59 protein-coding genes (1 of these 59 running past the window's edge) are annotated in these 55,178 nt (G+C 69.9%); 28 read left to right on the forward strand and 31 right to left on the reverse strand.

The features are described 5' to 3' along the window. Together ACFKCF_RS35795 and ACFKCF_RS35800 are read right to left on the reverse strand one after the other, a co-directional pair. A partial coding sequence (locus ACFKCF_RS35795) for a hypothetical protein (protein WP_394499721.1) occupies positions 1 to 4,754 on the reverse strand: 4,754 nt, incomplete at its 3' end. Beyond that, positions 4,751 to 5,425 (reverse strand): hypothetical protein, encoded by a 675-nt coding sequence (locus tag ACFKCF_RS35800; RefSeq protein ID WP_394499722.1) that lies wholly within the window; start codon positions 5,423 to 5,425, stop codon positions 4,751 to 4,753. The genes ACFKCF_RS35795 and ACFKCF_RS35800, both read right to left, overlap by 4 nt. Before the next feature lie 476 nt (positions 5,426 to 5,901). Here ACFKCF_RS35800 and ACFKCF_RS35805 point away from each other — a divergent pair, with 476 nt between their 5' ends. The 5 genes from ACFKCF_RS35805 to ACFKCF_RS35825 all read left to right on the forward strand — a co-directional run bounded on the left by ACFKCF_RS35805 (position 5,902) and on the right by ACFKCF_RS35825 (position 11,354). Next, positions 5,902 to 6,066, forward strand: a complete 165-nt coding sequence (locus tag ACFKCF_RS35805) for a winged helix-turn-helix domain-containing protein (RefSeq protein ID WP_394499889.1) — start codon at positions 5,902 to 5,904, stop codon at positions 6,064 to 6,066. Continuing rightward, entirely contained in the window at positions 5,991 to 6,260 is a 270-nt protein-coding gene (locus ACFKCF_RS35810) for a hypothetical protein (protein ID WP_394499723.1), read from the forward strand. The genes ACFKCF_RS35805 and ACFKCF_RS35810 overlap by 76 nt, the downstream gene beginning before the upstream one ends. 6 nt (positions 6,261 to 6,266) lie before the next feature. Further along, complete coding sequence (locus ACFKCF_RS35815) at positions 6,267 to 6,596, forward strand: transposase (RefSeq protein ID WP_394499890.1); 330 nt, start codon at positions 6,267 to 6,269, stop codon at positions 6,594 to 6,596. A 524-nt stretch (positions 6,597 to 7,120) separates the two neighbouring features. Then, a complete protein-coding gene (locus ACFKCF_RS35820) occupies positions 7,121 to 7,558 on the forward strand; it encodes a hypothetical protein (RefSeq protein ID WP_394499724.1) in 438 nt (145 codons plus the stop codon). Next, positions 7,551 to 11,354: a caspase family protein gene (locus ACFKCF_RS35825; RefSeq protein ID WP_394499725.1), complete on the forward strand. Its 3,804-nt coding sequence runs from the start codon at positions 7,551 to 7,553 to the stop codon at positions 11,352 to 11,354. The genes ACFKCF_RS35820 and ACFKCF_RS35825 overlap by 8 nt, the downstream gene beginning before the upstream one ends. Before the next feature lie 563 nt (positions 11,355 to 11,917). On the opposite strand, the gene ACFKCF_RS35830 is transcribed toward ACFKCF_RS35825, so the two are convergent. The 8 genes from ACFKCF_RS35830 to ACFKCF_RS35865 all read right to left on the reverse strand — a co-directional run bounded on the left by ACFKCF_RS35830 (position 11,918) and on the right by ACFKCF_RS35865 (position 16,041). Next, entirely contained in the window at positions 11,918 to 12,664 is a 747-nt protein-coding gene (locus ACFKCF_RS35830; RefSeq protein WP_394499726.1) for a pentapeptide repeat-containing protein, read from the reverse strand. A gap of 124 nt (positions 12,665 to 12,788) precedes the next feature. Beyond that, complete coding sequence (locus ACFKCF_RS35835) at positions 12,789 to 13,184, reverse strand: hypothetical protein (protein ID WP_394499727.1); 396 nt, start codon at positions 13,182 to 13,184, stop codon at positions 12,789 to 12,791. 127 nt (positions 13,185 to 13,311) lie between these two features. Next, positions 13,312 to 13,860, reverse strand: a complete 549-nt coding sequence (locus ACFKCF_RS35840; protein WP_394499728.1) for a hypothetical protein — start codon at positions 13,858 to 13,860, stop codon at positions 13,312 to 13,314. Positions 13,861 to 13,911: 51 nt separating this feature from the next. Further along, a complete protein-coding gene (locus ACFKCF_RS35845; RefSeq protein ID WP_394499729.1) occupies positions 13,912 to 14,583 on the reverse strand; it encodes a helix-turn-helix domain-containing protein in 672 nt (223 codons plus the stop codon). Positions 14,584 to 14,606: 23 nt separating this feature from the next. Then, the gene (locus ACFKCF_RS35850; RefSeq protein WP_394499730.1) at positions 14,607 to 15,227 is read right to left on the reverse strand and encodes a 6-pyruvoyl trahydropterin synthase family protein; all 621 of its coding nucleotides are present in this window, start codon (positions 15,225 to 15,227) and stop codon (positions 14,607 to 14,609) included. 86 nt (positions 15,228 to 15,313) lie between these two features. Then, entirely contained in the window at positions 15,314 to 15,478 is a 165-nt protein-coding gene (locus ACFKCF_RS35855) for a hypothetical protein (protein WP_394499731.1), read from the reverse strand. Continuing rightward, a complete protein-coding gene (locus tag ACFKCF_RS35860; RefSeq protein ID WP_394499732.1) occupies positions 15,475 to 15,744 on the reverse strand; it encodes a hypothetical protein in 270 nt (89 codons plus the stop codon). The genes ACFKCF_RS35855 and ACFKCF_RS35860 overlap by 4 nt, the downstream gene beginning before the upstream one ends. A gap of 66 nt (positions 15,745 to 15,810) precedes the next feature. Further along, positions 15,811 to 16,041 (reverse strand): hypothetical protein, encoded by a 231-nt coding sequence (locus ACFKCF_RS35865; RefSeq protein WP_394499733.1) that lies wholly within the window; start codon positions 16,039 to 16,041, stop codon positions 15,811 to 15,813. Between the two features lie 830 nt (positions 16,042 to 16,871). Between ACFKCF_RS35865 and ACFKCF_RS35870 the strand changes: the two genes are divergently transcribed. After that, a complete protein-coding gene (locus tag ACFKCF_RS35870; RefSeq protein WP_394499734.1) occupies positions 16,872 to 17,000 on the forward strand; it encodes a hypothetical protein in 129 nt (42 codons plus the stop codon). Between the two features lie 97 nt (positions 17,001 to 17,097). On the opposite strand, the gene ACFKCF_RS35875 is transcribed toward ACFKCF_RS35870, so the two are convergent. The 12 genes from ACFKCF_RS35875 to ACFKCF_RS35930 form a co-directional block, all read right to left on the reverse strand. After that, positions 17,098 to 17,571 (reverse strand): hypothetical protein, encoded by a 474-nt coding sequence (locus ACFKCF_RS35875; protein ID WP_394499735.1) that lies wholly within the window; start codon positions 17,569 to 17,571, stop codon positions 17,098 to 17,100. Next, entirely contained in the window at positions 17,561 to 18,715 is a 1,155-nt protein-coding gene (locus ACFKCF_RS35880) for a hypothetical protein (protein WP_394499736.1), read from the reverse strand. Before ACFKCF_RS35880 ends, ACFKCF_RS35875 begins: the two co-directional genes overlap by 11 nt. Positions 18,716 to 18,776: 61 nt before the next feature. Continuing rightward, entirely contained in the window at positions 18,777 to 19,304 is a 528-nt protein-coding gene (locus tag ACFKCF_RS35885; RefSeq protein WP_394499737.1) for a hypothetical protein, read from the reverse strand. Positions 19,305 to 19,365: 61 nt separating this feature from the next. Continuing rightward, complete coding sequence (locus ACFKCF_RS35890) at positions 19,366 to 19,956, reverse strand: hypothetical protein (protein WP_394499738.1); 591 nt, start codon at positions 19,954 to 19,956, stop codon at positions 19,366 to 19,368. 65 nt (positions 19,957 to 20,021) lie between these two features. Continuing rightward, positions 20,022 to 20,582: a hypothetical protein gene (locus ACFKCF_RS35895; RefSeq protein WP_394499739.1), complete on the reverse strand. Its 561-nt coding sequence runs from the start codon at positions 20,580 to 20,582 to the stop codon at positions 20,022 to 20,024. Positions 20,583 to 20,639: 57 nt separating this feature from the next. After that, entirely contained in the window at positions 20,640 to 21,041 is a 402-nt protein-coding gene (locus ACFKCF_RS35900) for a hypothetical protein (protein WP_394499740.1), read from the reverse strand. A gap of 53 nt (positions 21,042 to 21,094) precedes the next feature. Next, positions 21,095 to 21,397: a hypothetical protein gene (locus ACFKCF_RS35905; protein WP_394499741.1), complete on the reverse strand. Its 303-nt coding sequence runs from the start codon at positions 21,395 to 21,397 to the stop codon at positions 21,095 to 21,097. A 45-nt stretch (positions 21,398 to 21,442) separates the two neighbouring features. Then, the gene (locus ACFKCF_RS35910; RefSeq protein WP_394499742.1) at positions 21,443 to 21,838 is read right to left on the reverse strand and encodes a hypothetical protein; all 396 of its coding nucleotides are present in this window, start codon (positions 21,836 to 21,838) and stop codon (positions 21,443 to 21,445) included. Between the two features lie 17 nt (positions 21,839 to 21,855). Further along, complete coding sequence (locus ACFKCF_RS35915) at positions 21,856 to 22,704, reverse strand: hypothetical protein (protein ID WP_394499743.1); 849 nt, start codon at positions 22,702 to 22,704, stop codon at positions 21,856 to 21,858. A gap of 76 nt (positions 22,705 to 22,780) precedes the next feature. After that, positions 22,781 to 23,134: a hypothetical protein gene (locus ACFKCF_RS35920; RefSeq protein ID WP_394499744.1), complete on the reverse strand. Its 354-nt coding sequence runs from the start codon at positions 23,132 to 23,134 to the stop codon at positions 22,781 to 22,783. 98 nt (positions 23,135 to 23,232) lie between these two features. Continuing rightward, entirely contained in the window at positions 23,233 to 23,550 is a 318-nt protein-coding gene (locus ACFKCF_RS35925) for a hypothetical protein (RefSeq protein WP_394499745.1), read from the reverse strand. Further along, on the reverse strand, positions 23,547 to 23,720 hold the full coding sequence (locus tag ACFKCF_RS35930; protein WP_394499746.1) for a hypothetical protein: 174 nt from the start codon (positions 23,718 to 23,720) through the stop codon (positions 23,547 to 23,549). The genes ACFKCF_RS35925 and ACFKCF_RS35930 overlap by 4 nt, the downstream gene beginning before the upstream one ends. Before the next feature lie 149 nt (positions 23,721 to 23,869). Here ACFKCF_RS35930 and ACFKCF_RS35935 point away from each other — a divergent pair, with 149 nt between their 5' ends. Both ACFKCF_RS35935 and ACFKCF_RS35940 read left to right on the forward strand, forming a co-directional pair. Continuing rightward, on the forward strand, positions 23,870 to 24,454 hold the full coding sequence (locus tag ACFKCF_RS35935; RefSeq protein ID WP_394499747.1) for a hypothetical protein: 585 nt from the start codon (positions 23,870 to 23,872) through the stop codon (positions 24,452 to 24,454). 242 nt (positions 24,455 to 24,696) lie between these two features. Next, the gene (locus tag ACFKCF_RS35940) at positions 24,697 to 24,987 is read left to right on the forward strand and encodes a DUF6504 family protein (RefSeq protein ID WP_394499748.1); all 291 of its coding nucleotides are present in this window, start codon (positions 24,697 to 24,699) and stop codon (positions 24,985 to 24,987) included. Between the two features lie 6 nt (positions 24,988 to 24,993). On the opposite strand, the gene ACFKCF_RS35945 is transcribed toward ACFKCF_RS35940, so the two are convergent. Next, positions 24,994 to 26,208, reverse strand: a complete 1,215-nt coding sequence (locus ACFKCF_RS35945) for a hypothetical protein (protein ID WP_394499749.1) — start codon at positions 26,206 to 26,208, stop codon at positions 24,994 to 24,996. A 159-nt stretch (positions 26,209 to 26,367) separates the two neighbouring features. Here ACFKCF_RS35945 and ACFKCF_RS35950 point away from each other — a divergent pair, with 159 nt between their 5' ends. From ACFKCF_RS35950 to ACFKCF_RS35960, 3 genes are all read left to right on the forward strand, one after another. Next, on the forward strand, positions 26,368 to 26,988 hold the full coding sequence (locus ACFKCF_RS35950) for a hypothetical protein (RefSeq protein ID WP_394499750.1): 621 nt from the start codon (positions 26,368 to 26,370) through the stop codon (positions 26,986 to 26,988). A gap of 44 nt (positions 26,989 to 27,032) precedes the next feature. Continuing rightward, entirely contained in the window at positions 27,033 to 27,191 is a 159-nt protein-coding gene (locus tag ACFKCF_RS35955; RefSeq protein WP_394499751.1) for a hypothetical protein, read from the forward strand. Between the two features lie 138 nt (positions 27,192 to 27,329). Further along, positions 27,330 to 28,598: a DUF6884 domain-containing protein gene (locus ACFKCF_RS35960; protein ID WP_394499752.1), complete on the forward strand. Its 1,269-nt coding sequence runs from the start codon at positions 27,330 to 27,332 to the stop codon at positions 28,596 to 28,598. Positions 28,599 to 28,647: 49 nt separating this feature from the next. On the opposite strand, the gene ACFKCF_RS35965 is transcribed toward ACFKCF_RS35960, so the two are convergent. The 5 genes from ACFKCF_RS35965 to ACFKCF_RS35985 all read right to left on the reverse strand — a co-directional run bounded on the left by ACFKCF_RS35965 (position 28,648) and on the right by ACFKCF_RS35985 (position 31,534). Beyond that, positions 28,648 to 29,661: a hypothetical protein gene (locus tag ACFKCF_RS35965; protein WP_394499753.1), complete on the reverse strand. Its 1,014-nt coding sequence runs from the start codon at positions 29,659 to 29,661 to the stop codon at positions 28,648 to 28,650. Further along, a complete protein-coding gene (locus ACFKCF_RS35970; protein ID WP_394499754.1) occupies positions 29,661 to 30,368 on the reverse strand; it encodes a hypothetical protein in 708 nt (235 codons plus the stop codon). The genes ACFKCF_RS35965 and ACFKCF_RS35970 overlap by 1 nt, the downstream gene beginning before the upstream one ends. Positions 30,369 to 30,379: 11 nt before the next feature. Beyond that, positions 30,380 to 30,727 (reverse strand): hypothetical protein, encoded by a 348-nt coding sequence (locus ACFKCF_RS35975; protein WP_394499755.1) that lies wholly within the window; start codon positions 30,725 to 30,727, stop codon positions 30,380 to 30,382. Continuing rightward, positions 30,727 to 31,077 (reverse strand): hypothetical protein, encoded by a 351-nt coding sequence (locus ACFKCF_RS35980; protein WP_394499756.1) that lies wholly within the window; start codon positions 31,075 to 31,077, stop codon positions 30,727 to 30,729. Before ACFKCF_RS35980 ends, ACFKCF_RS35975 begins: the two co-directional genes overlap by 1 nt. Positions 31,078 to 31,240: 163 nt before the next feature. After that, positions 31,241 to 31,534 (reverse strand): hypothetical protein, encoded by a 294-nt coding sequence (locus tag ACFKCF_RS35985; RefSeq protein ID WP_394499757.1) that lies wholly within the window; start codon positions 31,532 to 31,534, stop codon positions 31,241 to 31,243. 520 nt (positions 31,535 to 32,054) lie between these two features. On the opposite strand from ACFKCF_RS35985, the gene ACFKCF_RS35990 reads away from it, so the two are divergent. Further along, a complete protein-coding gene (locus ACFKCF_RS35990) occupies positions 32,055 to 37,070 on the forward strand; it encodes a hypothetical protein (RefSeq protein ID WP_394499758.1) in 5,016 nt (1,671 codons plus the stop codon). A 19-nt stretch (positions 37,071 to 37,089) separates the two neighbouring features. Then, entirely contained in the window at positions 37,090 to 39,366 is a 2,277-nt protein-coding gene (locus ACFKCF_RS35995) for a fibronectin type III domain-containing protein (RefSeq protein ID WP_394499759.1), read from the forward strand. A gap of 42 nt (positions 39,367 to 39,408) precedes the next feature. On the opposite strand, the gene ACFKCF_RS36000 is transcribed toward ACFKCF_RS35995, so the two are convergent. Then, positions 39,409 to 39,609 carry a hypothetical protein gene (locus ACFKCF_RS36000; RefSeq protein WP_394499760.1) on the reverse strand — a complete coding sequence of 67 codons (201 nt, stop codon included), beginning with the start codon at positions 39,607 to 39,609 and terminating at the stop codon, positions 39,409 to 39,411. 171 nt (positions 39,610 to 39,780) lie between these two features. Here ACFKCF_RS36000 and ACFKCF_RS36005 point away from each other — a divergent pair, with 171 nt between their 5' ends. From ACFKCF_RS36005 to ACFKCF_RS36030, 6 genes are all read left to right on the forward strand, one after another. Further along, complete coding sequence (locus ACFKCF_RS36005) at positions 39,781 to 40,263, forward strand: hypothetical protein (RefSeq protein ID WP_394499761.1); 483 nt, start codon at positions 39,781 to 39,783, stop codon at positions 40,261 to 40,263. Continuing rightward, positions 40,263 to 40,730 (forward strand): hypothetical protein, encoded by a 468-nt coding sequence (locus ACFKCF_RS36010; RefSeq protein WP_394499762.1) that lies wholly within the window; start codon positions 40,263 to 40,265, stop codon positions 40,728 to 40,730. Before ACFKCF_RS36005 ends, ACFKCF_RS36010 begins: the two co-directional genes overlap by 1 nt. 65 nt (positions 40,731 to 40,795) lie before the next feature. Continuing rightward, positions 40,796 to 42,802, forward strand: coding sequence for a fibronectin type III domain-containing protein (locus ACFKCF_RS36015; protein ID WP_394499763.1), 2,007 nt, complete (start codon positions 40,796 to 40,798; stop codon positions 42,800 to 42,802). 164 nt (positions 42,803 to 42,966) lie between these two features. Then, the gene (locus ACFKCF_RS36020; protein WP_394499764.1) at positions 42,967 to 45,426 is read left to right on the forward strand and encodes a fibronectin type III domain-containing protein; all 2,460 of its coding nucleotides are present in this window, start codon (positions 42,967 to 42,969) and stop codon (positions 45,424 to 45,426) included. 14 nt (positions 45,427 to 45,440) lie between these two features. Next, positions 45,441 to 45,866, forward strand: coding sequence for a hypothetical protein (locus ACFKCF_RS36025; RefSeq protein ID WP_394499765.1), 426 nt, complete (start codon positions 45,441 to 45,443; stop codon positions 45,864 to 45,866). A gap of 76 nt (positions 45,867 to 45,942) precedes the next feature. Next, entirely contained in the window at positions 45,943 to 46,593 is a 651-nt protein-coding gene (locus ACFKCF_RS36030; protein WP_394499766.1) for a hypothetical protein, read from the forward strand. Positions 46,594 to 46,699: 106 nt separating this feature from the next. Here the strand turns inward: ACFKCF_RS36030 and ACFKCF_RS36035 are convergent, their stop codons facing one another. Then, the gene (locus ACFKCF_RS36035; RefSeq protein ID WP_394499767.1) at positions 46,700 to 47,521 is read right to left on the reverse strand and encodes a hypothetical protein; all 822 of its coding nucleotides are present in this window, start codon (positions 47,519 to 47,521) and stop codon (positions 46,700 to 46,702) included. A 62-nt stretch (positions 47,522 to 47,583) separates the two neighbouring features. Between ACFKCF_RS36035 and ACFKCF_RS36040 the strand changes: the two genes are divergently transcribed. From ACFKCF_RS36040 to ACFKCF_RS36050, 3 genes are all read left to right on the forward strand, one after another. Further along, entirely contained in the window at positions 47,584 to 48,594 is a 1,011-nt protein-coding gene (locus ACFKCF_RS36040) for a pentapeptide repeat-containing protein (protein ID WP_394499768.1), read from the forward strand. Positions 48,595 to 48,677: 83 nt separating this feature from the next. Next, a complete protein-coding gene (locus tag ACFKCF_RS36045) occupies positions 48,678 to 49,037 on the forward strand; it encodes a hypothetical protein (protein WP_394499769.1) in 360 nt (119 codons plus the stop codon). A gap of 615 nt (positions 49,038 to 49,652) precedes the next feature. Further along, a complete protein-coding gene (locus tag ACFKCF_RS36050; protein WP_394499770.1) occupies positions 49,653 to 50,093 on the forward strand; it encodes a hypothetical protein in 441 nt (146 codons plus the stop codon). A 221-nt stretch (positions 50,094 to 50,314) separates the two neighbouring features. On the opposite strand, the gene ACFKCF_RS36055 is transcribed toward ACFKCF_RS36050, so the two are convergent. Beyond that, on the reverse strand, positions 50,315 to 50,821 hold the full coding sequence (locus ACFKCF_RS36055) for a hypothetical protein (RefSeq protein ID WP_394499771.1): 507 nt from the start codon (positions 50,819 to 50,821) through the stop codon (positions 50,315 to 50,317). Between the two features lie 362 nt (positions 50,822 to 51,183). Here ACFKCF_RS36055 and ACFKCF_RS36060 point away from each other — a divergent pair, with 362 nt between their 5' ends. The 6 genes from ACFKCF_RS36060 to ACFKCF_RS36085 form a co-directional block, all read left to right on the forward strand. Next, the gene (locus ACFKCF_RS36060) at positions 51,184 to 52,077 is read left to right on the forward strand and encodes a Rad52/Rad22 family DNA repair protein (protein ID WP_394499772.1); all 894 of its coding nucleotides are present in this window, start codon (positions 51,184 to 51,186) and stop codon (positions 52,075 to 52,077) included. Continuing rightward, positions 52,074 to 52,745: a hypothetical protein gene (locus ACFKCF_RS36065; RefSeq protein ID WP_394499773.1), complete on the forward strand. Its 672-nt coding sequence runs from the start codon at positions 52,074 to 52,076 to the stop codon at positions 52,743 to 52,745. The genes ACFKCF_RS36060 and ACFKCF_RS36065 overlap by 4 nt, the downstream gene beginning before the upstream one ends. After that, complete coding sequence (locus tag ACFKCF_RS36070; RefSeq protein WP_394499774.1) at positions 52,745 to 53,038, forward strand: WhiB family transcriptional regulator; 294 nt, start codon at positions 52,745 to 52,747, stop codon at positions 53,036 to 53,038. The genes ACFKCF_RS36065 and ACFKCF_RS36070 overlap by 1 nt, the downstream gene beginning before the upstream one ends. A 167-nt stretch (positions 53,039 to 53,205) precedes the next feature. Beyond that, entirely contained in the window at positions 53,206 to 53,418 is a 213-nt protein-coding gene (locus ACFKCF_RS36075) for a hypothetical protein (protein ID WP_394499775.1), read from the forward strand. Beyond that, positions 53,418 to 54,884, forward strand: a complete 1,467-nt coding sequence (locus ACFKCF_RS36080; protein WP_394499776.1) for a hypothetical protein — start codon at positions 53,418 to 53,420, stop codon at positions 54,882 to 54,884. The genes ACFKCF_RS36075 and ACFKCF_RS36080 overlap by 1 nt, the downstream gene beginning before the upstream one ends. Then, positions 54,881 to 55,178, forward strand: the 5' portion of a protein-coding gene (locus tag ACFKCF_RS36085) for a hypothetical protein (protein ID WP_394499777.1). Its footprint extends 167 nt past the window's final position; only the first 298 of its 465 coding nucleotides appear in the window; the start codon lies at positions 54,881 to 54,883; its stop codon lies off the right edge, out of view. The genes ACFKCF_RS36080 and ACFKCF_RS36085 overlap by 4 nt, the downstream gene beginning before the upstream one ends.

Consider the following 55,178-nt stretch of genomic DNA (forward strand, 5'->3'; position numbering starts at 1 on the left):
CCGCCGGGCCCGCCGGGGGCCCCGGCCAGCTGCGCCACCGAGGTGATCAGCGCCAGGAGCTTGCCCGGCGCCAGGCGGAACGGCTCGCCCGGCGCGTCGGCGCCCAACTGGTCGGCCAGCAGCCTGCCGGGGTTGGTGAGCAGCGCGGCCGGATTGCGTACCGAGGAGGGCAGGGCCCGGTTCGGCGACGACCGGGGATGGGCGAGCAGGCCGACCGCGTCGAGCAGCGGATCGACCGTGACGCCCTGATCGCGGAGATGCTGGAGCCCCCACCGGGCGACCTCGCCAGCGGTGACCAGCAAGATGAGGCGGGCGAGAGCGGGCGGGTCGGGTGTGGGCAGCAGCTCCGCCTCGACCCCGCCGCACCGCAGCAGCGCAGCCACCTCAGGCGGGCGCTCACCGGAGACGGTGAGCCGCGCGTGCAGCGTCGCCACATCAGCGATCGGCAACCCGGCCTCGCCGGTGGCCACGGTGAGAGCTGCCGGAGTGTCGGACCGGACCGTGACGCCCGCCGCCGCGAACGAGACCAGCGAGTCAGCCGTCCCCGACAGCCGGAGCAGCCGCCGCAGGGGCTCACGCCCGGCGTCGCCGGTGAGCAGGACGGCGTCCAGGGCGGGACCGGGATCGGTGAGCAGGCGTTCCAGCGGATCTGCGAGGAAGACGACTCCGCCGTCGGAGGCGACCTGGGCCACGCCGAGGGCGACCAGGAGATCGACCAGGTCGCGGGCAGGGCCACCCGGAGGTCGCGGCGAGAGCGCCGTGGCCAGCAGGCCGAGGAAGCTGCGCGAGGCCGCGTCGAGGGCTCCGCCGGAGATCCGCACGCGCCCGCGGGTCACCCCGTCCAACGCCGCGTCATGCAGGACAATCGACACCTCGGCGGCCTCGCCGCCGCTTCCGGCGGTAACGGCGAGGTCCACCCGGCGCAGCCTGGCCGTGCTAGGGGAGCCCGGACCGGGATCGGCCAGCCAGCCGTCCGGGCGCCCGATCGACAGGTGCGTCTGGACTCGGGGGAGGACCGGGCCGAGCGAGGCGGCCCCCGCCACCAGCTCGATCCGGATGAGGTCGAGGCGCGTGGTGCTCCGGCAGGAGATCGCCTCGCCTGCCGTACGGGCCAGGGAGAGCCCGAGGCCCAGGCTGCTGACCGGCTGGCGGGCGGGTGCCGCCGAGCCGCCAGGAAGCCGCCGGCGGATCTGCCCGCACACGGCCGCCACCAGACTTGCCAGTTCCAGGCGCAGCGCGTCAGCGGAGAGGGCGGAGATGACGGTCAGTGGCGGATTCGTCCCCTGGGCGGGCGAGACCGCCGGGGCCGGGGCGAACGCCGCGACGGGGAACGGCCTGGGCCTGCTCCCCGATGTCGCGTCGCCCAGCACGGTCGCCCAGACGGTGCAGAGCTCACGCAGGACCGTGGTCTCCGGCACCCGGGCCACCAGGGCCTGGAGCAGCCGGAAGGCGTCGCGGATCTCGCTTCGTCCCAGCGCCTCCAGCGGACCGGCGGCCGGGGCGGAGGACAGAGGGCCTGCCAGCGTCACGAGCTGGGCCGCGCCGCCCTCGGCCCAGATCCGGGCGGCGGGCCGGACCGCCAGCGAGTGCGCCACCAGGTGGACGGCGCGACCGGTCAGTTGCCGGAGCTCGGCGACGGTTCGCCTGAGCCGTGCCGTCGACTCCTCCGTGGCGGGGAGCAGCACGTACCAGGGCCCGCTGGCAGCCAGGCCGCCGAGATCGAAGGAATCGGCGGCCAGGCCCGGTGTGCGCAGGTCCAGGAGCCGGGCACCGGTCGCGGCGGGCTGCCCGGGCCACGGGCTCACGCCCGGCAGGTCCGCCAGCGCGTAGAGGGTGCGGGAGGGGTCGGCGGCGGGCAGGTGGTCGCTCAGGACGAAGCCGCCGGGGGCCGCCAGATGCGTGCCGGTCAGCTCCACCGGGGCGATCATGGAGCCGGGCATGACCTGCGCGGAGGCCGGGAGGATCCCGTCGCCCCCGCCCGCGCTGTCCAGCAGTTCGCCGAGCGCTGCGGCGAGGCCGTCGCGGCCGTCGAGCAGGTCGCGAAGCTCCACGTCGAAGCGGGCGACGTGGTGCAGGATCTCGATGAGGCGATCCGGGCCGGGCAGCGGAGCCGTACCGGCAACGGCCTCCGCCAGATCGGCCGGGAGGAGCCCGTCGAGCACGCCGGACAGCCCGGCCAGGCTGGGGCCGTCCGGATCCAGCCACAGCAGGGCCGCCGCGCCGGTGTCGCCGATCGGCAACGACCACGGATCGACGTACGTGCCCGCTCCCGCGACCTGGAGGTCCAAACCAGAGTCACCGGCGGTCACATGCCGGAGCAGGGCGATCGCGGCGAGACTGAGATCGTTCTCGCCGTCCAGCACGGCGGCGAGCCAGGACCGCAGGGCGCCGAGCGGGTCGTTTGCGAGCATGGGGAGAGACAGAGCGGGCCAGCCCGCGGCGAGATCCGACAGGTCGATGCCGGCGTCCGCCGAGTCCACACGCAGCCGTCCGTCGAAGGACAGCCAGCCCAGCAGGCCCGCCGCCAGCGCTCGCGAATCGAGGAAACCGGCCGGTCCTGCGCCGGTGACGGTCCGCAGGAGCGCGATCCCGGCCAGGCGGGTCAGAACCGTCCACATGGGTGAATCCGGGTCCGGCGGGAGCAGGGGTTGCCCGGTCCCGAACTCCCAGGGGTCGGGGAACGGGACCGCCGTCCCGTCGATCTCGGCGCTGCCCCTGGTGATCCTCGCGCGGGCCGACCATCCCTCCCCCTGCCGCCAGCCGGTGGAGATCCCGAGCTCGCCGACGGTGAGGCGCATGGGCCCAGCATCGAGGGAGAGGTCGTCGCCCAGCGAGAGGCCGAGGCTCGCCGCAGTCAAGATCCGCACGGACGGGATCGCCGACGGGGGCAGGGTAAGGCGGGCGAGCTCCAGCGTGCCGGCGAGCACGACGGTCCCGCCCACTATCGCCAGGGACGGCTGCGCGAGCCGTACTCCAAACTGGAGAGCGGGCAGGTCGTCGTCGCCGGACCGCCACACCAGCAGGGTGAGCGCGCCCGGGAGCTCCGCCGTGCCGAGGGGAACGAGCACCCAGGGGTCGGCGGCGGTTCCGGCCCCCGCCGGTGCGGGTGCGCCGATGAGCGTCGCCAGCTCGGCAGCGAGCAGGCCCCAGGTGCCGTCGAGGAGCGCTCCGGCGTGATAGCGCGACAGCGCGCCGACGGGATCGCTGACCACCTCGGTGATCGGGGGCAGCGGGATGGGCCAGCCGGCGTCGGGCGCCCGCAGCGCCAGCAGGGCCAGGAGCGCGGCAGCGCGGCGCTCGCCGTCCCCGCCTCCAGCGGCTGCGAAGAGCTCGGCCAGCACGTCGGCAAGCGCGTCAGTGCTGACCTTCGCCGCGGCGTCGGTCAGGGCCTCCACGCTGGACAGGTCGAGACGTGGATACGGGTTCCCGGCCAGGACGACGCCCTCGGCCTCCAGCACCAGCGCCACCCGGCGGTCGCCGTCCAGCCGGAAGCCGGCCGACAGGGCGTCCACTGCCAGGCTCGCCCGGGCGGGGGCGTCCGGCCGCCGCAGCAGTGGACCGTTCCCGCCGCTGAGCCGGGCGCTCACCTTGGCGCCAGGCAGCCAGTCGAGGCCGGGGTCACGGCCCAGGCGCAGGGACACGAGATCGGCGTCGGCGTGGACCGAGACGGCAGCCGAGATCTCCGCCCATACGCCGAGACCGAGCCGCAGGAGCAGCGCGTCGTCGGCAGCCTCGACGACCAGCCGGAGGTCGGCGGTCACCCCGGGCAGCGGGGAGAGGCGGAGCAGGTAGGGCGAACCGGGCGTGCCGTCGCCGGGCACCGGCGCCTGCGGAGGCAGATCCAGGAGCTCGGCCAGGGCCGCCAACCAGGCGCGGGCGGGAAGCGGTGGGACGGGGTCGCCGGGTTTGGGGACGAACACCGCCCTGACCCAGTCGGCCAGGACTACCGGCCCGGCCCTGGGGATCTCCGCCAGCGGCAGCGGCGGGATCATCGAGGTGTCGCCGAGGCCGAGCATCGTCAGCAGCGGCCGGAGCCGGCCTGCGGTCGCGGGATCGAGCCCGGCCCTGGTCTGCAGCAGCCCGAGCCCGAGGTCGGCGATCACCTTTATCAGCTCGCCGGCTTCGCCGGGCAGGTCGCCGTCCCCCAGGACGACATCCCGCGCCGGGCTGCCCGGCAGCCGCAGCTCGCGCAGCCTGACGAGCAGACGCGGCGGGGCGTCGCCGGAGGTGGGCAGGTGTACGGCAAGGCCCAGGCCGCCCAGCGCGGGTTCGGCCGACGTCTCGGGCAGGTCGACGGCCACGGTCAGCTCGATGCCCCCGGCGTCCGTCCCGAGCAGGAGCCGGCCGCCACCCTGACCGACCGCCAGCATCGGCACGGCGACCGTCGCCGAGCAGCGCGTCTCACCGGCGCGCAGCGTGGCCCGCCCGGCGATCGCCAGCGTCACCTCCTCGCCGGAGGCCTCGACGACGAGGAAGAGGGCGCCCGCGTCCCCGCCGACCCCCGTCAGCGGGATCCACGTCGCCGCCGATCCGGGGGGAGCCACCTCCCGTGCCGTCCCGAGCAGTGCCGCGGCGAGGTCCAAGGCCGCCTGGCGGCGTACCGGATCGGCCAGCAGCGCGCCGAGATGTCGGCCGGGGTCGGCGAAGAACGCCTGATCGACGACGGCTCGCGGGGCTGGCTCCGCCGGTTCGAGCCTGACGATGCCCAGGGCCAGCGCGAGCTGGAGTAACTGGGGTGGTGGCGAATCGGTCATGCGCCCACCTCACGGTCGATAGCGTGGATGGCCTGGGGCACCACTATGAGCATTCCGGGGCTGGCGTAGACCGCTCCCGGCAGCAGCGGGCGGCAGTTCTGGTCCTCGCCCGCCAGCGCCGCCACGTAACGCCACACCGCGACCAGCGCCTGCCACGAGGCGGCCACGGCGGTCTCGCCCCAGATCCCGACCAGCAGCGAGGGGCCTCGGGCGGCCGTCTCGGCGACGGCCACCAGACCGGCCGGTCGCTGAGGCGTGCCCACGGCGAACGGGACGACGAGTTCGACGTCGGCGCTACCGGTCCGGGGGATCTGGTCGCAGAACGTCCGCAGCCCGACCAGGATCAGCCCCTCCAGGACCGCGACCCTGCATTCCTCCGCGTGCACCGCCAACTCGTTGTCGAGGTCCTGCCAGACGAACCAGCCGTGCTCGTGCTCGCCCCGCGCCAAGGCGGCGCGGAACAGGCAGCCGAACAACTCCTCCGCCACCTTGAGCGGCGATCCCACCTGGCCCGGCGCGTACCCGCCGGGAGGCGGCGGATCCGCGGAGGCCCGGAGCTCCGCCAGCAGCCCGCGACACGACGACGGGAGCGGGGCGAACTCCAGGTCCCGATACGACCACGAGTCACCGACGGCTCCCGCAGGACCTGCGGCCGACCATGGCACCGTCATATCCCGCTCCTCAGGAGTGAGACCTGATTTTACCGTCGAACCCTAGGCGGGCGAAGACCTCGGGGCTGGCCGCATGCGGACTGACGCCGGGCGGTTGACCTTGGAAACGGGACGATCGCATCGGCGCGGTTGCCGGATGGTGCATAGCGCTTGCCGTACCGGCTGGCCTGGACTCGCAGTGGAGCCGTGGTGCGGACGGGAGCGGATGGTCGCGGGGCGGGTCGCTTCGGAGAGAGTTCCGAGGACGGCAGGCAGGTCGTCAGCGATCTGGTCTGGTCGACCGGGTAGCTCACCTGGCGCCGGGCAAGGCTGTGGGACGGCGGCCAGTCGGGGGCCTACCCGCGTGAGTGATTCGGGCAGGACACTGCCGCCCATCCCGATCTCCGGGTGTATTACACCGATAACGAAGCGAATAGCGGATTCCCGCTCCGGCCGGGACAGGTGCCGCACACACCCTGCGTGGCACCTCCTATCTGCTGCACCGGCTCGGCTGGAGCCCGCAGGCGCCCCAACGCCGGGCCGCCGAGCGGGACGAGGCAGCGGTGGCCACGTGGATCAAGGAGACGTGGCCGACCGTGGAACAACGGCGCGGGACCAGGACGCGTGGATCTGCTTCGAGGACGAAGCAGGCCAATCGCTGAGGCCGCCCAAGGCCCGTACCTGGTCCCGCCAGGGCCACACCCCGGTCGTCACCGTCTCCGGCAAGGGCTCCGGACGTGTCTCGCTGGCCGGGCTGATCTGTCTCAAGCCCGGCCAGCGCACTCGCCTGATCTACCGCATGCTGCTGTATCGCGGTCGCCGCGGCGAGCAGAAAGGCTTTCGCGAGGTCGACTAAGCGCGCCTGCTCGATGCCGCTCACCGGCAACTCGGCGGCCCGATCGTGCTGGTCTGGGACGACCTGACCGCTCATCGAGACGCGCTGATGCGCCGCCTGATCGAGGGCCGTCCGTGGCTGACGGTGTTCTATCTGCCCTCCTACGCGCCGGAACTCAACCCCACCGAGGGCGTCTGGTCCCATCTCAAACGCAGCCTGGGCAATCTCGCCCCCGCCACTCTCGATCAGCTCGCCGCGCTGATCCGCACCCGGCTCAAGCGGATGCAGTACCGGTCCAGCCTGCTCGGCGCTTTCGTCACGCACACCGGCCTGACCCTCACCAACGGCCCGCCATGAACCCTGACCTTTCAAACTCTTTATTTGTCGCGGTCGCGGGGAGAGGATGGGCTGGGAACGGTGGTTGCGTAAAGAGCCATTGCCCCCTGCCAGGCGAATGCCTGAAGTAGGAACAGCCCTTCAGGCTGGTGTTGCCTTGTGGGTTGACGGCTGGCACCAGCAACACCTGGAATCTCACTCATGGTCGCGCTGACCTGGTGATGGGTCTACGACCTGGACGGCGCCGAGGACGCCGCGTACGAGCGGATGAGTGTCGGCGGACATGGTTGTCCTGGTGAACCTCAGTGAGGGTATCGGGTGAGGCGTTTGGATCCGGACATTTCAATGAGTAGCCGAGGGTGTTGCCAAAGCCAGTTGCATTGATGGCCTCCACAATCACCTCACCAAGCGACCCAAGTTACAGCGATAGATAAGTACGGCGAGGCATAACAGCCATTCCGGGTGTGTGGCTTGCCGTGTTTCGTCATCATCTGGTGGGGTGGCACGACGTCTCCTTTCACGGCAGCAGATGACGAGGAGGTTCGGTGACAGGCATTCCGCAGGACAGCGCGGTCGACGAGTCAGGCGGGCAGCGAAAGGGACCGCTGGTGACGGCGAACACGCCAGCCGAGGTGCGGGACCTGCATGCCTGGATGCGCCAGGAGCCGGAACTGCGAGGCGGGGTCCGCCTGGTGGAGAGCCCGCCACCGACCGGGGCGCTGGGTCCGGTGGCCGAGGCTGTGCAGGTTCTCGCCGGTGCTCCGGTGGCGGTGGTGGCCGGGGTGGTGATCGCCTGGCTGCGGTACCGCACGAGCGATGTGAAGATCACGGTCAAGCGGCCGGATGGGACCGAAGTACAGGTGAGCGCTACCCGGATCAAGACGTTGAACGCCGAGCAGACCCGTGCGGTGACGGCGCAGATCGAAACGGCGCTGAACAACGAGCGGCCCTTGCCGGCGCCAGAGGAGACACCGGGTGGCTGAACCAGCGATTGGTCTGCCCGCGGGGTTGCTGTCCGGGCCGGGGGTGCGTGCCCTGCTGGTCGGATCGAGCCGCCACCCAGTTGCGGGGGCGGTGATCGGGGATGTGCCGGCCGCCGCCGCCAGCATGCGCGACCTGGCTGCCGCCGTGGTGCAGCACGCCGGACTGGATCGCCGGCATCTGACCTGCCTGCCGGACCCCCGCGACCCGGCCGAACTGGCCGACGCGCTCGCCAGCGTGGCCGAGCGGTCCGACGAAGTGGCGTTGTTCTACTACGCCGGTCATGGCCTGCTGGGCCCCGATGGCGGGCTGTATCTGGCCACCCAGGCGACCGTGGACTTGGGGCGGGGGTCGGCTGTCTATCAGGCGCTGCCGTTCGCCCAGGTGCGTGAGCTGCTGTCCCAGGCGCGGGCCCGCCTGAGCGTGGTGATCTTGGACTGCTGCTGGGCGGGACGGGCCACCGGCTGGCCCGACAGCTACCTGCTGACCGCCACCAGCAGGGACGAGAGGGCTTGGGCTGTTCCAGGCGACCTGCGCACCGCGTTCTCTGGCGCGCTGATCGACGTGCTCGCCCGAGGTGATCCCCTCGGGCCGTCACTGCTGTCGCTGGATGATGTGCACGCCAGCTTGACCCGTATCTTGTCCGAGCGTCGCCTGCCGGTGCCGCGACGTCAGGCCGCCGACGCTCACGGGCGCCGTCCGCTGGTGATCAACCACGCCTACCGGCCACCCACCGCACGCCCCTCGCCGGTGCCCGCAGCCGCCCCCGGCCAGCACAGCCCCTACCTGGGATTGCATTCCTACGGTGTGCAGGACGCGGCCTTCTTCTTCGGCCGCAAGGACCTTACCGACATCGTGAAGCAGCGGGTGAACGCTGCTGAGGGGATGCCGGTGCTGGTCACCGGCCCGTCCGGGTCCGGCAAGTCCTCGCTCCTGCAGGCGGGGCTGATCCCCGAACTGGGTTTGGCGCGCTGCCTGCTGCTCACCCCCGGCGACGCCCCCCTGGAACGCCTCCGCGACAACCTTTACGACCTCGTCGGCCCGCACGACCGCATTGACGAGGCCTCGAAAGATACGACACGGCCGTTCGAGGAGCTGGCGGCGAAGCTGCCGGCTCACACGGTCATCGTGGTGGACCAGTTCGAGGAGCTGTTCACTCAGTGCACCCAGCCCGCCCAGCGCGCGGCCTTCATCGCAGCCCTGGCCGTGGCCTGGCGGCGCATACGGGTGGTGCTGGGAGTGCGTGCGGACTTCTTCGGTCACTGCACTCCCTACCCTCAACTCACTGGCGCGCTGGAACATCCGATAGTGGTCAGTCCACTATCCGGCGACCAACTGCGAGAGGTGATCGAACAGCCCGCCCGGCTGACTGGCCTGATCTTGGAGGAAGGGCTGGTCGACACTCTGTTGCAGGATCTGGGCGCCGACGCTGTCAGCACGGGCGATACCGCCGGGACGTTCAGTGCGCCGTTGCCGTTGTTGTCTCACGCCCTGCTGGCCACGTGGCAGCGCCGCGACAACGGCCGACTCACTCTGGCTGGGTACCGCGCCACCGGCGGTATCACCAAGGCCCTGGCCAAGACCGCCGACGACACCCTCAATGACCTGACCGAGGATGACCAGCAGGTCGCCCGCCGCTTGCTCCTGCAGCTGGTGCATTTGGGCGAGGGCACCGAGGACACTCGTCGTACCGTCGCCTTGACCGAACTCCGCCCGACCACAGACACCGCCGAGGGCGATCTCGCCACCACGAGGGTGCTTGATGCGTTCGCCCGAGCCCGGCTGGTGACGGTCGATGAGGACACGATCCAACTCGTTCACGAAGCACTCATCCGCGCCTGGCCCCAGCTACGATCCTGGATCGATACCGGCCGCGCCGACCTGTTGGCGGCGCAGCAACTGTCCGATGACGCCGCCCGCTGGGAGCGCCACCATCACCAAACCGGCTACCTGTATGACCAGGCCCGCCTGCAAGCCATCAGCGCCGCACGCCGGCGCTGGCACGACAATCCCGCCCACCACCCCGCCCAGAGCCACAGCGTCAACGCCTTCTTGCGCGCGAGCGAGCATGCGACACAGCGCCTCACCCGGCGCCGCCGGATCACCATCATCGCCTTGGCCACTTTGATGATCGCGTCACTGGGGGGAGCGGCAGCGGCCGTTATCGCCGCCAAGAGCGCCAGCATCCAGCAGGCCCTGGCTGAATCCAACAGCCGGGAAGCCCTCTCCCGTCAGCTCGCGACACAAAGCGAGAGTGTTGCTGCCAGCAACTCCACTCTGGCGCAAGTGCTGGCCGCCACCAGCTGGCACTTCGCCCCCACTGATGACGCCCGCCATGCCCTGCTCACCGTACTGACCGTTTCCGGACGAGGCGTTCTCACCGGCCATGCCGGCGCCGTGTTCGGGGTGGCGTTCAGCCCGGACGGCCGCACTCTCGCCACCGCCGGCGACGATACCGTTCGCCTGTGGGACGTGAGCACCCACCGCCCACTCGGCCCCCCGCTGACCGGCCACACCGACACCGTGTTCGGAGTGGCGTTCAGCCCGGACGGTCGCACGCTCGCCACCGCTAGCCGGGACAAGACCGTTCGCCTGTGGGACGTGAGCACCCACCGCCAACTCGGCGCCCCTCTAACCGGCCACACCAGCTACGTCATCGAGGTGGCGTTCAGCCCAGACGGCCGCACCCTCGCCACCGCCGGCGACGATACCGTTCGCCTGTGGGACGTGAGCACCCACCGCCAACTCGGCGCCCCTCTAACCGGCGACACCAACGACCTGTACGGGGCTCTGACCGGCGACACCAACGACGTGTTCGGGGTGGCGTTCAGCCCGGACGGGCGCACCCTCGCCACCGCTAGCCGGGACAAGACCGTTCGCCTGTGGGACGTGGACACCCACCGCCAACTCGGCGCCCCCCTGACCGGCCACACTGGCTACGTGGAGGGAGTGGCGTTCAGCCCAGACGGCCGCACCCTCGCCTCCGTCGGCGACGACAAGACCGTTCGCCTGTGGGATGTAGGCACCCACCGCCCACTCGGCGCCCCGCTGACCGGCCACACCGACATCGTGGAGGGGGTGGCGTTCAGCCCAGACGGCCGCACCCTCGCCTCCGTCGGCGACGACAAGACCGTTCGCCTGTGGGACGTGGACACCCACCGCCCACTCGGCGCCCCCCTAACCGGCCACACCAGCCACGTGATCGGGGTGGCGTTCAGCCCGAACGGCCACACCCTCGCCACCACCAGTTGGGACAAGACCATTCGCCTGTGGGACGTGAGCACCCACCGCCAACTCGGCGCCCCCCTGACCGGCCACACCGACGACGTGATCGGGGTGGCGTTCAGCCCAGACGGCCGCACCCTCGCCGTCACCGGCGACGATACCGTTCGCCTGTGGGACGTGAGCACCCACCGCCAACTCGGCGCCCCCCTGACCGGCCACACCGACACCGTGAAGGGAGTGGCGTTCAGCCCCGACGGCCGCATCCTTGCCACCACCAGTTGGGACAAGACCGTTCGCCTGTGGGACGTGGGCACCCACCGCCAACTCGGCGCCCCCCTGACCGGCCACACCGACATCGTGGAGGGGGTGGCGTTCAGCCCCGACGGCCGCACCCTCGCCACCACCAGCCAGGACAAGACCATTCGCCTGTGGAATGTTGCGCTTCCTGCCGACCGCGATCTATTCGCCTCAGCCTGTAAGGCGGCGGCCCGATCCCTCACCGCGACAGAATGGCGGGACTACGACCTTCCGGAGCCGTACGAACCGGTGTGCGCGCCGGTGCTCGGGCGGTGAGCTGTTCCCGGGTCGCCGGCGGGATCGGCACAGCGTTGGGGCGGGATCATGGATCGGAGGGCCGGTCAGCGACGTCTCCCGTCACTCGCGAATGGCCGCTCCAGCACCTTGAAGAGGGAGAGCAAGGCGTCCGGGTCGAGTTCGTCGATGCCGCCGACCACTGCGCGGAGCGCTCTATCACCACAGGTCAAACCCTATGGAAGTCTCTGTGGCTCCCTGTCAATGTGTGGCTCCATCACGACAAATAGCGATCCAAGAATCACGTCGCCAAGTGATCCAAGTCACACCAACGCCTTGACCCGTCCGGCTTGGGCGGCGCCAACCACAGGTACGACTGCGTGAGCGCCCGCACGGCCAGGTGCCGGCGCATCGCCTCCCGCCGCGCCTTCCCCCTCAACCGACTCGAACACCCCCGGCTCGTCCAACTCCGCCGCAACGACCCACGGCGAGCCGCTGCCACTCAACCTCTGACTGCACCCCTTGTCGAAGCGGCACTCCTGCCAATCATTGACCAGCGAGAACAACCGAACCCTCAAGCGATCATGAGCCCCGAAATCCGCGGATCAGATGGGTGCCAGAGCGTCCTCAGGAACCTCCTCCGCCCGGACCCGCCACCGACCGTCTGGCAACCGCTCGGAGGCCCTGCGCATGCGTTCCGACCAGCCGCCTGTGGGCCACCGCGTCTCCTCAACCCACACCACACCACCCAGGAGCGCGCCGTCCAGGTCAGCGCCGTGCAGCACGGCGCCGGTCAGGTCCGCGTGCCTCAGGTTTGCACCGCGTAGGTTCACAACGGTCAGGTCCGCGCCGGTCAGGTCCGCGTGGCGCAGGTCCGCGCCGCTCAGGGTCGCGCCACTCAGATCCGCGCCGGACAGATCCGTGGCCTGCAGCACGGCGCTGAGCAGGTCCGCGCCGCTCAGATTTGCGCGGGTCAGGGTCGCACCGGGCAGGTCCGCGCCGGGCAGGCGCGCGCGGGTCAGGTTCGCATGATCCAGAACCGCACCGATCAGGGTCGCACGGCTCAGGTCCGCGCCGGGCAGGCGCGCGCGGGTCAGGTTCGCATGATCCAGAACCGCACCGATCAGGGTCGCGCCACTCAGATCCGCGCCGGACAGGCGCGCGCCGGGCAGGCGCGCGCGGGTCAGGTTCGCATCATTCAGAATCGCACCGATCAGGGTCGCAACGGTCAGGTCCGCGCCGCTCAGGTCCACGCGGGTCAGGTTCGCGCCGTTCAGGTTCGCGCCACGCAGGTTGGCATCGCGCAGGTTCTGGCCTGGGCTGATCAGGGGCGCGGAGTAGGCAACGGTCATAACGTCAGCGGACGCCGGGCGGGCACCAGCGGCGATGAGGACCCGCGCCCACCAGGGTGAGACGGTCACCCGCAGCCACGGGCGGCGCGGCCGGACCGCCTGGGCCAGCCTGGCTAGCGCGGTGTCAGGCCGGGTTCGCATGCTGCTCGCCTCCCTCCGCCTGCTCGGGCAGGCCGGGGGCCGCGTCCTCCACTTTGCGCACCGACACCTCGACCCCGGCCAGGATGCCGCGAACGCTAGCCTCGGCGCCCACGCCGAGCAGGAAGGCCGGCCAGGGGCCGCTCATCTGCCCATGGGCGGCGGCGGCGACGAGCACGCCGAGCAGCAGGCAGCCACCAAGCACCACCATGCGGGCCCAGAAGCGCTCGCGCGCTTCCCGGTCGGTGTCGTTCTTGCGCCGCCAGGGCCAGCGGTAGCCCGCAGCTTTGATGGCGGCGGTCAGCGAGACCAGCGCGGCGGCCATGCCGCCAGCCAGGCCCCAGAGTGTGGCCTCGAACACCCCGAGTGCTTCGGCCTGCATGAGTTGACCGTAGACCGGCCGTGCCAAGTTGCCCACCCTTCGGGGCAACTCGCGTTACTAGGCCGGTGGTCCCTTCCCGCAAGCCGCCGACTCCCAAAGTGGCTGCCCGAATCCCCCCGGCTCATGACTACCCACCGTGCTCCCCCGTCGTCTGCCGCTCCTGCTCGGCGCGGGCCGCCGCCTCGGCCGCCCGACGCTCCTTCGCCTTCCGCACCCGCTCCCGGATGCCCTCCACCACACCCTCCTGACCAGCCACCCGCACCGGGCCCCCGTTCGGCCCCGACACCTCCAGCTCGACCGCCTTCACCGGCCGCCACTCATCCGGATCCATCCGCGACATCAGCTCCAGCGCGATCTTCCCGTTCGGCGGCGTCGTCTGGACCTCCTCCGTCCCATCCGGCCGGACCGCCCGCTTGATCTCCACCCCGCCAATCGCGTCCTGGTACGCCGCGTTGAACAGGTCCCCCATCACCTTCGTGCGCGCGCGCGTGCATCTGTCCGCGAAGTCCGCGAACAGCTCGGGGGCGTTGTCCTGCTCTCCTTGGGCGAGCCAGTCGTAGAGGGCGCTGCGGCTGACGCCTACGAGGGCTGCGGTTCGGCGTACGGAGTTCCCTGCCTCGAACGCGGCGACGATTTGGTCTGCGAGTTCGGGGGTGAGCGTGTTGCGGCGCACCATGGTGTGCTTCCTCCTCTCGTGCGGGTCGGGGGGTGGGTGGGCTGTGGCGGGTTATGCGGCGGGCGGGGTGTTGGCCGGCTCGGTGGTGGGCGGGGCGCCGATGGTGTCGATGTAGGCGAGGGCGCCCTTGCGGTGGACCATGATGGCTTTGCCGACGCGGCGGCCGTCGAGCTGCCCGGTTTCGACCATCTCGCGGATGCGGGGGACGGGCAGGCCGAGGGCGTCCGCGGCTTCCTGTGCGGTGAGGTCGTGGTTGGGGATGCGGCGGCGCATGGCGTTGACGACGGTCGTGCGGTGTTCGGCGGCGTACCAGCGGATGATGCCGTGGCCGGTGCGGAAGACGCGGCCGTGGGCTTCGAGGGTGCGGATGGCTGAGTGGATCCGTGGGGCGGTCTGGCTGTTGGCGGTGGTGAGGTCGGCTGTGGTTGCGCCGTGCGTGCCGGTGGCGGCGATCTGCTGGCAGAGGTGCTCGCGATTGGCGGTGGCTTCGGCCTGCGTGGCGCGGCTGTTGGTTCGGCCGGCCTCGGGGATGCCGGGGATGGTGTTGGCGGTCGGCGCCGCGGCGGTGTCGGCGTGCTCGGCGAGGGCCTGGCGTTCGGGGGCGTCCGCGAGTGAGGCGGCCAGGTCCCGCGCGGCCTGGCCGAGCTCGTCGGCGAGGGTGGTGAAGCGGGCGAAGTCCTTGACGGGAACGGGAACGTAGCCGGTGGTGGGCGTGCTGGTCATGCGGGGTTTCTCCTTCGAGGGGGTTAGTTGCTGGCGGTGGCGAGGACGCCCGGCGCCGGTTGGGCCGCGAGGGCGGCGTTAGTGAGGATCAGGCGGGCGATGTCGCCGGCGACGCCACCCTGGCCGGCGATCGTGTGGAGGGCGATGGGTGGTTCGGGGTTGTGCCAGGCCGCCGAGTTGCGGTCGGTCTCGCGAACGGTGACCTGTGAGACGTACACGTCGCGGCGGGTGGTGGAGCGGGCCAGCCAGTCGTGCGCGTGGTGGGCAAGCAGCTGCGCGACGCCTTCGACGGAGGGCCATGCGACGTCGGTGAAGTCTCGGCCGAAGACGAACAGGCGTTGCCCACGCTTGAGGAACATGGTGGCGAGCGGGGTGGGGGTGCCGTCCGGGCCAGGTTCGAGGAGCGGCATGAGGGGGTCGTCGGCGCCAAGCATGAGCGCGTGGTCGAGGTGGGTGTCGATCCACGTTTTGGCGCGGGCCTTGAGGAGGCCGAAGTCGACGAGGATGCCGGACGTGTCGAGGTGGGCGGCGGCGATGGTGATGGAGGCTCGCCAGGTGTGGCCGTGGAGGCTGGCGCACTTGCCGGGCAGGTGCGGGAGGGAGTGGCCTGCTTCCCAGGTGTGTTCGATGGTCTCGGTGAACATGGGCGGGTCTCGAGGTCCTTTGCGTGTGGGGTGTCGTGGTGCGGCGGGAGTGTGGCAGGTTGCGTCGTTAGCGTCCTGTCGGCCCGTTAGTCGATGGCGGCGTCGACGATGAGGGCCAGGACGGAGCCGCCGGCGATGACCCAGCAGAGGATCGAGAGCGCGGTGATGTCGGTGGTGGCGGCGCTCCAGACGAGCGCGACCAGTATGAGGAAGTAGGCGAGGATGGGCGCGCAGCCTTCGTTGCGGCTCATGCGACGGTCCCGGTCATCACGACGACGGCTCTGGGGTCCTGGACGTCGAGGCCGACGCGCGCCATGGACAGGATGCGAGCGATGCCCTGGAGGCCGGGCGGCGGCGTCGGCTCGACGCGGGCCGGGGCGGGTTCGGCGGGGGCGAACCAGTCGCGCGCGGCCCCGGCCGGGCCAGCGGGCGCCGCGGCGGGGCGCCGGAACGGGACGGTGGTGGTGTGCTGTTCGCGCAGCTCGGCGACCAGGCGGTCATAGATCGGCGTGTTCACGCGCCGATGGGTAGCAGGTCTTTTCGTTAACGTCGCGCGGCCCAGGTGGGCGGGCCGGGGTGGCTGCTACGCGTCGGGGGTTTTGCGGGGGCGTCCGCGCTTCTTGGGGGCTTGGTCGTGCTGGCAGATGCCGCACGTGCACGGCAGTTCGATCTTCTCGGCCGGGCAGTCGGGGTCCGGGTTGATGTACCGGCCGGTGCAGTCCCCGTGCTGGTTGGTGGCGCAGACGTGCGACCAGGTGTCGAGGTCGGCGAGGGCGTAGCCCTGGGGGACGACGAGATCAATCGCTGCGGCCATGCCTCCAGGATCGCATGCCGTGATCGGTGCGTGGCAATGCGTACTCGTGTTCGAGTTGACTTGCCGTAATGGATCTAGTGGGGAAGTGTGACGCACCTTCCAGGGAGAGCCAGGAGGGCGTGGAACGCTCCAACCTGGGGAGACCCCACGAGAGAGACCTTCTCCGCTGGAGTTTAGGGCATATGCCTATGAGCGGCCAGGAAAGCCGCCTCAGTCCGAGGTGGGCCCACGGCGGGATGGGGCCCCCGCGAGTGGCCCTGAGATGGACGCTGCAGGTCTTCAGGCGCGACCGGGCCAGTCGTCCCACCGGGAACGCAAATAAGAGAGACGCCAAAAAAAATACGGTGGCCCGTTCTCCGATTAAGTTAAATCGGAGAACTCCGGATTAAGTTAAATGGCAGATCGTTAATCGTGGCCTGTTTAAACGCGGAAAGCGTACCGCGAGGATCAGAGGAAGGGTCAGAACTGATCAGACCGTCCACAGATTCCCCATTCCCTTTAGACCGTGTACACGGGCTAAGCCGCAGGTCGAGGAACCCCAGTCTCATGATCGAGATGTCCGAGTCTCACTTTGCCGATGTTTCCCTTAGCGTCGCGCCGAGGGCACCGCGAGGAGTAATATCGGAGCAACCGTAAAGGCCCGCATCTCCGTACCAGGGAGAGGCGGGCCTTGGGTTACCAGCCGGACCTGAGGGTCCTGGACGCTGGCTACCAGGTGTTTCGCAAGCTCCAGTGTAGCGCGTCCGGGGCAGATTGCCCCAGGTCCGGCACCGTATTGGTACCCGGACGCGGGCGCGTGTGCCCGCAGGAGGGAGCTCTCATTGGAGCTCATGAAGTTCACCGTCAACGTCTCCGTGCCGAAGCCGGTCGTCCGGCTCGTCTGGGGCGTCATCCTGGTCCTGGTCGTCGTGGTCGTGCTCGTGCAGTACGGCGCGGCGGTGAGCTTCTCGATCGGCTGATGCCGCATCGTGGCTTGTAGGCCGTGACGAAGGCGGCCGTCTCGGAGGTGTCCGGGGCGGCCGCCTTTACGTTGTAGATACGTTCCGTCCTGCCTGGTCAGTTGGTGTCCGGCTCGGCGGGGAGCTGGGTGAGGTGCAGCCGGAACGCCTTCCCGTCGAGGATGACCGTCACCTCGGGCCGGTCGTCCTGACGGTGGCGGATGGTGACGTCGATGCCGGATTCGTCCAGGGTGTCGGCGACGAACACCGCGGCGATGTCGGCGACGTCCACGACGGGGGCGATGGTGGCCATGTTGGTCTCCTTGCTGGTGAAGAGGTCGGTCTGTCCGGTCACGTGCCGCCACCCTCGGGTGCGGCCGTATCCTCGGCCGTGCCGGGGGAGGTGGAGGCCGCGGGCGCACTTGCTGCCCTTGCCGAGTCGTAGGGCCCGCTCGGACCAGATGCGGTGACCGCACGTGCACTTGGCCCAGGGGCGACCCTTGCTGGTCTGCTCGCCCTCGGCCGGGGCCTGGTCGAGGACCAGGAACTCCCCTGCGTCGTCCGGTTGGCCGCGCACCTGGTCAGAAGTCACCGGGCGCCACCTGGAAGACGGTCAGGCCCAGGTCCCGCCAGGCGTCCACGACTTGCCGCCGGTCGTCCAGGACCACGCGGACGTCGTACCGGCCACGTAGGCGCGTCTCGTACAGCTCCGTCTTGACCTCGGCGTCCTTCCGGTAGTCGCCAGCGGCCCGCATGAGCAGGTGGTCCCACGGGACGCCGAGGTGCGCGTTCAGCCATGCGGCGGTCGCGGCGCGGCATTCGTCGGACCGGCCGGACATGACCACGATCCGGTAGCCGCGGTGGTAGAGGGCGCGCACGGTCTCGATGACCGGCCGGTTCGGCGTGTCCTCTCCGACGCGCGCCCAGTCGTACGGGGAGCGGTCGCCGCGCTCGGCGAGGGTGCCGTCCACGTCCACCAGTGCGGCGACTGGCAGGCCGGCGTCCTCGTCGGCGGGCGGCTGCCCGGGGACGGCCGCCGCCTTCGGGGTGATGAGGGTGTGGCGGACGTGGGCCCACTTCGGGTGGTGCTCGAACGGAGCTTCGGGGCCGTCGTACTTGGCGATGAGGTCGATCGCCTCGGTGATGCGCGCCCGCAGGTCCAGGTGGGCGGCGTTGAGCAGGCCGTAGCTGGTGTGGACGACCTCGGCGAGCTGGTGGGCGCGGGCGGTCTCGCGTTCGGCGGCGTCGAGCTTGGCGCGCAGTTCGGCGGCCTCCTGCTCGGCCTCGGCGGTGCGCTGCCGTAGCTTGGACGCCTCGCGGGTCAGGCGGTGGCCGAGACGTTCGTCGGCGTACGTCACCTTCCCGACGAGCTGCCGTTCCAGGAGATCCCAGTCCGGGGTCTTGCCCCTCCGCATCATGGCGAGGGCGTTGCGGGCGGCGGCGATCCCGCCGAACAGCTCGTGCATCGCCATGCTGTACGCCTCGCGCTTGACGAGGGCGTCGTCCAGGCGCTCGCGGAGCTGATCGCGTTCGGCCTCGGCCTGCTCGCGCTGAGCGTGCGCGTCGTCTAGGCGGTCGCGGAGGTGTTCGCGGTCGGCCGTGGGCACCGCGCCGGCCTCCTGGGCGGCGTCGAGGGCGTCCACGGCGACGCGGTACTGGACGCCGTCGTTGAGCAGGTACGGCCAGTGCTCGTTGAGCTTGGCGCCCACGGCCTGGATCAGGGGGTCACGGTTCACGTGGTTCTCCTCGGGGAGGTGCCCGCCCGGCGCGCGGCAGGGCGGGAGGTACCGGGCAGGGTCAGGAGGCGGCGGGCGCGGCGTCGGCGTTCTCGGCGGGGGCGACCCAGTCGTGGACCTGGACGACGCGCGTCCTACGGGCCACCGGCTTGAAGAGGGCGACCTTCAGGCCCTCCCACGGCCGGGTCTCCTGCTGCTCGGTCAGACCCGTACGGAAGTGGCTCGCGAAGTGCTCACCAGCCTCGTTGCGAATGACGATCGAGTGGCTGGACGCCCACCGGGTGCTGCCCTGCTCCTTGATCAGCACGAGGGTCCAGCCCTCGTAGTCGTCACCGGGCTCCAGGTACGTCAGTTCGCGGGCGGTCTCCGCGTCGAGGCGGACGGGCTCGGCCGCGACCGGCGGCGCGGGCTCGACCGGGAAGACGCGCGCCGCGAAGCGGACGGCGTTCGAGCTCTGGCGAGGGGTGACCTCGATGTGGAGGGTGTGGCCGGTGGCGTACAGGCCGACCTTGGCGTCCAGCTCGTCGGCGAGGGTGTTGTCGGCGGCGGCGAGGAAGTCGGCGATGGCCTCGGCGGTCAGGTCGCTCATGGTGCTGTTTCTCCTTGAGGTGGGCCGCCCGGCGCGCGACCGGGCGGGCAGGCCGAGCGGGTCAGGCGTGCAGGGGGCAGTCGGGGTGTGCGTTGGCGATCCAGCCGGCGTACTCCAGCAGGCCGAGATCGGCGCCGGTGGTGCAGGCCCCGTTGCAGGTGGGCGGCTTGGTGGGCACGGTGGCGAGGCGGCGGGCCAACGCCAGGGCGCCGGTCCAGTCGAGGCGGACCTGACCGTGGCCGTCCACCACGACGCCAAGCTGCAGGGGTACGTCGGGGTCGGGGCCCACGTTCTGCTCGGTGGCGTTGTGGGCTTCCATGAGGTCGGCGATCGGGCCGAGTAGGGCGCCGATGGGGCCTGCCAGGTTGGGGCCGGTGGAGATGATCCAGGTGGCCAGGCGGGGATCGAGCGGGCCCGCGATGAACTCGGCTTCGTACCGTGCCTCTTCGCGGTCGTGGGTGTACCGGTGGTGCGCCACGAGGGCCTTGCCGGTGTCCTTGGCGTTGGGCACGTTGTGGGTGACGCCGTACCAGGGGAGCCATTCCCTGTTGTCGCGGCCGGTCATGGTGGCTTCGCGGGCGTCGGCGGCTCGCTGGTCGAAGGTGGCGATGTGGGCGCGGATCTCGGCGGCCGGTGAAGCGTGGTCGGTCACGGTGCTGTCTCCAGGGGGTTGGCCCGCCCGGCGCGCGGCCGGAACGGGCACAGGGCTGTCGGGGGTCAGGAGGCGTTGGGGAGCTGGACGCCGGAGGTGAGCAGGTGCCGGGCCAGGGCCACGAGGTTGGTGTCGCCGAAGTCGGAGATCAGGGTGACGAGCTTCTGCACCTTGTCCGGGTCGGGCTCGTCGCGGGCGGCGTGCGCGGCCATCACCAGGGCCTCACCCGTGGTGGCCGCGTCCTGCCACGGCCAACGGATGAAGCGCGTCAAGCCGTTGGTGTCCCTCGTTGAGAGGAAGACGTCGCGGGTGCGGGAGTCGATGGACACCTTGCCGTTCGGCACCACGACCGACGCCACGCCGGTCGTGGGGCCGGTCATGGGGCCGGCCACGTCGAGGATGACCGCGTGGGGGCGGTCGGCCACCTCGGCGTGGAGGCGGGTGACCTCCTCACGGTAGGGGCATGCGGTGCTGGCGTCCCACGGGTCTTCTTCACAGGGGCAGGCGCGTCCGCCGACGCCTTCTTTCTGGTGTTCGAGCAGGCGGCCCACGGCGGCGTGCATGTGCGCATACAGCTCGCTGTTCATGAGGGTCCGCACGTTGTCGGCGGGCTGGGTGTCGCTCACGGGTTAGTTCTCCTCGGGTGGGCCCGCCCGGCGCGCAGGCCGGGGCGGGCGTGGGGGTTAGGCGTTCGGAAGGGCCGGGAGGTTCTGCAGGCCCTTGGTGTGCTCCAGCCACCGCAGGGCGCTGTCCATCGCCTCCCGCCAGGACCGGAAGGGGTACCGGAAGGGGCGGTATGGCAGGTCGTTGAAGAGGGGGCACCACGTCCAGCGCGGCACGCCGTTCTCGCCGACGACGCGGTAGACGCGGACGCGTTTCGCTGGCCACGGCTTCACGGGGGCGTCGGCGGGGAGGGCGACGAAGCCGTGGCCGACATTCAGGAGCATGCCGCCGTTGGTGAGGGCCGCGATGGTGCCGTGCATGTAGTCGCTCGGGTTGCCGGGGTTGAAGACGCGGACGCGGGTGCGGGTGAGGATGAGGTCGGCCAGTTCGTCGGCCGTGCGGGTGCGCGGGGTGGTGGTCACCGGGGTTCTCCAGGGAGGGAGCGGCGCGGTGTGCGCCGCCCGGGGGTTGAGGGTCAGGAGCCGGACTCGGCGGCCTTGATGGCCTCGACGGCCTTCAACTGGGCGGTGAACTCCGCGTGCTGCTCGTCGGTGAGGTGCATGGCCATCAGGTTGGTGATCTCGGCGTGGGCCTTGATCTCGGCCTGAAGTCGCTGGATCTGGTCCTGGTTGAGCCCGTGCACGCCCTTCCAGGCGACGGCCCAGAATGCGAGGATCGCGGCGGTCAGGTTGTCGTCCATGAGTGCCTTGATCCCGGCAGCGGTGATGATGATGGCGGCGATGATCAGGAAGATCTGCGCGGCGCGGCGGTAAGTCATGGGAGCCCTTCGGGGTTGGCCCCGCCCGGGGGCGGGGCGGTGGGGTCAGACAGAGTGGAGGTAGCGCTCAGCCGAGAGCGGGACCGCGCGCAGGTGGCGCTTGGGCTGCCGGTGGCGGGCGATGTAGGGGGTGGCTGCCTCGGTGAGGGCCAGCACGAGCGGGGTTTCGGCGAGCCAGGCGCGCGGGTTGCTCATCATGGCGGCGGCCTCGTCGTCGCACGAGCGCACCACATCGTCGTAGGCGTGGGTGTCGAACGGCGGGAGCTTGACGTCGCGGAGGGCGTTGGCGGCGGCTTGGACGATGCCCTCGTGCTGCCGCTCAATCCATACGAGGATGTTGCGGGCGTAGCGGGGGCTCATCCGGGCGATGACATGCTCGATGCCCTGCTCGTCCATCCAGGTCTCTTCGTTGTCTAGGCGCGCGTACCAGTTCGCGTACATCGGGGGGTTCTCCAAGGTCAGTTGGCGTAGACGGCGGCGAGGGCTTGGGCGAGGGGGGTCTCGACGATCCAGCCGTGCGGGTCGGTCACGGCGATGTCGGCCTCCTGGAGCGGCGTGAGCCTGCCCGGGTCGGTGTCGAGGACGGCGTCGGGGTCGGGGTGGCCGAGGATGTGCCGGATGACGCCGTCCGTGATGGTGGCGGCGTTGGTCTCCAGCCAGGACCGCGCCATGCAGTTGTCGTAGACGTCCAGGTCGCGGATGCGGCGGGTGCGGCCGTGCCAGTCGGTCCACGTCTCGGTCTGGTGAAGGCGGGCGAACCAGTCCACGGGCCGGATGGGCGTGGGCGGGGTGGCGGCGCGTTCAGGCGAGATCGGCCACAGGACGTGGACCGTAGGGCCGTCCGTCATGTCATGGCCCCACACGCCGTAGTGGTGCTCTCCATCGGGGTCGTAGTAGCCGTGATCCATGGCGGGGCTGAGCGGCGAGTACAGCTCGTACTCGTTGCGGTCGGTCGGGATGACGACCGGCATGGCCGGGTTGAGCAGTTCGGCGCAGTACAGGTTGTTGGCGAGTTGGACATCCGTGGTGGCGTTGGCGATGTCCTTGCGGGTGGGGTCGCGGTCGAAATCCGCGACCGTGAGGGCGGCGACGAGCGGCCCGTCAATGGGGTTGCGGGTGAGGATGCCCACGGGGACGACGTGGTCGTCGGATTCGACGGTCTTGTAGTGGCCGAACCTGATGGCCGAGGTGAGCGGGCGGGCCCACAGGTCGCTGGGTGACGACACCATGACCGGTGCGGGGGCGTGCCAGGCGTAGGCGGCGAGGTTGACCAGGGCGGCGCGCAGCAGCGCGACGGTAACGATCACGGGAGTGTGCTCCAGGCGTGGGGAGGAGTGGCCCCCGCCCGGGAGTAGGCGGGCGGGGACCACAGGGTGGGGAGAGTTAGGCGACGGCGGGGGCCGCGTACAGGCGGTCGGTGTCCTTGCCGAGCGTCACGGCGGCCGTGATGGCTCCCATGACGATCGCGGTGGGCATCTCGACCGCGAACTTGGTCTCGGCGAGGTGGCCGTTGCGGTAGGTGCTGTCTCCCTCAGCGGCCTCACCCGGGCCGAACACGCGCAGGGTGACGTCCCCGTCCTGCTCGTGAACCTCCACCTGGTAGCCGAAGCCCTGGTAGACGCGGGTGAACAGGGCGTCGTAGCCGCCCAGCTCCTCCGGGTCGCGGCCGAGGTCGGCGAAGCCGAGGCCGGTCAGTTCGCCGTGGAGGTAACCGGCGTAGGGGCGCATCGAGTTCATGGGGTTATGCCCTTTCTTCCTGGGGTCTTGGCCGTTCGTCCGGGGGTCGCAGTCCCCGGATTCACATTGAAAAGTGTAGGGCATATTTATAACCATGTCTACTCGGACCGCTCATGGAACTTCTGCTCAAGCTCGGCGAGCCGGTCGCCGTCCTCCCCCGGCTCCGTGACCAGCAGCGCCAGGACTGCCCGGTCCTGCTCGCCCATCCGGAACGACGGCTTACCGTCCCTGATCGCCTGCGCGACCGGCCCCAGGATCGTCGTGAACGTCTCCAGTCGCTGCTCCAGGCGCTGCCGCTCCCGCTCCCCCGCCACCCGGCCCGCGCGGCGGCCCACCAGGAACGCCAGCGTCTCCAGCACGGCGAGCGGGATCACCCAATGCGCCCACGCCGCCACCTGCCACAGGAGATCTCTCACGGCCGCCCCCGGTGCATGAGCCGGTAGTGCCACCACAGCGACTCCTGCGCCGCCGCACTGTCAGCGGCCGGCTGCCAGCGGGCGCGCAGGTTACACGGCCGCACCAGGCACCGCCAGCGCGAGCCCGCCGGCGGCGCGGCCGCCGCGCTCCTGGCCTTCGTCGTCGTCATGGCCGGACGTGTAGCGCAAACGGTCGCTAACGTCCTGCCGCCCTGGTCAGCGCGACGTTAGCCCGGTTCGTCCCTACTCTGCGCCCGGGTCCCCAACCTGACACACCCTCGCCCAGCGGGCGGGGGTGCCGAGTGGCTGGGAGGCCCGCGTGGGCGCAGAGAACGTGTTCATCCCGCAGCAGGCGCGGCTGTGGCTGGCGCCGGTCGGCAGTCCCGCGCCGGAAGGCCCCACGGTGACCATGCCGTCCGCGTGGTACGACATCGGACTTTTTACGCCGGACTCGTTCAACTGGAGCACCGACCCGAGCTTTGAGGAGACGCGCGCCCACCAGTCGAACTACGCCGTCAGGCGCTGGCAGACCGAGGACGCCGCCACGATCGAGGTCGATCTTCTGGAGTGGTCGCTGGCCTCGTTTAAGGCCGTGTACGGCGGCGGCACGATTGAGGAGATCACCCCGCAGGGCGGCGGCGCGGCCTACTACCGGTTCACCCCGCCCGCGATCGGCTCCCGCGTCGAGACCGCGGCGTGCCTGGAGCTGATCGACGGCACCAAGCGGCTTCGCCGGATGGTGCCGAGGTGCGAGCAGTCCGAGGGTGTGGAGCAGTCTTTCCAGAAGACGGAGGCGTCCACGCTGCCGCTGCGGCTCAGCGTGCTGGGCGGCGACGTCGGAGCCCCGTACTACGACCTGCTGCCTGCGACTTGGACGGCGTTCGACCCGACCCCCACCCCCTGACCTTCGGAACTTCCCACGCGGGAAGTTCCTTCCGGCACGAAGTCTTCCGGTTCGTCCGCATCGGGACGGCACGTCGGCCGCAACGATCCGAGCTGGCCCTTCAGCAGCGCCAGCTCCTCGGCGGCGGGCCTTGGGGATCAACATGCGGGGGGCGTCGGCCGAGTCTGGCCGGCGCCCCTTCCGCTTCCCCGCCGTCGTCTGGCTGGTGGCCTACATTGGGCCGGGTGGGAGAGGTACCGGCCGTGGTCGACGTCGTCACCGAACCGGCCGACGATCCGGTGTTCCCCCTCGGCCGGCCCGTGCGGTTCACGTGGGCGCGGCAGGGCCGGCGGCCGCGCACCTATCGGGTGTGCCAGATACTCGAGTGTTGGGTGACGTCTCGGGAGTGGTGGCGGGAGGACCTACCGTACGAAGCCCCGGTGGATGTGTGGCACTACCGCGTGGAGGCCTCATCGGATCAGGGGACGGGCGTGCTCATGCTGTCGGTTGACGTCGCGCGTGAGCGGTGGCAACTCGACGAGTTCGGCCGCTGAATCGCACTAGCCGTCTATCGCCGCATGCGGAAGTGATGGTGTCTCGTCTGCGAGACGCTGCAGCTCGCTCAATATGGTGTCCGGCCTCGATGTGAGGACGGGGTGACGGCGCAGGGCTTCCACCTCAAGCTGGCTCAGTTCGCGCCGCACGACAGCGCCAGCATGCTTGACCACGAGCAGCGTGCCATGGTGGATTACCGCCGAGTCGATATCTGCCAGCGCCTCCATGACCTTGGCGAACGCTTCGGCCTCCTTCTGATTGACGTCGGCTTGACGGGTATCCAGTCCATAGAGGCCCGCAGCGCGCCCAATGAGACTGACGCCGTCGTCTAGATGTTCCTCACTCTCATTCTTGAGGCGTGCGAGGAGCGGACGCCAGAACGACCCGATGACCGGTTTCCCGGTGTAGACAATCTCTAGCCCTTGGGCGTCGAGCCAGGCAGCTACGGCCGACTCAACGGCTTCATGACCGGCTTCGTCGCTGAGGTAGATCGTTACCGGCGTCGACCCTGGCAACGAGTGTTCCGCCAGGCCACGCTGAGCCTCTGCCCTATTAAGACGCATCCCGTACGCGAACGCCATGCTCCGAGCGCCGAGGGCCGCTGATTTGCCGACCTCGTTTCGGCCCACAATCACCGTAGGGGCTACAACGGGGGCTGGCCTTGGGAGATCGAAATGTAGCGGTGTCGTCCCACCCCTCCCCTCAGGTCCTCCGACGTCGGGGCTCGCCTGCAGAAGATCACGAGCGAAGTCGTATGCCATGAGCCACGGCGACCTATCCCACTCGGCGGGCAAGGCCGCTTGTAGAAACGCCGTAAGCGCCTCACGTGAGGGCATACCCCTCCGCGATCGCGGAGGGGGATCATGGGGACCGAAGTGGTCGAACTCCAAGAGGGTGAGGATCCGATTGAACTCACGCGCCGGATCGCCCTCGTAAGGTGTAGAGGACGAGAGCGCCCTAGCAAATTCCAGGGCAACTTGCCAGACCACGACCTCGCCCACAGTAATGACGGGGTCGATGGTGTGCAGGAGCAACATAAGGTCAACAGCGGTCGGCAGCCGAGTACCCTCGAGGTAGTCGTCGATCAGCTCGGGGGCTACATCTAGGGCATCTACCAGGTCTTCACGCGTGAGCGAGGTCGCTTCCCGCAGGTTACTCAACTGGAGCGCAAAGATGCGGGTGGGCTGAACCTGACCTAGGCCGGAAAGCGTGCCGGGCATACGGCTCCTTGCGGTCGAATCATGGGAGTAGCCCCTATCCTGCGCACGATCCGGCGGTCATGTCAGAGGATCCGGCAACAATCTCGAACGATGCGACGCTAAGCCCCACGTGCTCTACGGTCCTCGGCGACCTGCCCGCACCGTCTGGAGGACCTCGGGATGATGATCGACCTAGACATTGACCGCGATGAGCGCTTGGCCGCCATCGCAGCGGAGCGCAACGCTGCTGTGAGCGACACGTTCCCGCTGAAGTTCCGGGGGCGGGTCGTGTGCCAACTGCCGACCGAGCTGCCGCTGGATGTGCTGGAGCCGCTGACGCACGTCGCGGTGGACCTGGGCCTGATCGTTCGCACGGCGCTGGACGCGGCCCGCGTCCAGGACCCGAACGCCGCCACCATGGCCGTGCTCGACATGGTGATCGACCAGCTCGTCATCAACAAGAAGTTGCCCGACCAGGTGATGGCGGCCGTTCACCAGATGGCGGTCCGCCTGTTGGGCGAGCAGGGCTTCGCCGACTTCTTCGCGCTGCGGCCGGCCGTCCCCGACATGGTCGCGCTCGTGAAGGGGCTGCTGAGGGCGTACGGGCTGCGCCTGGGGGAATCCTCGCCGTCCTCCGACTCATCGAGCGGTGGGACGACCTCGACGCCGACCTTGCCCACCACTACCCCGGATTCGAGCCCCGGGGAGCCTGGCGCCGGCCCGGACAGCCCGGCTTCTTCGGGGTCCGGCGGCTACTCGCCCGAGCGGATCGCCTCCCCCCTGATGCCATCGTCAACCTGAACGAGGAGCAGCGGGCCGACCCGTGGCCGCGCCACTACGAGATCTTGACGCAGATTCTGGAGGAGATCGCGGTGTTGGCGGCCGACCGGCGGCGGTCGAAGCCGCGCGAGGCGAGGCGGCCGGAGTGGGTGACCGGTAAGGCGAAGAAGGGGATCGATCGGGCGTTCGGGATCATGATGGCCACGGCGAACACGATCAAGTGAGCGAAGGGCCAGGACCGTGCCGGTCCTGGCCCTTCGTCATGCCCGGGACCTTGTCAGGAAAAATAAATATGACCTACACTTTTTAATGTAAGGCCGAGGGACTGCGACCCCTCGGCGCCCGGCCCCAGGAGGAACGACATGACCGCCACGCCCACCGTGCAGACCACCGGAACCGCCCGGGTTGTCATCGTTCCGTGCGGCGGCAAGAAGGCCGACACCGCCGCCGCCATCCCGGCCGGAGAGCTGTATGTCGGGAGCTACCACCGGGCCGCGCGCCGCGCCGCCGACGCCCTCGCCCACGACGGCGGCCGCGTGTTGATCCTCTCCGCGCTGCACGGCCTGGTGGAGCTCGACACCATGCTGGAGCCGTACGAGCTGCGGGCCGGGCAGGCGGGCACCGTGACCGGCGAGACGCTGCGCGCCCAGGCCGCCGCCCTCGGCATTGCCGACGCGGACGTGACCGTTCTCGGCGGCCGCGCCTACGTGGAGCTGGCCCGCGAGGTGTGGCCCGCGCTGGACGCGCCGCTGCAGGGGACGCGCGGCATCGGGGAGCAGATGGCGCGGCTCGCCGCGATGTACAAGCCCGCCCCGCACGCCCCCGCCGCCCCCATCGACCGCGAGGCCCTGCGGCGGGAGTGCCGCGAGCACGCCGCGACCGTCCGCGCCGCCAGGCTTGAGCGCGAGGCTCGCCGCCGCGCCGCCTACGTCACCGCCGACAGGATGCGCATCGTCGGCGGCCGCGCCTCGGTGCGGTTCACCTTCCCCACCGGCTCCGGCGCGACCAAGGTCGCCGCCCGCATCCGGGCCGCCCGCCAGTTCGCCGCCGCCAACGGCGTGACGACCACCCAGCCCGACGCGGTCACCCTCCAGGCCCACGGCAGCCCCGCCCGGGTGGCAGGCTTCGCGAGCGCGTTGCCGCGCCTGGTCGAGCTGGTCGAGGGCTACACGGCGCTCGTAGTACGCCACTACGGCCGCTGGGAGCGCCACTCCACCAACCAGCACCACCTGGACGGCCTGACCGAGGCCGAGCGCCGCGCCCACCTCCGCGCCTTCCGGGCCCGCGCGTTCGCCGCCATCGTGGCCACCCTGCTGCGCCCGGTCGACGAGCCCGCCCCGCAGATCGACGAGACCGCGCCGATCTGGGAGCAGGCCGACGCCGTCGCCGCCCAGTACGCCGAATACGGCTGGTTCGACATCACCTCCAAGGCCGACGCCAACGAGGTCACCGCCCTGCTTGACGCCGCCATCGTCGTGGAGACCGCCGCTCCCGCCGCCCCAGCTCCGCTGTCCGGGCAGCGCGTGCTCACGCCCCGCCCCGCCCGCCGTACAGCGGTGCGCACGGCCCGCCATCCCGTCGCGCGCCACGCGCCGAGGTTCGCCCAGCTCGACCTGTTCGCCGCGGCATAGCGCTCGGCACCCAGCGGTGGCGCCACCAGCGCCACCGCCACCCAGGCCCTTACAGGGGGGAGGCCACCATGAGCGAGCCTGCTGGCACCTTGAGTTGGCCGGTGATCTCCTCGAATACGACGTCGTCGATGTAGAACACCGTGTCGGCCGGGACCGCGCCCCACAATCCGATGTTCAGCCGCACGTCGGTGGCGGTTGCGGGCTGCTCGACTTCCAGAGCGAAACGCGTCCACTGCCCTGCGGGGAGTGGACGGATGTCGCTGTTCTCGCCGACCTGCGTGTTGGCGTCCTCCCAATTCCACCACGTCATGCGTAGGCCGGCCTGGGCCCAGCCCGTGTCGGAGTACAGCCACGCCTCGAACCGCCAGCGGCCGCCGTTGACGTCCCCTGTCTGCCACGCCACGGCGTCGGCATCCCCGTAGGCGAGCACGTGCATGGAACCGCCGGGGCTTCTGGCGGGCGCCTCGATCGGGTTGATGGCGGCGTCCGCCCCGTTCCAGTCGTTCAGGTCCTGCTCGGGCGTCATGTCGTAGACGTATCGCTCTCGGTGCACCGTGGACACCAGTGCGACCGTGCCGGGCTCGACAGCGTCCACGACGGCGTCGAGCTTCAAGTGGATTAGGCCAGCGGGGTAGATCCAATAGCTGCCGTCGAGTATGGGCCCGTATGCGTTCGTGGCGTGCACGTAGTGGGACCCCTGCGTCGCGTAGATGAGCTGTGATGTCGCGAAGATTAGGGAGGCGCCAGGACCGGCGAGGCTCACATCGGTGGCCACCCGTCCCCCGACCGCTTGCAGGGGGAGGAATGCGCTCACGCGCTGAAGTCCCGGAACGAGGTCGAGCTGGAGGCCCGGAAGTGGCGCGGATGGCTGGTTGGGCGTCACGATGATGTCGGCGCTGGTGCGCGCCACCCGCGAGGCGGTGACCGGGGCGGCGGCGCCGTCTGAGGTCTGCTGGTGGAGGGTGCCGTCTTGGGCGGCGTACACAGCGACGTGCCCCGGCGGGGGTGGGGCTGGCGTGCCGCCGAGTTGGGCGAGGTGCAGCGGGGCGAGGTGTCGGCTCATCACGGCTTCCGGGCGAAGATCACGACGCGGTAGCCATTCTGGGCGAGGGGGACGCCCGCGCTGATGGTGACGGTGTTGAGGGCGGCGACCTTCTTGACGTCCACCTCTTCTCCCGTGGCTTCGTCCCACACCTGGACGAGGACTGCCTTGGTGCCGAGGTTGTGGGTGACGGTCCACGTGTTGCTCGCGCTGGGCGGGCCGATGAGGTCGAAGTCGGACGACGTGCTGCCTGCGGTGATCGGGAACCGGCTGAAGACGATGGCAGTGGTGCCGACCGTGATGGGGCCGTTCGTGGTGACCCACCAGGCGGTGTCGGCGTGGACGGTCCCTTCCTCAACGGTGACCCACAGGCCGGGGGTCACCTCGGCGTTCGCGTCGGCGTCGGTCGCGCGGGTGAGCGGCTGGCCCGACGCGGTGAACACGTAGAGGCCGTTCTCGGCGCCTGCGGTCTGATCCTTGAGCAGAAGCCGGTCGCCGCCAGCGAGGGTGATGCCGTCCAACGTGGCGGGCGCCGAGGTGACCGGCACGTTGCCGGTCGAGGCGACGCGCACCGACCCCTTGTAGTCCAGGTTGGAGACGGCCGAGTTGACGAGGGTCTTCACCTGCCCCCAGGTGGGGACGCCGGTATCTGTGGTGGCGTCGCCGAGGTTGAGCAGGTGGCCCTGCCCGAAGTCGTAGTCGCCAGCGAGCATCTTCTTCACGGCCATGACCGCGCTCCTTAGCTGAGGTGGGCTCGGCCAGCAGTTGCCGCGCCGAGGGTGACAATCACGGTCGCGATGTCCGGGCAGAACACCGCGGCGTCGATCTCGTTGCCGTCGATGTCCTCGACGGCGATGGCGGGGCGGCGGCCGAGTTCGTGCGGGATGGTCCACACGCGGGCGGGCTGGGTCTGGTCGTGGACGTGGAAGCCGCCGCCACCGGGCCCGGCGGGGCCGCGCTCCCCGCGGGGTCCTGGCGGACCTTGTACGCCTGGGGTGCGCACCTGGACGACGGTGGGCCGGGCGGTGACGTGGATGACGGTGCGCTGCTCGGTGGTGGTGACGATCACCGGGTCATGCAGGGCCATCAGGCGGTCACTCCCGGCTTGACCGTGACCGGCCCTTCCAGGAGGCGGGTTTCGTCGCCGTCCGGGGAGGTGAGCAGCAGATCGTAGACGGCGCGGTCCCATCCGAACGTGCGGGTCGCGGCGGCGGGGATGCGCAGCTGCACGACCCCGGCCGGGCCGTCGATGACGATCCCCCCGCCTGCGGTGGTGTCGAGGTGGTGGAGCAGGGTCGCGGATCCGGTGCACGGCCGGATGTCCATGCGGGCGCTGTAGCCGGTCAGGACGACGATGCCTGAGCCGTCGGACAGGGCTAGCTCGTGCTCGAACGTGGCGCCCTGCTCGATCAGCAGAGCTAAGGTCGCGGCCGTCATGGGCCGGATGGTGCCAGGAGGATGCCCTAGCGTCCCCACGGCCGTCCCGGCGGCCGGTCAGGAACTTCCCACGCGGTAAGTCCAGTTCGGGCTTGTGCGTCCCTCTGATCCCGGCTAGCGGGGTGTGAGCCTCCGGCTTGTCGTGCCGGAGGCTCAGCCCTTTCTAGGCTTCTGATTGGTTCTCGCTCGGGCCGGCGCCAGGGAAGGGAGGAAGCGGCCCCGCCAGGTTCTCGCGTTCCCCTCCGACGAGGTCGATGATGGCGATCCAGTCGTGCGTGGCCCACTTCTCCAGGTCGTCCGCGAGGGCGGTGAGGTCGGTGGCGGCTATGCGCCGTACCCCGGCATCCGTCAGGAGGTCGTCACTCGTGTCGCCCTGCGGCTCGCCGCGTAGGGCCTTCGCGTACCTGCGCAGCAGTTCGATGTGGATGCCGATTCCGCTGCGGCTTGTGCGTGCCACAGGGATGAGGTTGTCGGGGTGCGCAGCGGCTTCGGCGTCGGATTCCAGGCCGGACTGCCAGTGCTGGCGGAGCTTCGGAGCTTCGGAGCTTCGGGGCACAGGCTGTCAGCGACCTGGCGGTCCATGAGGAGCCAGGTCTTCGGCCGGTCGTCGCCGGAACGGGTCCAGTTGGCGAAGTCGACTTCCGAGACGATGTACCCCGCCACCTCGCGCGGCCCCATATCCAGCACAGAGATAAGCGCCTTGTCGGGTGGAACCTCGTCGAGGCCGCGCGGCGGGCCGGGCAGGACCTCGCTGCCCGGCAGGCCGATGAGGTGCTTCAGTTTGCCGGTGTCGTTCGGCAGATGCAGGTACAAAGTCATGGGCCCTCCAGTGCTTGCAGCGCATCGTACGCCCGCCGCTGGCCCGGTCCTGGAACTTCCCGCGCGGGAAGTTCCGTTCGTGCGCTTGCGTCCCGCTGGGCGACGTTAGCGGCCTTTTACGTCACCCTCCCCTGCGGCTCATCGGGGGGTGAGGGCGGATGGCGGACGAGCTTGGCGGGGGGCTCGACGGCGGGCGGATCGACATCAAGGTCGTGGCCGACCTGTCGGACGTTGACGAGGGCAAGCTTCAGCGGGAGATCGACCGGCGCACGAAGGCGGTCAAGGCCAAGCTTGCGGCGGAGATCGAGGCGCGGACGGTCGCCACCGAGGCGAAGGCCGCGGCGCGGGCGGCTGAGCGTGAGGCCGAGGTGCGGCTGAAGGCGACCGTGGACCGGTCGCAGCTTCGCCGCGATTTGGACGGCGTCGCCCGCAGCGATGTGCGGATCCGGTTCGGCGCCGAGGTTGATCGTGCCCAGTTGCGGGCCGACGTCGACCAGGCGGCGCGGGCGGCGGCCACGGACGTCGAGGTCGGCGCGGACACCTCCCCGGCGCGGACCGAGGGCGAGAAGTTCCGGCAGGAGACTGAGCGGCGGCCGGTCAAGGTTCCGGTCCAGTTCGACCAGAACGCCACGCGCCAGGCCGGCACGCTGGTGGCGACGCTAGGGAAGGTCGCGGCGGCAGGGTCGGGGCTGCTGCTCGCGGCCGCCGGTGCAACGGCGCTCGCCAGCGGGCTGGGCGCGGTGGTCGCCGCAGGGTCTCAGGCGGTGGGCGTGCTCGGCGTGCTGCCGGGCCTGGTGACGACGGCCGCTCAGGGGCTGGCCACGCTGCTGGTCGGGTTCTCCGGGGTTGGGGCGGCGCTCGGCGCGCTGTCGCAGGCGGACAAGCAGGCGGCGGCATCGGGGGCGGCGTCGGCGCAGGCCCGCGAAGCGGCAGCCGAAAGGATCAAGAACGCCGAGAGGGCGATCCGCGACGCGGCGCACGCCCGGATGCTGGCGAACGAGCGGGTCGGCGACGCCCGCGACGCCACAGTGGAGGCGGCCAAGGCGGTCGAGCAGGCCGAGGCCCGCGTGAAGGAGGCCGTCGAACGGGTCGCCGAGGCACGTCAGCGGGTCTCGGATGCGGTCGCAGCGGCGGCCGACCGGCAGGAGCAGGCCGCGCGCCGGGTCGAGATGGCCGAGCGCCGGGTGGCCGAGGCTCAGCGCGCCACCCAGCGGGCCACGGAAGATCTCAACGAGGCCAGACGGCAGGCCAAGGAACGGCTTGAGGATCTTGCTCTGGCGGCGCGTGGCGGCGCCCTGGACGAGGAGTCCGCCAAGATCGCGATCGAGCGGGCCAAGCAGCGCCTTGAGAAGGTCAACAAGGATCCGTTCGCTTCTGACCTGGACAAACGTGAGGCGGATCTGGCGTACCGTCAGGCGCTGCTCCGGCTCGATGAGGTCAAGGAGCGCAACCAGGACCTCGCCCAGGAGAAGGCCGAGGCGGACGCCCGCGGGGTCGAGGGGTCCAAGGAGGTTGAGGCGGCCAAGGAACGCCTTGCCGCTTCAATCCAGGCGGAAAAGGACGCCGAGTACGAACTTGGGCAGGCGCGCAAGGATGCCGCCAAGGCGGCCGTGGACAGCGCGCGCGCCATCGCCGACGCTCAGCGCGGCGTCGCCGACGCCCTGCAGGGGGTGAAGGACGCCCAGGACGGCGTCAAGTCCGCCCAGAAGGCGCAGGTCCAGGCGGCGCGCGATCTTCGCGAAGCGCTGTGGGATCAGATGCTCGCCGTCGAACGGCTGAAGGACGCCGAGGCCGAGCTAGCCAAGGCCCGCAAGGCGGCCAAAACCGCAGGCCAGACCGGCGGCGGTTGCGTGGATCCGGCGGCGCAGGCCCTTGCCGACCTGTCCCCGCGGATGCGTGACCTCGTGCTGTTCATCCACCGCCAGGTACGGCCGGAGCTGCGTGAGCTCAAATTCGAGGTGCAGGATGCGCTCGCGCCCGGCGTCAGGCGCGGGGTGCAGGCGGCGATGCCGCTGCTCGGCACTCTGCGCTCCGGTATGGCGGCCACCGGCCGAGTCGTCGGCGACCTCGTCGCGGACTTCGGCAGGCTCGCCGGCAGCAAGGCGTTCTCCGGCTACGTGTCGCGGATCATGGGCCGCAACACGCAGGCCACCCAACTGTTCGGCAAGGCCGGAATCTCCGCGTTCAAGGGCGTCGTGCGGATCATCGACGTGTCGATGCCGTTCGTCGTCAAGCTCGCGGACGGGATCGCACGCGGCGCCGACACGTTCGACAAGTGGACCAGGCGGGTCAGCGGCGACGGGTCGCTGGAGGAGTTCTTCGACAACGCGTGGGTCGCCGCGTCCCGGGTGTGGCGGATTCTCGAGAACGTCGGCGGCGCGCTCGTCGGCATCTTCCGGCCGGGCATGTCGGCCGGGGGCACGATGCTGGAGGACCTCGCGCAGGCGGCCGAGGATTTCAACCACTGGATCAACCAGCCGGAGACGCAGGAGCGGCTGCGCAAGTTCTTCGACGGTCTCATTCCGCTGATGCGCGAGGCGGGCGGGCTGATCAAGGATGTCGCCACGTTCCTGGGTCGGATCACCGAGGCCGTGGTCGATGACGGCACCCTGACGGGGTTCCTCGCGTTCCTGCGCGGCGTCGTCCAGTGGCTCACCAAGATTTCCGACATCCCGTTCGTGGGCGACATCCTCGGCTGGATCTTCGTGCTCGGCCTGGTCAGCGTCGTGATCGGCGGCCTGCTGAAGAAGCTGACCATGCTGGCGAAGGGCATCAAGCTGCTCGGCAAGGCGGGCAAGGGCCTGTCCAAGCTGACGGGCCTGTCCAAACTGCTCGGCGGCGGGGACGACGACGATGACGGCGGCAAGGGCGGCAAGGGGAAGAAGGGCGGCGGGCCCGACGTCGACGTGGACCTCGGCGGCGACAGCAAGGGGGCGAAGGACGCCAAGAAAAACGCCGACCAACTCGCCGACGCCTACGACGGTGTGGGCCGGTCGGCGGACCAGGCCGGGAAGAAGACCCAGGGCCTCGGCAAGGAGGTGGATGCGACCGGCCGGAAGGCCGACAGCGGGTCGAAGAAGACCGGCGTCCTGTCCAAGGCGCTCGACGGGCTCAAGACTGTGGCCGGGAAGGTCGGCGTTGGGCTCGGCGGCCTGGCGGGCGTGCTCGGCTTGGACAAGCTCGGCGACGTCGGCACGAAGCTCAAGACGGCCCTGTCCAGGGTGGACGTGGCCGGCTCGCTCAAGAAGGTCAACCCGGCCAACCTGATCGCGAAGCCGACCGGGCAGATCAACACGGGGTCGTGGTTCTCGAAGCTGAACCCGAAGAACTTGATCAGCACGGTCGGCGAGAAGATCAACCCTGGCGGCTGGTTCTCGAAGCTGAACCCGCGCGGCCTGGTCGGGGACGTCGGAGACAAGAAGATCGACCCCGGCGGCTGGATGTCGAAAGTCAAGCCGGACAACGTGTTCGACACGAAGAAGAAGATCGACATCTCCGGGTGGTTCTCCAAGATCAACCCGTCGAGCCTGTTCAACGGGACCGGCAAGAACGGCAAGGTTGACCTCGGCGGCGACGGCAAGGCCGGCACGGGCAAGACCCCCACGACCACGACCGGCAAGAAGGGCGTGGGCAAGACTGCGGCGAAGGTCGGCGGCGGCCTCGCGGCGACTCTCGCCGCCGCGGCGGCGGCCCTCTTCGGTGACGAGATCTTGGCCGGGGCTGAGGAGGCTCTCGGCAAGCCGGGCGCGGGCGCGCTGAACGGCGCGATGACCGGCGGCGGCATCGGGTCGCTGGCGGGGCCGATCGGAACGCTGATCGGCGCCGTGTACGGCGGCATCAACGGCCTCGTGGGCGGCGCGGGCGGCAACACCACGGCGGCCGCGCTCGGGTCGCTGGTGTCCGGGCCTACGGCGCTGCTGGCCGGGCTGGTGCCTCCGCCGGGGGAGTTGGTGAAGAAGTGGGCTCCGCAGATTGCTGCGGTCAAGCGGAGTTGGTCGGACATGTGGTCCGCGCTGACGGGGCAGACGAACACGAGCACGGCCACGGTCACCTCCAAGATCGCCACCTTCGCGTCTGGGGCGGCCGGGAAGTTCCTCACGATCAAGCAAACCGCGCCGCAACACGTGCGCGATGCGTGGGCGGCGATCCAGGCCGACATCGACGCGGGGCTTCCCCCGTCGCAGGCCAAGATCGACGCGTTCGTACGGGCTGGCGGCACGAAGTTCCTGGACCTGAAGGCGCAGGCTCCGCAGTCGATGCGGGACATGCTGAACCAGATCCAGGCAGACGCGGCCGCGAGCCTGCCGATCACCTCGCAGAAGTTCACGTCGTTCGTCCAGACCGGGAACAGCAAGTTCCTGGAGCTGAAGGCCGGGGCGCCCAAGTCGCTGAAGGAAGCTTGGGCGTCCATCCAGGCGGACGCGGCGGCCGGACTCCCGCCCAGCAAGGCCAAGATCGACAAATTCATCTCGGACGGGGGCCTGGCGTTCCTCAAGCTGAGGAAGGACGCCCCCGCGTCGGCCAAGGCCACGTGGAAGGACGTGTCCGACTCCACGACGTCCGGTCTGAAACCGGCCGAGACCGGGGTGTCCGGCTTCCTGAAGCGGGTGCGGGACTTCTTCGGCGAAGCCAAGGGCAAGATCAGCACGGCCTGGTCTGGTGTGGCCGAAGCGGTGCGTCAGCCGATCCAGGGCGTGATCAACAGCCTCTACAACAACGGCATCGTCAAGCTGTGGAACAGCGTGGCATCCAAGCTGAAGCTGCCCATCCTGCCGACGCTGTCGTTCGCGCGCGGCGGCGTCGTCCCGGGCGGCGGGTACGGGGTGCTGCCCGGCTACTCCCCCGGCCGGGACACGATGCTCGCCGCCGTCAGCCCGGGTGAGGCGTGGCTTCGGCCGGAGGCGGCCCGGTGGCTCGGCACCGGCTGGATCAACGCCATCAACACGGCGGCCCGGCGCGGCACCCTGCAGCGGTTCGCGTCCGGCGGCGTGGTCGGCACGAGCTCGGCGGACCTGTATCAGGCGTCGCGGTCGGCGCCGCGGGCCCGCCAGGTCGACCGGCAGCAGGCCGGGGCGGGTGCGTCGGCGACGGTCAACGTCTACCCGCAGCCCGGCCAGGACGAAGTTTCGATTGGCGCTGCCGCCGCCCGGCGGGTCGGCGCGCTGATCCGGTAACCAGGGGGGTCACAAGGTCATGGGACGCATCTGGCAGAAGTACAGCCTCGCGGAGATGCAGCAGCTCTACTCAGTGTCGTTCCCGCAGGCGACGACACCAGGGAATCGGCTGATCGTCACAGTGGTGTCGCTGTTCGGTGCGGGCGAACCGGGCGAAGAGTCGCCCACGCACACGCCGTACACGCTCGTGGCGCAGGACTTCGGCTACGCGCAGGTGGCGGTCTGGTCGAAGATCGCCACCGGGGATGAGGTCTACGCGGGGTTCTTCGCAAGCAGCACCGATGGCGCGATGATCATCTATGCCGAGGAGCGAGACGACTCCCCTGACGTGCTGTACGCGACCAGCGGCTACAACGCGGGCGGCATCGTCTCCTGCACGCCGGTGACGGTGCCGGCCGCGCAGGGGTACGTGATCGCTGCTGAGGGCCGTATCCCGCCCGGCACGCCCGGCTCCTCCTGGTCGCCGTCCGGGCTCACGGCCGCCGTGACCGGAACGGGCGGTTACTCCACCACGCGGGTCAGCGCCCAGTTCTACGCCGGAGGGCTGCCCTTCGCCGGCAACGTCACCTACAAGGCCACCAGCACGGGCGGCGGCTACAACACCGGCATCGCCATCGCCGCGTTCGGCCGGATCGACCCGAACCCGCCCACCATGCCGCCCGGCCTGCACGCCACCGCCGTCACCGACACCACCGCGGCGATCGCATGGGACCCCGCCACTGACAACATCGGCGTCACCGCGTACGGCCTGTACCGCAACAACTCCAAAGTGGGCGCCGACCAGACGGGCCGCACCTACACCTTCACGGGCCTGACCAAGGGCACCGTGTACGAGCTGGGCGTGGACGCCCGCGACGCCGCCGGCAACCGGTCGGAGAAGTCCACCATCAGCGTGCTCGCGGTGACCGACCTGGCGCCGCCGACCGCGCCCGGCAACGTGCGGCTGCTCGACCTGGCGCACACCACCGCCACCCTGGCGTGGGATGCCGCCACGGATGACGTCGGCCTCGCCGGATACGGCATGTACTTGAACGGCAGCAAGGTAGGAGGCGACCAATCCGAGCTGCAGCACACGTTCACCGGCCTCGGCCGAGGCCGCGCCTACACGGCAGGCGTCGACGCGGTGGACACCAGCGGCAACAGGTCTCCGATCGCCGCCCTCGACTTCACCACGCTCGCCGACACGCTGCCTGGTGCTCCTCCCGGCCTGACCGCCACGCCCGGGGTTGAAGAGGTGACGCTGGCGTGGCAGCCCGCCACCGACGACCTCGGCATCGCCCGCTACGAGGTGCTCCTTGACGGGCAGGTGACCGGCGCGACCACGACGCTCGGCTACGTCATCGAGGGCCTGAACCCAGCCGGCGCCTACATGGTGGGGGTGCGAGCGGTCGATGACGGCGGCGGCCGCGGCCCGCTCGTGGAACTCGAGGTTTCGACGCTGGCGGCGGACTGGGCACCGAACGCGACGCCCGTCTACCGGTTGGAGGGGTGGACGGGCAACGCCCGCGATGCCCACGGCGTCGACTGGGTGGTCGAACGCGAGGAGGGATGGGCGTCCACGGCCGACGTGACGCCGCTGGAGGAGGAATCCGATTCCAGCGACGGCGGATTCTCCGGCCCGGGGAGCTTCGGCGCGCGGCGGATCACCCTGTCGGGGAAGGCGGTCGCCACCTCGCGGGCGGGCATGCTGGCCGCTCAGGACCGGGTCAAGGCCGCCTTGGCGCCCCGCCAGCTCGGCACGCTGCGGGTGCAGGAGGGCGGCCTGACCAGGCAGGCGCAGGTGCGGCTCAACGGCGGCATCGAGATCACCGACCGGGGCCCGATCGCGTTCGATTGGGTGCTGCCGCTGCTCGCGCCGAACCCGCGCCGCACGGCGGTGCGCCCGATCTATGACGAGGTGGCGATCGAGACGCTGCCGGGGTCGGCGTCGATCAGCATCCACATGGCGGGCGACTATCGGTGGATCCCGGCGCAGATCCGCGTGTGGGGGCCCATCAAGGACTTCACCATCACGCATCAGGAGTCGGGGCTGGTGATCCGGACGAAGCCGGGCACGGTGCTGCCGTCGGACTCGCGGTACAGCTTGGACATCGACCTGGCCACGCGGGTGGTGCTCGCCTACGTGCCGCCGGACGTGTACCCGGAGCCGCGCCCGGGGCGGGGCGCGCTCGGCTCGTTCCCGGCCCGGTTCGCGCTGCAGAACGGGCCGAACACGCTCACGCTCACAGGCGTACCGGTTCCGGGCGAGGTGGGGAGTCCGCGGATGGTGATCCAGGCGTGGGACTCCTGGCGGTAGCAGCTCGCAGTCCCAACGTTTCGCATTTGTTATCTGGTAAAGCTACCTGACCGTAACGTACGTTCGATTTTTTTTGGAGTCGTGCTGGAAGTCCAGCAGGCTTGTGTCTGATCCACAGGTCGCAACCGCCTGCTGGCCAGACCCCCCAGCCGTGGCTACCGCGCCTGCCACCGCAGCTAAGCCGAACACGATTTGGTGCCAGGTCGGCATCTCGCCGAAGTTGGACATGATGCTGAACAGCATCGTGGCTCCTGATGCGAGGACAATCAGGCGGTGGCCACGGTTGGAAGCAGTCGCTCCCTGCGGCTCCGCATGCCCTCTCATGGCTCGATCGTACGCGGCTCCCCCCTCGGGCGACGTTAGTCCGGCCAGTCGGCATACTCCCGCCCCGAAGCCAAGCATTCGGGGGGATTCGTGGCCAAGTACACCGCCATCGCCGACGACGTCGCGTCCGGCACCGCACAGAAGACCGTCCTTCAGATCGCCAACCCGGTCGCCAACCCGGGCAGTCACCGGATCGCCGTCTACGGCTACCGGATCTCCTACCGGGGCACCAACAGCGCCGCCCAGCCCGTCCGCAGCCTGGTGGCACGGCAGACCACGGCGGGCGGCGGCGGCGCGTCCGTCCCTGTCTCCGTACCGGTAGTCAAGCTCGACCCGGCGACCCCGGACTCGACCATCACCGCGGTGAAGGGCCCGGCCGCCGCCTGGACGACGGAGCCGACGCTGGGCGACATCGTGATCGGGCAGCGCATCCACCCGCAGGCCGGAGTCAGCGAGTTCATTCCGTTCGGTGACGAGGTGATCGTGGCGCCGGGCGGCTGGCTGGCCGTCGTGGTCGTGGCGGCCGCCACGGTGGATGTGACCGCGCAGCTCTACTGGCGGGAAGGCCACTGATGGCCGATCTTGTCGAGGACTTCAACGACACCACGTACGTCGTCAGCATTTCCGGCAGCTGGGCCCGATCCACGGTCACGCCGAGGCAGGGGGCGGGCTGTTTCAAGTCCGCCACGATCACCGACAACGGGACGACCGACTGCACGGTGACCGTCCCAGCCGGGGCAAGCTCGGTCCGGTTCTGGTACCGGGTGTCGTCGGAGTCCAACTACGACTGGTTCCAGTTCTTCATCGCCGGTACGGAGAAGACCGAGGTGAAGGTGTCCGGGGCTGCCTCCTGGACGCAGTCGCCCGAGTATCCGGTGACGCCAGGCCAGACGCTGACCTTCCGCTACAGCAAGGACGGCAGCAACTCCACCGCCGAGGACTCCGCCTACATCGACGACCTGACGTTCACGATCGACGGGCTTGTGCCGCAGCCGGTCTCGAACTGGGCTGCTGCCGTCACTAGGGCGTCCCGCTTTTAACCCCCTCCAACCCCTCACCCCCGCTTTTCTGCTGCTCAGCCCCAGGATTGGTGAGGTGCCTCGTCATGGCTCGATACGGTCGCGGCTACCCCGTGCCGACCAGAAGGCGGGTAGGACCTCCTATCTCGACGCTGCCGCCGGGGCCGCTCAATGTTCGCGCCACCCTGGTCGGCCCGAACTCGGTGACGGTCGCGTGGGATCCGCCCGAGGCGGGCGCGCTCGGGTACGGCCTCTACCTCGACGGCGTGAAGGCCGGCTCCGACCAGGCTGGCACGACGTTCACCTTCGCCGGCCTGGTGGAGGGTCGCACGTACCTGATCGAGGTGGACGCGGCCGCCGCCGATGGCCGCTCCGACCGGCTGCAGCTCCAGGTCACCACACCGGACGTCACCGCGCCCACCGTCCCGGGTGGGCTGACGATGACGGGCAGGACCAGGACCACGCTGACGGTGTCGTGGCAGCCGTCGACCGACAACGTGTCAGTGGCCGGGTACGGCCTGTGGCTGGACGGTGTACGGCAGGGCGGTGACCAGGCCGCCACCACGTTCATGTTCGCGGGCCTGGTCGCTGACCGCGCCTACCTGGTGGGGGTGGACGCGGCCGACCCGACCGGTAATCGGTCTGGCCGGGCCACGCTGGAGGTTCGTACCGCGCCGGACTTGCCGCCGTCTGCGCCGCCGAACCTGCGCGCCACGAGCGTCGACTACACGACGTTCTCGGTGGTGTGGGACGTGGCCACCGATGAGGACCCGGTCATCGGGTATGACGTTGCCCTTGACGGCGACGTGATCGCCGTCAACCAGGCCGGGCGGACCGCCGTGTTCAACAACCTGGTGGAGAACACGGACCACCAGGTGCGGGTGTGGGCCGTCGACCAGATCGGGCAGCGCACGCTGATGCCTGCCGAGCTGATCGTGCGGACGCTCGACGACACCCCGCCGACCGCTCCGACGCTCATGGTGGAGGCCGCGGAGGAGTCGATCACCGTCGCGTGGACGCAGTCGGCCGACGACTTCGGGGTGGTCGGCTACCGGATCGACATCGATGGGCAGCCTGCCCACTCAACCCCTGGCACGGATTTCACGGTGGACGGGCCCGTCGTGCGGCGGCACACGGTCACGGGGCTGACGGCTGGCCTCGAGTACAGGGTGCGGGTCGTCGCTCTCGACGCGCTCGGCCAGGAGTCGGCCGACAACACCGTGACCGTGGGCACGCCGCCTGTCCCGTACTCGGCGATCGAGTCGCCGGTCTACCGGATCGGCTCGTGGGCGGGCAACGCGCGGGATGCGTGGGGCGTGGACTGGGTGGTGGAGGAGGCGCAGGGGTGGGCGTCCACCCCTGATGTGCGGCCGCGTTCGGCGAGGCTCGGCGGCGTCGATGGGGCGTGGGCGGGGGCCGGCCAGTACGCGTCCCGGGTGGTGACCCTGTCGGGGGTGGCGGTCGCGCCGTCCCGTACGGCGATGCGGGAGGCCAAGCAGCGGTTCCTCGCGGTGCTGGAGCCGCGCGAGATCGGCGTGCTGCGGGTGGAGGACGCCCTGCGCACCATGCAGGCCCGGGTGCGGCTGAGCGACATGCCGCCGCCCCAGGATGACGGGGCGCTGGCGTTCCGCTGGTCGCTGACGGTCAAGGCCGCGGACCCGCGCCGGTACGCGGTCGCGCCCGTGTCGGCGTCGGTGGTTGTGGGTGCGCTGCCGGGCGAGGCGTCGCTCACCCTGACGATGGCGGGCACGTACCCGCAGATCCCGGCCCGCATGAGGTTGTACGGCCCGATCCGGGATTGGACGATCACGCACGAGGAGTCGGGGACGGTGATGCGGGCCATGACCGGCTCTAGCTTGCCCGCGGACCCCCATTACAGCCTCAGCTTCGATCTGGCGACGAGGCAGGTGTGGGCGTACGTGCCGCCCGAGATCTACCCCGTCCCCCGGCCCGGCCGATCGGCGGTGGCGCACCTGCCGGCCTGGTTCATGCTGCTGCCCGGCCCGAACACGCTCACGCTGGCTGGCCAGCCCATCGCGGGTGTCACGGGGACTCCGAGGCTGGTGGTGGAGGCGTTCGACGCCTGGGTGTGACCAGCCGGGGCGACGTAAGCGCCCGGTTTCGTCATGATCCGTGCCGCATCTACCCACATCAGCCATCGGGGGGCGGCGGTATGGGATTGGTTCGGATGGCGACGCCGTACAACACGCAGTCGCCATCGTTTTCACACACCTACTCGTTCGGCAGCACCGGGTTCATGAATCGGATCGTGCTGTTCGTCAACAGCTACGCGAGCGTGAACTCGATCTCGGGCGGCTTCACCGAGCACGAGTGGACCCGGCACACGTTCGGCATCCGCATGCTCAGCAAGATCTCGACTGGTGACTCGTCCGTCACCGTCAACCTCTCCGACAGCTCGGATCGAATCTCGATCTGGATGTATGAGCTGTCCGACGCGGACCACTTCTACGGCAGCGACACGGGGCTGACGTCCAGCTCGGCGTTCTACAGCGCGTCGGACCTGCCGGACGGGTGCGTGTCACTGATCGGCGTCGCAGCCTATGTGCAGGGCAACGACAACTCCTCGGCGGCCTGGCCCAGCGGTTACACGCACAAGGGCTATGTGTTCAGGGATTGGAACGATGGCGCGGTCAAGCGCGTCTACTCGACCTCGGCGGTGGACGAATTCGTTTCCGGGTCGGTGTCGTGGTCGCAGAAGTTGATCACGGGCCTGCCGTCCGGCACACCGAACTATGCGTGGGCGGCCGGCACCTGGGGGCCGAACCCGGACTCTACGCCGCCCTCGGTGCCGGCGAATTTGCGGCTGACCGGCATGACGCCGACCAGCGTGACGGTGGCGTGGGACGCGTCCACGGATGACAGCTCCGGGGTGGCGGGCTACACGACGTACATCAACAGCACCGAGAAGGGCTCGACTTCCAGCCGGACGGCGACGTTCTCGGGGCTGACGCCGGACGTGTCGGTGACGATCCAGGTGGACGCCTACGACTACAACGGCAACCGCAGCGAGAAGGCCGAGCTGGTCGTCACGCCGATCAACGACACCACGCCGCCGGTCCCGCCCGTCGTGAAGGTGACCGCGCTCGCCGCGGGGAAGATCACGATCGGCTGGGACACCCCTTACGACCAGTCCGCGGTGGTGTCGTACGGCGTATACCTCAACGGGACGAAGAAGGCCGACCAGACCGGCCGCACCTACACCTTCAGCGGGTTGACGGCCGGCGCCGTCTACACGGTGGCGGTGGACGCGCTCGACCTACTCGGCAACCGGTCCGCGAAGGGATCGAGGACGGTGAAGGCCCAGGCCGACACCAGCCCGCCCACCGTGCCCGGCGCCGTCACCGTAGTGGCCACGTCCAAGACGGCCATCACCCTGACGTGGAACCCCAGCACGGACGACAACGTCGGCGTCACCGGGTACGGCGCCTACCTCGGCGGCCTGCGGGTGGCCGAAGTGCCGTCCAGGGTCTACACCTTCACCGGGCTCACTCCGGGCGTCACCTACTCGGTCGGGGTGGACTCGACCGACGAGCTCGGCAACCGGTCCGCCCGGACCATGCTCCAGGCCACCACCCTGCAAGACCTGTCCGGGGCGGCGCCCCCGTACGAGTACGTGCTGTACGACTGGGACTCGCACCTGCCGCTCGACAGCTTGCCGCTCCAGAACGTCAGCTTCGAGATCACGCTCGGCGGGACCGGCATGCTCAGCGCGGACATCCCGCTGTACGACGCCGCATACACGATCGGGCGGGTCGCCGCGGCGACAAGGCCTGAACGGACCATGATCCTCGTCTACCGGGGCGAGCAACTCGTGTGGGGCGGCCGCGTCGTGGACCCCCAGGACTACGACAGCGAAACCGGGGTCCTGAAGATCAGCGCCGAGGAGTGCATCGCCATCTACGGCCACCGGTACGTGGCGTTCACCGGCCCCCGGGCGGGCACGATGGCGGACACGGAGATGACGTGGCTGCTCGAACACGCCAGCTCGGCGGCCGACCGGCGGTGGCTCACGTACGAGGGCGTGGCCAGCACCGGCACCCCCGTCGACCGGGAGTACCGCAGTGAGGACTTCTCAACCATCCTCGACAAGGCGGGCGAGGTGGCGGCCGCGCCGGGCGGGTTCGACTGGTGGGTGAAACCCGGGTGGGACGCCGTCAATGACCGGCCTCGGTTCATCCTGCGCCGCATCAACCGGGACGAGCCGCCGGACACGGGCTTGACTCTGGAGTATCCCGGCAGTGTCCGCAGGTTCCGCAGGTCTACCCGGCGGGGCCTGGCCACTCGGACGTGGGGGCAGTTGCGGATCCCGGACGGCGGGGTGCTGCTGTCGTCGGTGACCCGTACCGATCTGATGGCGGAGGGGTGGCCGCTAATCGAGCAGGCCGAGACGTTCGACGGGCTGACGAGCCAGGCCGCGCTGGACGCGGAGACGAAGCGCGCCTCGGACGCCTCAGGCGGCGCCAAGCAGTTGTTTGAATTCGATCTCGCGATCACGCCGGATGTGCGCTGGTGGCAGTGGGAGCTGGGCGGCAAGGCGCGGGTGGTGGTGACGGACCACCTGTACCCGGCGCTGCCGGACGGGTCGCCGGGCCTGGACCGGGAAATGAAGATCGTCAGCCTGAAGGTTCAGCCCGACTCGGATGAGGGCGAGCTGGTGACCGTTACGACCGGCGAACACACCGTCGCCGCCGACTAGAGGAGGGTTATCGAGTGGCGAAGATTGCGGCGGGCGACCTCCAGCAGACCGACCTGGTGCGCATCATCTCGGACTTGCAGGCGCGGGTGAAGGCGCTGGAGCTGCAGGCGGCGGTGCGGACGGTGCCGTTCGTGCTGGTGCTCGCAACCGTCACCTCGACCACGCTCACGCGGGTGGCGTGGACGACGTTCCCCCGGTCGGGCAGCGCGGTGACGGCGGACGTGTCGCTGACCCTGTCGGGGGCGTCGTCGGCCGAGGTGCAGCTGCGCGCGGACGGCACGCAGATCGACTCCCGGACGGTGACCGCGTCGGGCACGGTGACGGTGTCGGGGTTCCTGCCAGCGACATGGGCGTTCGGCGCGCGGAAGGTGGTGGACGTGCAGGTGAAGGTCAACGCCGGGTCGGCGGCGGTGGCGGTGGTGGGCGGGTCGCACCGGTAGCAATCTCTACAGCCCTTGCGCTGAGTCGGCGCGGGCGAGATCGTAGATCAGCCCCGAATACAGGCAGAGGATCCTAATGGACACCTTTGTGTTGTTGACGATGACGCCCAAGGGCGGCGAGGAAGTCGCTTGGTGGCAAGTTGCCACCGGCATCATTGCGATCCCCGTCGCCTTGGTCGGGCTGATCGGCTCCTGGTACCTGGTTCGGAAAACACGCCTCGAATCAAGAAAGCTCGAACTTGAGATCCTAGAGAAGGAGCAGGCGCTCGATCAGGCAAAAGCTGATCAAGACCCTATTCGGGCGGCCGAGATCGTTGCCGAGCCAGTCTTTCAGACCAGGCGAGTCCAGGTTTTGATCCTTCGAGGCATCTTGTTGGTTCTTGTCCTCGACGCCTGGAGTTTGGCACAGAAGCTCCTCGTCCCGATATTTCGCGGCATACGTCTTGGCGCGGCAGCCGCTACAGCGAACCCCGACGTCTTCGCCGAAAACACCCCCGCCGAATATGTCGTATTCACCCTAGTTCTCCTGCTCGAACAACTCCCAACCATCGCTTACTGGTGGATCTTCATCGCCCTGGGATGGCCCCTTCTCAGTGACACCGCGCACGCCCTCTCCATCGAGCTACCTGCGTGGGTCGCCAAGCAGCGAACACGGCGAATCTTGATCTTGGTCATGGTCGTTCTCTTACTGGCCTCTGCGGTGCTGGGCCTAGCCGCCTCCGATTGAACGAAGCGCTGGCCGCCGGTCGATACTCGTCTATGGCGGTACCCTCCGGGACCACGAGCTTCCGGTCGAGAACGGGTCCCCGCAAATAGTCGGGCACGGTCCGAGCTCAGCGTCCGCCACGGCGCCTTGGGCCGCGCGCGGGCGTCTCGTTGCGTCCGTGGACGTCGCGGCGGGTCCGGTGCGGCTGCTCGTGGATCTCCTCGGCGTATTCGACGGCGTCCAGGATCATTTGCTCGACGTCGCGGTCGGCGTGCTTATCGATGGCCATGCGGGCGATGACACCGCCCGGGATGCGCGGCGGATGTTCGGGCAGGCCGCTGGCGGCCAAGCGAAACCAGAACGCCATCGCGCGCTCGCGCTCCTGCTCCGGTCGGGGAAACTCCTCCTGCACCTGCGCGCGCAGGGCCTTGACGAACTCGCGCACGGCGGGCTCGGTGGCCTTGCGCAGGTTCTCCCACTCGATGGCCACGCCTTCCGGCAGGTAGAAGCTGACTTTCTTGTGCACGGGCGAATCCGATCGGGCGCCGAACCGGCCGATGTCGATCTGGGCCTGGCGGGAGGCGTGGGCGTAGCGGGCGACGTCGAGCGCCTGAGGGGGCCGCTTCATGAAGCGGATGACGGCGGTGCCGATGACGTCCGAGAGGGAGCAGGGCGGCCGGTCGTCGAGGTGGAAGAACTCGCGCAGCGGGCCGCCCTTGTGCTCGATGCCGGGCAGGGGCCGGTCCTCGTCCAGCCGGTCACGCCACCGGTTGACGGCGGCGGCCTGGGAGCCGGTGAGGTTGCCGGTCGTGTAGTGAACCAGAACCGGTTTCGTCTCTTCGTCCAGCTCGTGATCGGAACTTTCCACGCGGGAAGCACATCGCGCGACGCCTCGCAGTGCAAGCGGAACCGCCGAATTTGCGGCCAGCCTAAGATCGAAGTCGGCCATTGGCCGAGTTTCTGGGGTTTTCTGGATGTGTGAGTGCGCGACGTGCCCGCCTGCTGCGGACGTTGGTCTGGATCACGACCGTCCTGATCGTCACTGTCGTTGCGACGGCGACCCTTGGCCTCCTTGAGGCGACGCTATCGTGGCCTCCGGTCCTGCTGACAATTCTTGGGTGCACGGTCGCCCTGGTGGGAGCCGTGCGGTTGGTTCTGCGGGTTCTCGCGCGACTTCGGCGTGCGAAGTCTCTGCGGAAGGTACCGGCCCTCACTCCGGACGAGCTTGGCCAACTCACGCCCAAGGAGCGCCTCGATGTTCTCCACGCCAGCCGCGGGGCGGTCGTGCAACGGATCACTGCATGGGGGGTCGTTTTCGGGCTGGTGTTCACCGCGGGCAGCCTCATCTACACCGCCAGGACTTTGGAGACGGCACAGCAGGGCCAGGTCACAGACCGGTACACCAAAGCGGTTGAGCAACTCGGCTCCAAGTCGTTAGATGTCCGGGTGGGCGCGATTTACGCGCTTGAGCGCCTTGCGAGGGATTCCCCTCGCGACCGTCAGACGATTGTTGACGTGCTGGCGGCCTTTGTCCGCGAGCATGACCCGAAGCCGGAGACCAAGTTCCCCAAAACCGGGCCACTGCCGCCCACTACGGATATCGCGGCGGCACTCACTGTACTCACTCGTAATCCGCCGCCCGAATTCGGCGAAGATTATGGAGGGAGTTGGCTGAATCTGGCCGAGGTGCGTACTCCACTGGCCCAACTCCCGGATGCCAAGCTGCTGTGGGCCGACCTGCATGACGCCGACCTGCGCAAGGCCGACCTCAGCAGGGCCAACCTGTTCGCGGCCAGGCTGGACGGGGCCGACCTGCGTGGGGCCGACCTGGGGACCTACCTGCGGTGGGCCGACCTGGCCGGGGCCGACCTGCGTGGGGCCAACCTGTACAGGGCCGACCTGCGGTCGGCCGACCTGGCCGGGGCCGACCTGCGCGGGGCCAACCTGCGCGAGGCTGAGGGACTGCCCGATCGAGGATGGCTAGTGAAGAACACCAGGACGGACTCAACCACCAAGTTCTGACCAGTTTCTCGGCGACGCAAGCCCGGTTTGTCCCTATCGTGCCGCCCCGACATGAGCAGGCCCGAACGTGTTGGGGGTGCGGGATGGCCGACGAGCAGAACGAGCAGGCATGGGTGGCCGGGCAGGTGGCCGAGGTTCGGCGGATCGCCGAGGTCGGGTTCACTGACGTGCGCGGCCAACTCGCGCTCATCCTGCAGCGGACCGAGCACGGTGAACGGCGGCACGCCGAGTTGGCCGACCTCGTGGCCGAGAACCACCGCGCGGTGTCAGAGCGGCTCGACGAGCACGCCAAGCAGATCCAGGCGGCGGCCGAGGAGCGGGCGGCCGAGCGGTCGCGGGTACAGACGATGGCCGACAACGCCAAGCGGTTCTCCACGTGGGTGCCGATCGCCGTGTCGCTACTGTTCGGCGTGATCGGCATCGCGCTCAAGACCTGGGCGTGAGCGAGCCCCCGAGGGGGCCGGGACGGGGCGGGCCGCGAGGGGCACCTGACGTCATGGCTTCCCCCCGCCCTGCTGGTCGGGGGCTTTGTCGTCAGACTGCTGCCCGAGCAGGATTCGGAGGACGGTCACGGCCGCCTTGCGGCGGGGCGCCTTCTCCGTCCAAAGAGCAGTCAGTGCAGCGCACGCAACAAGGCCGATGTGGACGGTCGCGATGATGGCCAGGATGCTGGCGATGGTGGGCTGGTTGGCCCAGGTTGCTGCTCCTGCTCCGGTGCCGGTTAGACCGGTTGGCCGTACACCACCAGGGGTGTACGCATACCGTCACCCTGCCCTCTCTTCTGCCTGATTGCCGCCGGTGCCCCCGGATAATTTCAAGGCATAAGTTTCGAGGCACCTGACGGTCGGACATCGGTTCTTAGGCAGATCGAGAACCGCGCCCCCACGGACATCGCCATCTGCTTGAAACGGGACATGGCCCCGTCTCCAGCCAGCAACTTGCCCTCATGGTACGTCGAGCGGTGTCGCATTGCTGGGTTCACCTGGACGAGGCGACGTTAACCGCCTACTCGTGCACCATCCGCTCCCGGACAGTCCAACCCTTCCGAAGGAGCCGACATGGTTCATCGTCTTCCGGGCATCTCCGACGCGCTCCTGCGCGCGGGCCGGTCCCTGATCCAGAACATCCTCTCCGTCGCCATCGTGGCCAGCGGCGGCGCGATCGTGACCGCTGGCGAGGCGACCGACGCGGGCACCCTCGGCGTGGTCGGCGGCCAGGCCGCGCTCGCCGCGGTGCTCGCCTACGTCTACAACCGGTTCAAGCCCTCCGGCGCTGCGGGCGTCGGCGAGGTGCCGCTGCGCGCCAACAGGTCGCTATGGCAGAACGTCCTGTCGGGTGCGATCGTCGCGGGCGGCGCGGCCGCGACGGGAGTCGCGTCGGGTGACCTGAAGACCATCGGTTTCGCGGTGGCTCAGGCCGCGTTCGCCGCGGTGGTGTCCGCGCTTTACAACGTGGCGCGTCCGCTGAAGGCGGCGGCTGCCGAGTCGCCGGCTGTGTGATTTTGCGCCGGCGTGCCTATCATGGGGGCGCACACCCGACCCTTGGGGTTGGGGATGGGGTCCTTTCCTGGGGCACCGTGCTTGTGCGCGTCCCGCCTTTCCGAGGGAAGGTCGCAGCTCCCGTTTGAGGTTGGGTGGGGGCGCGCACACCAGGCGCTGAACGTGAAGAAGGCCCGCTCCCGTGGCTGTGGGAGCGGGCCTTTTCGTATGCCCCGGGGCGGCTATAAGCCTGCGGAGACGGGGTGAGTGGGGCCCGGCGCGGCTTCGCGGGGGTCGAGGTGGCGGCGCATCCACAGGTCGAGGTGGTGGGCGGCGGTGGCTGGGTCGGCCGGGCATGTGTCGTGGATCGTGGCCGGGCAGGTGGGCCGGAGTTCGTCCCATAGTCCTTGGGGGTCGTTGAGCAGGTGGGTTTTGTTGAGGCGGCCGTGCTGGCGGGCGAAGGTGAAGGGGTCTATGTCGAGCCGGTCGGCTAAATCCTCTTCGGGGGTTCCGCGCATGAGTTCGGTCATGATGGCGCGGGCTATGACCTTGTTCATGGTCTTGAGCGCATCGAGGGTTTCGTCTAGGAGGTCGCCGGGTTGCCGGCGGGCGTCGTCCACGGTGGAGACGACTTGGAGTAGCCGTTCAACGGTGGCTGCGGCGGCGTTGGACAGGCCGAGGCGGGCGACTTGGTCGCCGGTCATGTCGTCGGTCTCGAAGTGCAGGGTGAACTCGGGCGGCTGAGACATGGGGAAGGAAGTCTCCTGCGTCGGCGGGTCGCGCCAGCGTGCTGCGGTGCGCTGCGCTCCATGGGTGAGGGCTTACGTCTAGGGGAAGGGTAGAGATCTTAGGGCGGTTTTGGTAAGTCCTTCTCGTGTTTGTACTGGTCGATGGTCGTGGTGTTGAGCGGTCGGTCAGGGCTGAGGGCGCGGTGGGGTGAAGGTGTTGACCGGGTTTGGGTTGGGGCTGTAGTGTTTGATTGCGATAAATATGCCCTACACTTTTAGCTGTTAGGGATGGTGCGGCCTAGTGTGCGCCGCGCCGTCCCGCCCCGTCAGGCGAAGGGACTGCGACCCCGACGCCTGGCGTCAGCCCCAGGAACGGAGACACCTTGCTCGCCACCACCACGAAGCTGGCCCGGAAGCTTCGCCCGCGCGGCTTCCTGCGCAAGCAGATCCGGCAGCTTCTCAAGCCGATCGCCCCCGAGCGCGTCATGCGCGACGGCAAGGGCCACTCGCACATCACCCAGCAGGACAACCTTGCCCATCTCAACCGGGTGTTCGGGTTCGGCAACTGGGACACCGACCTCCTTCGGCTCGACCTCGTGTTCGAGCAGGAGCGCACCGACAAGCCGGGCCGGTGGGACGTCTGCTACCGGGCGGTCGTCCGGCTGACGGTCAAGGACCCGTACGGCAACGTGATGTGCCACTACGAGAACGGCACCGCCGAGACGGCGCAGAACCAGACGCGCGGCGACGCGCACGAGCTGGCGATGAAGTCGGCCATCTCCGTGGCGACCAAGCGGGCGTCCATCCCGCTCGGCGACCAGTTCGGCCTCTCGCTTTACAACAAGGGCCAGACCTCGGCGCTGGTGGACGGCACGCTCGTGTGGCCGGACCCGACGCCGGAGGAGATCGCCGCGCACCAGGCCGCGCAGGCGGGCGGCACCGCATCGGAGGAGCCGGAGGACATCCAGGCGAACGTGCCTCAGCAGGTGTCGCTCGGCTACGACGAGACCGACCGGCCGCTCAACGCCGATACCGGCCCGTCGCTGCTGTCGAGGATCATCGTCGCCATCAGCGGCGCGACCTCGCTCGACCAGATGACCGCGATCGGCAACCAGATCGACGCCGAAATCGCGGCGGGCCACGTCAGCAAGGCGGACGAGCAGGCGATCGGCGCGGTGTTCATGCCGAAGCGGGAACTGTTGCTCGCCGTGCGCGACACCGCCCACCGGGCCAACCAGGTGGCGCAGGCCGCCGAGCCTATGAAGGCGGGCGTGTGAGCACCAACGACGTCAAGGCGGTGGGCTCCGTGCCCGCCCCGGCGGCCCCCTCCGGCCGCGCCGTTGCCACGGAACTGGCCATGGCCCGCTATCTGGAGAAGCACAAGATCGGCGACGTCATCAAGGACCGCATCGCCATCTTGAAGGCCACCACCGAGGACGGGATGCCGATGCTCGCCCCGGGCGGCACGGAGGTTGCGCACATCGCGGGACGGGCCTTCGCGACCGTCACGCAGCCGAAGGTCGGTTACCAGTTCAGGGTCACCGACTCGCCCGCCTTCCAGGAGTGGGTGGAGCAGAATGCGCCTACCGAGGTCGCCCGCACCATCACCGTGGAGGTGACGGAGAAGGAGGCCGACCGCGTGATGGCCGCCCTCGAAAAGATGCTCGGCCCCGGCCGAGCCAAGCTCACTGTGCAGGTGCGGCCCGCGTTCGTGGACCTGCTCGGCGAGGCCGCCGCCAAGCACGGCGTGCCCGTGGATCCCCGTTCGGGCGAGTTCGTGGACATCCCCGGTGTGAAGATCGTGCCGACCAACCCGTCCCCGACCGTGAAGTTCACCCCGGACGCCGACCAGGTGATCACGGACGCCTACCGGGCGGGGCTGTTCAGCGGCTCGCGGCTCGCGTCGATGCTCGCGCTCTCGGCCGCCGAAAACGGTGAGCAGTGATGGCCCGCCGCAAGCTCTCCATGATCTCCCCCGAGTGGCACACCCGGGCCGCCTGCCGAGGCGTGCCCGGCTGGGTGTTCGTCAACGACAAGGAGCCGCTCCGCGGCGGCCGCCCCCGCCCCGAGTACAACGAGGCCAAGGCCAAGGCCTACTGCCGCCGGTGCCCCGTCCGTGAGCAGTGCCTGGACGAGGCCATCGCCATGGGAGAGCGCTACGTCATCCGGGGCGGGCTCAACCCCGACGAGCTCGCCGACGAGCGGCGCCGCCGGAGTCTGGCCAGCGCCGCCGCCTAGCAGGCCGCGACACGCCCGGAATGCACGAACCGACCGGGCGTGACCAGCCAAAACACACCCTCGATCTTCTCCGTTGGACGCAAGCGCCGCGACCTGTTTGGGTCCGCGGGCCCGGCAACCCATGCCGGACGCGCCCTTCGGTCCCCCACCGAGAGAAAGACCCGCACATGCTGCTCGCCTTTCGGAAGCGCCGCCGCGCGGCCGCTTCCGCTGCGCTGGAGCCGTTCGCCATGCCCTCGGATGAGGAGCTGGCTGGCTGGCTCGCGCACGTCGTCGCACCCGACTCCTTCGCGCCCGAGGCGGTCCCCGAGTCCGCCCGGCGTCACCCATACGCGGCCCACCCCGCGACCACCCCCGCCCCGCTGGAGGTGCGCGCCTGATGGCCCGCATGCGGCACCACAACGTGCCTCGCTACGTCCAGGTCCCCAACGACGTCGCGTTCAACTCCGAGCTGTCGTACCGGGCCCGCGGTGTGCTGGTCTACCTCCTGGCCAAGCCGGAGGACTGGGACGTCCGCAGCGAGGCGATCGCCCGCGACGGCAAGGAAGGCCGCGAGGCCATCCGCACCGCCCTGCGCGAGCTCGCCGCCGCCGGCCACTACCGGCTCGTGCGCGTCCTGAAGGGCGGCAAGGGCGGCACCTGGCACTCGTTCACCGACGTGTCGTTCATCCCGGTCCCGGAGTGGGCGGCGAGCTACCGCGCCAACGGAGAGAAGCCGATCGTCATCAAGGACGAGCAGACCGCCGCCCGCTACTTCCCCACCCCCGCCGAGGATGTGCCCGACCAGCCCGAAGAGGCCGAAGACGGGTTTTCGGGCCTCGGGGAAGACGACGCCCCGAAGCCCAGGTTTCCGAAGCCCGGGAACCCGGCTTCCGGAGACGCGGACTTCGGAAACCTGGGCGCTATTGAAAAGACAGTCACCGAGCACAGTGACAAAACCCCGGTACCTCCCGCCGTAGGCGGACTACAGGTAGGTGAGGAGCCGGGCGGCGCGGCCGTTCCGGCCGGAGTCGACAAGCCAGCGACGACGACTCACCACGACCAGCCCCGCCCGCCGGTGGCCCCGGCCGCCGCCGTGTTCGAGCAGCTGCCCGAGGAGCTGCGCCGCCGTATCAGCCGCAACGCGTCCGGCCGCGTGCTGGCCGCGATCCAGCGGGAACTGGCCAACCGCAGCGTTGACCAGCTCGCTGAGCGGATCGAACGCCGCTGGACGTGGTGGCAGCACAAGGGCGAGCGGGTCAACGACGCGGTCGCGGCCGCCATTACCGTCGTCCAGGCCCGCGTCTGCGCGAACGCCAGGTGCGAGGACGGCCAGGACCTCGACCAGGGCGGGGACTGCGCGGCCTGCGAGGGCGGCAAGCGCCGCATCGACCGGCCCGCCCAGCAGCCCACGCCCGCCCCGGCCGCTCCGGCCCCGGCTCCGGCGGCGGTTGCCCCAGCGGCCAGGCCCACGCCGGCGTCGGCCTCGGTCGAGGAGAAGTTCGCCGAACTGGCCACGCTGACCGCCGTCCCGCCCGCCGACGAGGAGCCCCGCCCCCGCCCCCAGAAGGCCCCTGCGGCGCGCGGAGAGATCGCTAAGGCGGTGATCGAGGCCGCCAGGGCATCCCTGCGCCCCCGCAAGCTCTCGGACCGCGAGAAGGAGCTCCAGGCCGCCAAGGAGCGCGTCTACTGCGAGAAGTGCGGCGCCGAGGCCGAGCATGGCGAGACGCCCGGCTCCTGGTGCATCAGCGGCGACGGCGTCGAGACCATCGGGTTCATCCATCCCGCCCGCATCCTGGCCGTCCGCGCCCAGCAGGCCGACCAGCCCGCTGACCAGCCCGCCGACCAGGAGGGGCAGGTCGCATGAGCAACCCCGCCACCCCGCGCCCCGCCAAGGGCGCGAAGTCCCGCGACGAGACGGCCGAACTGCGCGAGCGGATCGAGGCGCTCCAGACCGACATCGACCTGGAGAACCGGTACCTCCGCGTCGAGAACGAGAAGCTGCGCGGCATGGTCGCCGCGCAGCAGCGGTTCGTCCCCGCCCTCCCCCGACTCGACGGCGCCACCTCGATCACCTGGCGGCGCTGGGAGCCCGCCCCGCTGATGAGCCACATCGACCCCGCGTGCGAGCAGTGCGACCACCCCGGTCCTCAGCAGATGG

Source organism: Nonomuraea sp. JJY05 (assembly GCF_043496855.1).
Lineage (GTDB): Bacteria > Actinomycetota > Actinomycetes > Streptosporangiales > Streptosporangiaceae > Nonomuraea.

Bases quoted from the DNA above. Each gene is read 5' to 3' on its own strand.
- ACFKCF_RS35800 (WP_394499722.1), bottom strand. From the start codon at position 5,425: ATGACGGTGCCATGGTCGGCCGCAGGTCCTGCGGGAGCCGTCGGTGAC.
- ACFKCF_RS35830 (WP_394499726.1), bottom strand. From the start codon at position 12,664: ATGACCGTTGCCTACTCCGCGCCCCTGATCAGCCCAGGCCAGAACCTG.
- ACFKCF_RS35835 (WP_394499727.1), bottom strand. From the start codon at position 13,184: ATGCAGGCCGAAGCACTCGGGGTGTTCGAGGCCACACTCTGGGGCCTG.
- ACFKCF_RS35840 (WP_394499728.1), bottom strand. From the start codon at position 13,860: ATGGTGCGCCGCAACACGCTCACCCCCGAACTCGCAGACCAAATCGTC.
- ACFKCF_RS35845 (WP_394499729.1), bottom strand. From the start codon at position 14,583: ATGACCAGCACGCCCACCACCGGCTACGTTCCCGTTCCCGTCAAGGAC.
- ACFKCF_RS35850 (WP_394499730.1), bottom strand. From the start codon at position 15,227: ATGTTCACCGAGACCATCGAACACACCTGGGAAGCAGGCCACTCCCTC.
- ACFKCF_RS35855 (WP_394499731.1), bottom strand. From the start codon at position 15,478: ATGAGCCGCAACGAAGGCTGCGCGCCCATCCTCGCCTACTTCCTCATA.
- ACFKCF_RS35865 (WP_394499733.1), bottom strand. From the start codon at position 16,041: ATGGCCGCAGCGATTGATCTCGTCGTCCCCCAGGGCTACGCCCTCGCC.
- ACFKCF_RS35870 (WP_394499734.1), top strand. From the start codon at position 16,872: ATGAAGTTCACCGTCAACGTCTCCGTGCCGAAGCCGGTCGTCCGGCTC.
- ACFKCF_RS35885 (WP_394499737.1), bottom strand. From the start codon at position 19,304: ATGAGCGACCTGACCGCCGAGGCCATCGCCGACTTCCTCGCCGCCGCC.
- ACFKCF_RS35905 (WP_394499741.1), bottom strand. From the start codon at position 21,397: ATGACTTACCGCCGCGCCGCGCAGATCTTCCTGATCATCGCCGCCATC.
- ACFKCF_RS35910 (WP_394499742.1), bottom strand. From the start codon at position 21,838: ATGTACGCGAACTGGTACGCGCGCCTAGACAACGAAGAGACCTGGATG.
- ACFKCF_RS35920 (WP_394499744.1), bottom strand. From the start codon at position 23,134: ATGAACTCGATGCGCCCCTACGCCGGTTACCTCCACGGCGAACTGACC.
- ACFKCF_RS35930 (WP_394499746.1), bottom strand. From the start codon at position 23,720: ATGACGACGACGAAGGCCAGGAGCGCGGCGGCCGCGCCGCCGGCGGGC.
- ACFKCF_RS35945 (WP_394499749.1), bottom strand. From the start codon at position 26,208: ATGCCCGGCACGCTTTCCGGCCTAGGTCAGGTTCAGCCCACCCGCATC.
- ACFKCF_RS35950 (WP_394499750.1), top strand. From the start codon at position 26,368: ATGATGATCGACCTAGACATTGACCGCGATGAGCGCTTGGCCGCCATC.
- ACFKCF_RS35960 (WP_394499752.1), top strand. From the start codon at position 27,330: ATGACCGCCACGCCCACCGTGCAGACCACCGGAACCGCCCGGGTTGTC.
- ACFKCF_RS35965 (WP_394499753.1), bottom strand. From the start codon at position 29,661: ATGAGCCGACACCTCGCCCCGCTGCACCTCGCCCAACTCGGCGGCACG.
- ACFKCF_RS35970 (WP_394499754.1), bottom strand. From the start codon at position 30,368: ATGGCCGTGAAGAAGATGCTCGCTGGCGACTACGACTTCGGGCAGGGC.
- ACFKCF_RS35975 (WP_394499755.1), bottom strand. From the start codon at position 30,727: ATGGCCCTGCATGACCCGGTGATCGTCACCACCACCGAGCAGCGCACC.
- ACFKCF_RS35980 (WP_394499756.1), bottom strand. From the start codon at position 31,077: ATGACGGCCGCGACCTTAGCTCTGCTGATCGAGCAGGGCGCCACGTTC.
- ACFKCF_RS35990 (WP_394499758.1), top strand. From the start codon at position 32,055: ATGGCGGACGAGCTTGGCGGGGGGCTCGACGGCGGGCGGATCGACATC.
- ACFKCF_RS35995 (WP_394499759.1), top strand. From the start codon at position 37,090: ATGGGACGCATCTGGCAGAAGTACAGCCTCGCGGAGATGCAGCAGCTC.
- ACFKCF_RS36000 (WP_394499760.1), bottom strand. From the start codon at position 39,609: ATGCTGTTCAGCATCATGTCCAACTTCGGCGAGATGCCGACCTGGCAC.
- ACFKCF_RS36010 (WP_394499762.1), top strand. From the start codon at position 40,263: ATGGCCGATCTTGTCGAGGACTTCAACGACACCACGTACGTCGTCAGC.
- ACFKCF_RS36015 (WP_394499763.1), top strand. From the start codon at position 40,796: ATGGCTCGATACGGTCGCGGCTACCCCGTGCCGACCAGAAGGCGGGTA.
- ACFKCF_RS36020 (WP_394499764.1), top strand. From the start codon at position 42,967: ATGAATCGGATCGTGCTGTTCGTCAACAGCTACGCGAGCGTGAACTCG.
- ACFKCF_RS36030 (WP_394499766.1), top strand. From the start codon at position 45,943: ATGGACACCTTTGTGTTGTTGACGATGACGCCCAAGGGCGGCGAGGAA.
- ACFKCF_RS36035 (WP_394499767.1), bottom strand. From the start codon at position 47,521: ATGGCCGACTTCGATCTTAGGCTGGCCGCAAATTCGGCGGTTCCGCTT.
- ACFKCF_RS36045 (WP_394499769.1), top strand. From the start codon at position 48,678: ATGGCCGACGAGCAGAACGAGCAGGCATGGGTGGCCGGGCAGGTGGCC.
- ACFKCF_RS36050 (WP_394499770.1), top strand. From the start codon at position 49,653: ATGGTTCATCGTCTTCCGGGCATCTCCGACGCGCTCCTGCGCGCGGGC.
- ACFKCF_RS36055 (WP_394499771.1), bottom strand. From the start codon at position 50,821: ATGTCTCAGCCGCCCGAGTTCACCCTGCACTTCGAGACCGACGACATG.
- ACFKCF_RS36070 (WP_394499774.1), top strand. From the start codon at position 52,745: ATGGCCCGCCGCAAGCTCTCCATGATCTCCCCCGAGTGGCACACCCGG.
- ACFKCF_RS36075 (WP_394499775.1), top strand. From the start codon at position 53,206: ATGCTGCTCGCCTTTCGGAAGCGCCGCCGCGCGGCCGCTTCCGCTGCG.
- ACFKCF_RS36080 (WP_394499776.1), top strand. From the start codon at position 53,418: ATGGCCCGCATGCGGCACCACAACGTGCCTCGCTACGTCCAGGTCCCC.